The sequence below is a fragment of the Paraburkholderia sp. SSBN10T genome (assembly GCF_056619545.1).
In genome coordinates, this window is sequence record NZ_JBWQQI010000022.1 from 57,672 (window position 1) to 115,342 (window position 57,671).

The 57,671-nt window shown below is 58.6% G+C and carries 46 protein-coding genes and 4 pseudogenes (2 of these 50 cut by a window edge); 12 read left to right on the forward strand and 38 right to left on the reverse strand.

Annotated features, from left to right (window positions below; translation table 11 throughout):
• Together nudC and ribA are read right to left on the reverse strand one after the other, a co-directional pair.
• Positions 1 to 872: the 5' portion of an NAD(+) diphosphatase gene (gene nudC, locus AC1ECK_RS28245; RefSeq protein ID WP_480325084.1), read on the reverse strand. The gene continues 88 nt to the left of window position 1, outside the view; 872 of the gene's 960 nt are visible here — the first part of the coding sequence; it begins with the start codon at positions 870 to 872; the stop codon falls past the left edge of the window.
• 4 nt (positions 873 to 876) lie between these two features.
• Complete coding sequence (gene ribA, locus AC1ECK_RS28250; RefSeq protein ID WP_480325086.1) at positions 877 to 1,524, reverse strand: GTP cyclohydrolase II; 648 nt, start codon at positions 1,522 to 1,524, stop codon at positions 877 to 879.
• A gap of 281 nt (positions 1,525 to 1,805) precedes the next feature.
• Here ribA and AC1ECK_RS28255 point away from each other — a divergent pair, with 281 nt between their 5' ends.
• Positions 1,806 to 2,246, forward strand: coding sequence for a CBS domain-containing protein (locus tag AC1ECK_RS28255; RefSeq protein WP_480325088.1), 441 nt, complete (start codon positions 1,806 to 1,808; stop codon positions 2,244 to 2,246).
• 315 nt (positions 2,247 to 2,561) lie between these two features.
• On the opposite strand, the gene AC1ECK_RS28260 is transcribed toward AC1ECK_RS28255, so the two are convergent.
• Complete coding sequence (locus tag AC1ECK_RS28260; RefSeq protein ID WP_480325090.1) at positions 2,562 to 2,918, reverse strand: DUF4148 domain-containing protein; 357 nt, start codon at positions 2,916 to 2,918, stop codon at positions 2,562 to 2,564.
• Between the two features lie 291 nt (positions 2,919 to 3,209).
• A complete protein-coding gene (locus AC1ECK_RS28265; RefSeq protein WP_480325092.1) occupies positions 3,210 to 3,836 on the reverse strand; it encodes a DNA-3-methyladenine glycosylase in 627 nt (208 codons plus the stop codon).
• Between the two features lie 361 nt (positions 3,837 to 4,197).
• Between AC1ECK_RS28265 and AC1ECK_RS28270 the strand changes: the two genes are divergently transcribed.
• On the forward strand, positions 4,198 to 4,554 hold the full coding sequence (locus AC1ECK_RS28270; RefSeq protein WP_480325094.1) for a BON domain-containing protein: 357 nt from the start codon (positions 4,198 to 4,200) through the stop codon (positions 4,552 to 4,554).
• A gap of 119 nt (positions 4,555 to 4,673) precedes the next feature.
• Here AC1ECK_RS28270 and AC1ECK_RS28275 read toward each other — a convergent pair whose 3' ends face one another.
• Positions 4,674 to 5,828 (reverse strand): acyl-CoA dehydrogenase family protein, encoded by a 1,155-nt coding sequence (locus tag AC1ECK_RS28275; protein WP_480325096.1) that lies wholly within the window; start codon positions 5,826 to 5,828, stop codon positions 4,674 to 4,676.
• Positions 5,829 to 6,105: 277 nt separating this feature from the next.
• On the opposite strand from AC1ECK_RS28275, the gene AC1ECK_RS28280 reads away from it, so the two are divergent.
• Positions 6,106 to 7,185 (forward strand): calcium:cation antiporter, encoded by a 1,080-nt coding sequence (locus AC1ECK_RS28280; protein WP_480325098.1) that lies wholly within the window; start codon positions 6,106 to 6,108, stop codon positions 7,183 to 7,185.
• Between the two features lie 142 nt (positions 7,186 to 7,327).
• A pseudogene (locus AC1ECK_RS28285) lies at positions 7,328 to 7,633 on the forward strand (DDE-type integrase/transposase/recombinase); the annotation flags it as partial.
• 26 nt (positions 7,634 to 7,659) lie between these two features.
• Here the strand turns inward: AC1ECK_RS28285 and AC1ECK_RS28290 are convergent.
• The 13 genes from AC1ECK_RS28290 to AC1ECK_RS28350 form a co-directional block, all read right to left on the reverse strand.
• Positions 7,660 to 8,805: a porin gene (locus AC1ECK_RS28290; RefSeq protein ID WP_480325100.1), complete on the reverse strand. Its 1,146-nt coding sequence runs from the start codon at positions 8,803 to 8,805 to the stop codon at positions 7,660 to 7,662.
• A 139-nt stretch (positions 8,806 to 8,944) separates the two neighbouring features.
• Positions 8,945 to 9,931: a YncE family protein gene (locus AC1ECK_RS28295; RefSeq protein WP_480325102.1), complete on the reverse strand. Its 987-nt coding sequence runs from the start codon at positions 9,929 to 9,931 to the stop codon at positions 8,945 to 8,947.
• A 576-nt stretch (positions 9,932 to 10,507) separates the two neighbouring features.
• A complete protein-coding gene (locus AC1ECK_RS28300; protein ID WP_480325104.1) occupies positions 10,508 to 11,155 on the reverse strand; it encodes a glutathione S-transferase family protein in 648 nt (215 codons plus the stop codon).
• A 7-nt stretch (positions 11,156 to 11,162) separates the two neighbouring features.
• Positions 11,163 to 11,699 (reverse strand): chromate transporter, encoded by a 537-nt coding sequence (locus AC1ECK_RS28305; RefSeq protein WP_480325106.1) that lies wholly within the window; start codon positions 11,697 to 11,699, stop codon positions 11,163 to 11,165.
• 1 nt (position 11,700) lies between these two features.
• Entirely contained in the window at positions 11,701 to 12,261 is a 561-nt protein-coding gene (locus AC1ECK_RS28310) for a chromate transporter (RefSeq protein ID WP_480325107.1), read from the reverse strand.
• Positions 12,262 to 12,327: 66 nt separating this feature from the next.
• Positions 12,328 to 13,872, reverse strand: a complete 1,545-nt coding sequence (locus AC1ECK_RS28315) for a tripartite tricarboxylate transporter permease (protein ID WP_480325109.1) — start codon at positions 13,870 to 13,872, stop codon at positions 12,328 to 12,330.
• A gap of 12 nt (positions 13,873 to 13,884) precedes the next feature.
• Positions 13,885 to 14,406, reverse strand: a complete 522-nt coding sequence (locus tag AC1ECK_RS28320) for a tripartite tricarboxylate transporter TctB family protein (RefSeq protein ID WP_480325111.1) — start codon at positions 14,404 to 14,406, stop codon at positions 13,885 to 13,887.
• 144 nt (positions 14,407 to 14,550) lie between these two features.
• Complete coding sequence (locus AC1ECK_RS28325) at positions 14,551 to 14,931, reverse strand: VOC family protein (RefSeq protein ID WP_266211981.1); 381 nt, start codon at positions 14,929 to 14,931, stop codon at positions 14,551 to 14,553.
• A gap of 44 nt (positions 14,932 to 14,975) precedes the next feature.
• The gene (locus AC1ECK_RS28330) at positions 14,976 to 15,851 is read right to left on the reverse strand and encodes a tripartite tricarboxylate transporter substrate binding protein (RefSeq protein ID WP_480325113.1); all 876 of its coding nucleotides are present in this window, start codon (positions 15,849 to 15,851) and stop codon (positions 14,976 to 14,978) included.
• Positions 15,852 to 16,012: 161 nt separating this feature from the next.
• Entirely contained in the window at positions 16,013 to 16,903 is an 891-nt protein-coding gene (locus AC1ECK_RS28335; protein WP_480325115.1) for a substrate-binding domain-containing protein, read from the reverse strand.
• Between the two features lie 275 nt (positions 16,904 to 17,178).
• Positions 17,179 to 17,934 carry a GntR family transcriptional regulator gene (locus AC1ECK_RS28340; RefSeq protein ID WP_480325117.1) on the reverse strand — a complete coding sequence of 252 codons (756 nt, stop codon included), beginning with the start codon at positions 17,932 to 17,934 and terminating at the stop codon, positions 17,179 to 17,181.
• Between the two features lie 143 nt (positions 17,935 to 18,077).
• Positions 18,078 to 18,953: a LysR substrate-binding domain-containing protein gene (locus tag AC1ECK_RS28345; RefSeq protein WP_480325119.1), complete on the reverse strand. Its 876-nt coding sequence runs from the start codon at positions 18,951 to 18,953 to the stop codon at positions 18,078 to 18,080.
• A 289-nt stretch (positions 18,954 to 19,242) separates the two neighbouring features.
• A complete protein-coding gene (locus AC1ECK_RS28350; RefSeq protein WP_480325121.1) occupies positions 19,243 to 20,547 on the reverse strand; it encodes a glycosyltransferase family protein in 1,305 nt (434 codons plus the stop codon).
• Positions 20,548 to 20,714: 167 nt separating this feature from the next.
• On the opposite strand from AC1ECK_RS28350, the pseudogene AC1ECK_RS28355 reads away from it, so the two are divergent.
• Positions 20,715 to 20,828 (forward strand): annotated as a pseudogene (locus tag AC1ECK_RS28355) (IS3 family transposase); the annotation flags it as partial.
• Positions 20,829 to 22,152: 1,324 nt separating this feature from the next.
• Here the strand turns inward: AC1ECK_RS28355 and AC1ECK_RS28360 are convergent.
• From AC1ECK_RS28360 to AC1ECK_RS28410, 11 genes and pseudogenes are all read right to left on the reverse strand, one after another.
• Entirely contained in the window at positions 22,153 to 22,920 is a 768-nt protein-coding gene (locus AC1ECK_RS28360) for a response regulator transcription factor (RefSeq protein ID WP_480325123.1), read from the reverse strand.
• 507 nt (positions 22,921 to 23,427) lie between these two features.
• Positions 23,428 to 24,555, reverse strand: coding sequence for a DUF2827 domain-containing protein (locus AC1ECK_RS28365; RefSeq protein ID WP_480325125.1), 1,128 nt, complete (start codon positions 24,553 to 24,555; stop codon positions 23,428 to 23,430).
• Positions 24,552 to 25,028 carry a DUF4019 domain-containing protein gene (locus AC1ECK_RS28370; protein ID WP_480325127.1) on the reverse strand — a complete coding sequence of 159 codons (477 nt, stop codon included), beginning with the start codon at positions 25,026 to 25,028 and terminating at the stop codon, positions 24,552 to 24,554. The genes AC1ECK_RS28365 and AC1ECK_RS28370 overlap by 4 nt, the downstream gene beginning before the upstream one ends.
• Positions 25,029 to 25,098: 70 nt before the next feature.
• Positions 25,099 to 26,253, reverse strand: coding sequence for a DUF2827 domain-containing protein (locus tag AC1ECK_RS28375; RefSeq protein ID WP_480325129.1), 1,155 nt, complete (start codon positions 26,251 to 26,253; stop codon positions 25,099 to 25,101).
• The gene (locus AC1ECK_RS28380; RefSeq protein ID WP_480325131.1) at positions 26,250 to 27,416 is read right to left on the reverse strand and encodes a DUF2827 family protein; all 1,167 of its coding nucleotides are present in this window, start codon (positions 27,414 to 27,416) and stop codon (positions 26,250 to 26,252) included. Before AC1ECK_RS28380 ends, AC1ECK_RS28375 begins: the two co-directional genes overlap by 4 nt.
• A 21-nt stretch (positions 27,417 to 27,437) precedes the next feature.
• A complete protein-coding gene (locus tag AC1ECK_RS28385) occupies positions 27,438 to 27,806 on the reverse strand; it encodes an H-NS histone family protein (protein WP_480325133.1) in 369 nt (122 codons plus the stop codon).
• A 94-nt stretch (positions 27,807 to 27,900) separates the two neighbouring features.
• The gene (locus AC1ECK_RS28390; protein ID WP_480325135.1) at positions 27,901 to 29,586 is read right to left on the reverse strand and encodes a tetratricopeptide repeat protein; all 1,686 of its coding nucleotides are present in this window, start codon (positions 29,584 to 29,586) and stop codon (positions 27,901 to 27,903) included.
• On the reverse strand, positions 29,583 to 31,409 hold the full coding sequence (locus AC1ECK_RS28395; RefSeq protein ID WP_480325137.1) for a tetratricopeptide repeat protein: 1,827 nt from the start codon (positions 31,407 to 31,409) through the stop codon (positions 29,583 to 29,585). Before AC1ECK_RS28395 ends, AC1ECK_RS28390 begins: the two co-directional genes overlap by 4 nt.
• 197 nt (positions 31,410 to 31,606) lie before the next feature.
• A complete protein-coding gene (locus AC1ECK_RS28400; protein ID WP_480325205.1) occupies positions 31,607 to 32,425 on the reverse strand; it encodes a YadA family autotransporter adhesin in 819 nt (272 codons plus the stop codon).
• Positions 32,405 to 37,741, reverse strand: a pseudogene (locus AC1ECK_RS28405) (ESPR-type extended signal peptide-containing protein); the annotation flags it as partial. The gene AC1ECK_RS28400 and the pseudogene AC1ECK_RS28405, both read right to left, overlap by 21 nt.
• A 330-nt stretch (positions 37,742 to 38,071) precedes the next feature.
• Positions 38,072 to 38,203: pseudogene (locus tag AC1ECK_RS28410) on the reverse strand (ESPR domain-containing protein); the annotation flags it as partial.
• Between the two features lie 1,497 nt (positions 38,204 to 39,700).
• Between AC1ECK_RS28410 and AC1ECK_RS28415 the strand changes: the two are divergent.
• Genes AC1ECK_RS28415 through AC1ECK_RS28425 form a run of 3 tightly spaced genes read left to right on the forward strand, consistent with a single transcriptional unit; the run spans position 39,701 to position 43,368 of the window.
• Entirely contained in the window at positions 39,701 to 40,504 is an 804-nt protein-coding gene (locus AC1ECK_RS28415; RefSeq protein WP_480325139.1) for an EAL domain-containing protein, read from the forward strand.
• Between the two features lie 57 nt (positions 40,505 to 40,561).
• Positions 40,562 to 41,860: a glycosyltransferase family protein gene (locus AC1ECK_RS28420; protein WP_480325141.1), complete on the forward strand. Its 1,299-nt coding sequence runs from the start codon at positions 40,562 to 40,564 to the stop codon at positions 41,858 to 41,860.
• Positions 41,857 to 43,368 (forward strand): O-linked N-acetylglucosamine transferase, SPINDLY family protein, encoded by a 1,512-nt coding sequence (locus AC1ECK_RS28425; protein ID WP_480325143.1) that lies wholly within the window; start codon positions 41,857 to 41,859, stop codon positions 43,366 to 43,368. Before AC1ECK_RS28420 ends, AC1ECK_RS28425 begins: the two co-directional genes overlap by 4 nt.
• Here the strand turns inward: AC1ECK_RS28425 and AC1ECK_RS28430 are convergent.
• Together AC1ECK_RS28430 and AC1ECK_RS28435 are read right to left on the reverse strand one after the other, a co-directional pair.
• Positions 43,334 to 43,651 (reverse strand): hypothetical protein, encoded by a 318-nt coding sequence (locus tag AC1ECK_RS28430; protein ID WP_480325145.1) that lies wholly within the window; start codon positions 43,649 to 43,651, stop codon positions 43,334 to 43,336. The two genes, AC1ECK_RS28425 and AC1ECK_RS28430, sit on opposite strands and share 35 nt — an antisense overlap.
• 16 nt (positions 43,652 to 43,667) lie before the next feature.
• On the reverse strand, positions 43,668 to 43,877 hold the full coding sequence (locus tag AC1ECK_RS28435; protein ID WP_480325147.1) for a hypothetical protein: 210 nt from the start codon (positions 43,875 to 43,877) through the stop codon (positions 43,668 to 43,670).
• Between the two features lie 457 nt (positions 43,878 to 44,334).
• Here AC1ECK_RS28435 and AC1ECK_RS28440 point away from each other — a divergent pair, with 457 nt between their 5' ends.
• On the forward strand, positions 44,335 to 45,168 hold the full coding sequence (locus AC1ECK_RS28440; protein ID WP_480325149.1) for a hypothetical protein: 834 nt from the start codon (positions 44,335 to 44,337) through the stop codon (positions 45,166 to 45,168).
• A 57-nt stretch (positions 45,169 to 45,225) separates the two neighbouring features.
• On the opposite strand, the gene AC1ECK_RS28445 is transcribed toward AC1ECK_RS28440, so the two are convergent.
• From AC1ECK_RS28445 to AC1ECK_RS28455, 3 genes are all read right to left on the reverse strand, one after another.
• The gene (locus tag AC1ECK_RS28445) at positions 45,226 to 48,006 is read right to left on the reverse strand and encodes a winged helix-turn-helix domain-containing protein (RefSeq protein WP_480325151.1); all 2,781 of its coding nucleotides are present in this window, start codon (positions 48,004 to 48,006) and stop codon (positions 45,226 to 45,228) included.
• Between the two features lie 521 nt (positions 48,007 to 48,527).
• Positions 48,528 to 49,247: a DUF2968 domain-containing protein gene (locus AC1ECK_RS28450; protein WP_480325153.1), complete on the reverse strand. Its 720-nt coding sequence runs from the start codon at positions 49,245 to 49,247 to the stop codon at positions 48,528 to 48,530.
• A gap of 112 nt (positions 49,248 to 49,359) precedes the next feature.
• Positions 49,360 to 49,740 (reverse strand): hypothetical protein, encoded by a 381-nt coding sequence (locus AC1ECK_RS28455; RefSeq protein WP_480325155.1) that lies wholly within the window; start codon positions 49,738 to 49,740, stop codon positions 49,360 to 49,362.
• Between the two features lie 536 nt (positions 49,741 to 50,276).
• Here AC1ECK_RS28455 and AC1ECK_RS28460 point away from each other — a divergent pair.
• Positions 50,277 to 51,026, forward strand: coding sequence for an OmpA family protein (locus AC1ECK_RS28460; RefSeq protein WP_480325157.1), 750 nt, complete (start codon positions 50,277 to 50,279; stop codon positions 51,024 to 51,026).
• Positions 51,027 to 51,748: 722 nt separating this feature from the next.
• Positions 51,749 to 53,509 carry a glycosyltransferase gene (locus tag AC1ECK_RS28465; RefSeq protein WP_480325159.1) on the forward strand — a complete coding sequence of 587 codons (1,761 nt, stop codon included), beginning with the start codon at positions 51,749 to 51,751 and terminating at the stop codon, positions 53,507 to 53,509.
• Positions 53,510 to 54,004: 495 nt separating this feature from the next.
• Here AC1ECK_RS28465 and AC1ECK_RS28470 read toward each other — a convergent pair whose 3' ends face one another.
• Positions 54,005 to 54,304: a winged helix-turn-helix domain-containing protein gene (locus tag AC1ECK_RS28470; RefSeq protein WP_480325207.1), complete on the reverse strand. Its 300-nt coding sequence runs from the start codon at positions 54,302 to 54,304 to the stop codon at positions 54,005 to 54,007.
• Between AC1ECK_RS28470 and AC1ECK_RS28475 the strand changes: the two genes are divergently transcribed.
• On the forward strand, positions 54,279 to 54,623 hold the full coding sequence (locus AC1ECK_RS28475; protein WP_480325209.1) for a hypothetical protein: 345 nt from the start codon (positions 54,279 to 54,281) through the stop codon (positions 54,621 to 54,623). The two genes, AC1ECK_RS28470 and AC1ECK_RS28475, sit on opposite strands and share 26 nt — an antisense overlap.
• A gap of 75 nt (positions 54,624 to 54,698) precedes the next feature.
• On the opposite strand, the gene AC1ECK_RS28480 is transcribed toward AC1ECK_RS28475, so the two are convergent.
• The 3 genes from AC1ECK_RS28480 to AC1ECK_RS28490 all read right to left on the reverse strand — a co-directional run.
• Positions 54,699 to 54,827, reverse strand: coding sequence for a hypothetical protein (locus tag AC1ECK_RS28480; protein WP_480325161.1), 129 nt, complete (start codon positions 54,825 to 54,827; stop codon positions 54,699 to 54,701).
• Positions 54,828 to 54,997: 170 nt separating this feature from the next.
• Positions 54,998 to 55,441 carry a hypothetical protein gene (locus AC1ECK_RS28485; protein WP_480325163.1) on the reverse strand — a complete coding sequence of 148 codons (444 nt, stop codon included), beginning with the start codon at positions 55,439 to 55,441 and terminating at the stop codon, positions 54,998 to 55,000.
• Positions 55,442 to 55,987: 546 nt separating this feature from the next.
• On the reverse strand, positions 55,988 to 57,671 hold the 3' portion of the coding sequence (locus tag AC1ECK_RS28490; protein ID WP_480325165.1) for an OmpA family protein. It continues 122 nt past the right edge of the window; 1,684 of the gene's 1,806 nt are visible here — the last part of the coding sequence; the start codon falls outside the window, past its right edge; its stop codon occupies positions 55,988 to 55,990.

Below are 57,671 nucleotides of genomic sequence, written 5' to 3' on the forward strand. Positions count from 1 at the left end.
CTCGCATGAGTCGCCGCAAGCATCGCCGCGACTTCCTGACGCGAGAACCAGCGGGCGTCTTCGAGCTCCGTCGTATCGACAACGATGTCGGTATCGCGCGCCTCGGTAAAGCAGCCGATCATCAGCGATGAAGGAAACGGCCACGGCTGCGATGCGAAGTAGACAACCTGCGCACAGGTTACGCGAGCTTCCTCCATCACTTCGCGGCGCACGGCGTCTTCCACGGTCTCGCCCGGTTCGACGAAACCAGCCAGCGCCGAGTACATGCCCGGGGCAAAATGGCGCTGGCGTCCAAGCAGACACCGTTCGCCATCGATCACCAGCATGATCACCACCGGATCCACCCGCGGGAAATGGCGTGCGCCGCAAACTTCGCAGATACGTTGCCAGCCGGCCGCCGTGAGGCGGCTTGCGGAACCGCAGTTTGCGCAGAAGCCGTGGCGGCGGTGCCAGTCGAGCATCGACTTCGCTTCGCCCAGTATGCCGAGCGCCCGGGCAGGAACGAGGCCCTGCAGCGCGATCGAGCGAAGGTCGATGCGATCGTGAAGCGCGCCCGGCGCTGGGCTCTCCGACGCGAGGCTGAGCGTGAAGCCGAGCGCGAAGCGTCCACTGCCGTCGCTTTCCGTGCCAAGGAAGACGCTCTGAAGCGGCTGGCCGAAGGCCGCCGCTTCGCTGGCGAGGAACCACGGATCATGCTCACTGCCGCGCTTGAGCAACGGCACATCGCCGTCGAAGACGCAAAAGCGCGCGGCCGGGTCGCTGCGCAGACGCTCGATGAACGCGTGGTCGTCCCGCTTGTCGGACAGGCGGTCGAGCGAGTTGAGGTTAAAGCCGATCGACGCGGAAGAGGCGGTTGTCACGATCATTGACATCCGACTATTCGTTTTCGTCAAAGTAATGCCCGAACTTGACCTGTTTGGTGCGGATATAGCGCTCGTTTTCCTCGCGCATCGGAATCGCCAGCGCGACCCGTTCGCACACGGGAATGCCGTGCTGCGCCAAGGTGTCGAACTTCTTCGGATTGTTGCTCATCAGCCGCACCGAACTGACTTTAAGCGTCCGCAGAATGCCCGCGGCCGAGTCGTATTCGCGCGAGTCGTCAGGCAGGCCGAGATCGAGATTGGCCTCCACCGTGTCGCGGCCCTGTTCCTGCAGCGCATAGGCGCGGATCTTGTTGGACAGGCCGATGCCGCGCCCTTCATGGCCGCGCAGATACAGCAGCACGCCGCGGCCCTCGGCGGCGATATAGCGCAGCGCGAGATCGAGTTGCTCGCCGCAGTCACAACGGTATGAGCCGAGCACGTCGCCGGTCAGGCATTCCGAATGCAGGCGCGTGAGTACCGGTTCGTCGCCGGCGACGTCGCCCATCACCAGCGCAAGATGCTCGGCGCCGCTTTCGCAAACGCGGAAAACATAAGACGTAAACGTGCCGTAACGGGTGGGAAGCGTGGCGACCGCGTCGAGAATGACGCATTCGCCGTTATGTTGGCCGTCTGCGTTCGACGGATCGTGAGGCGTGGGCATGGCGATAGGCAAAGGCACTGACATGAACCCGTGAACAACCGGGGATAAAGTACGGAACTGGAGTTTACCGCTAATCGGCGCCGCGCACCTGCCGCCCGTACAGGGTGCGGTACGCGGGAGGCATCATTTCGCGCGGTTCTCTATGCCTTTCGCTGCCGGTGCGCCACCAGGTATTTGCCCAAGCGTGTCTGGCGCGCGGGTGCAGCCTATACTGAAAGCGCCTGTCCTTTACGACCGCACGTCAGGTGCCGACGTGCTGCACTGCGATACGGAGCCGCTCCATGACTAGCGTTGCGCAACTTCTCAAATCGAAACCGACTCAAGGCGTCTACACGATTGCGGCGGAAGACTCCGTCTACAACGCAATCAAACTGATGGCGGACAAACAGATCGGCGCACTGGTAGTGACCGACGGCGAAAGCATCGCCGGGATCGTCACGGAGCGCGACTATGCCCGCAAGGTCGTGCTGATGGACCGTTCGTCGAAGGCCACGCCCGTGCGCGACATCATGAGCAAGGCGGTCCGCTTCGTGCATCTCACCCAGACCACCGACGAATGCATGGCGCTCATGACCGAGCGGCGCATGCGCCATCTGCCGGTGATCGATCAGGACAAGCTGGTGGGCATGGTGTCGATCGGCGACCTGGTCAAGAACATCATCGCCGAGCAGCAGTTCACGATTCAGCAGCTCGAGTTCTACATCACCGGCGAGCATCCTTGAGCGCCGGCTGAGCGGTTGCTCGGCCGAGCCGGCAAGCTCTTGTCCGGCGCCGCGGCCGCAGACGCAAAAAAGCCCAAGCCCCCAAAGGGTTGGGCAAAGCTACCTTGCGGCAGCGGAGGTTTCTGGGCTTCGCGGCAGTGCCTATGCGCTACGCATCAAATGCGCCGGCATTGCGCTTTCGTTGGTTGCGTGTCATTGCGCGTGGCGGCTCGGCTCATCACCCGGTGCGCCACGCTTTAAGTCACCTTTCGTTCGCCGGCCTGCACGCCGGCTCCCTGAGCGCTGGCCTGCCTATGGGCCAATTTAGCCGCCGGTTTAGTGGCCGCCGAAATAAACGTCCTGGTTCCGCGGGCCGGACTGCATCGGTTGCATCGAACCCGAGGCCGACGATCCATTCGTCGACGGACCGTAGCCGCTCGTGTCCGCTACGCTGTTTTGCGCAACCGGCGGGTTCTGTGCCTGAACACGCTGTTCAGCAGCCTGGATGTCGGCCGGATAAGTGGCATCGTCAGCGCGGGCAGGGTTGTAGCCGGCCTGTTCGAGTTGGATCAGTTGATTCCTGACTTCAGCACGCGTCACGGGCTGCTGGGTCGTATCCGCGGCCTGAGCGAACGAGGCAACGGGTGCAGCGAGCAGTGCGGCAATAGCGACAGCTTGAATGAGCGACTTCATGATGCTGACCTCCAGACTTGGTTTTTTGGCTTCGCTTGACACACCATGTGAGAAGCGAGTAGTTCCAGTCTAGTCAGCGCGATTCCAAGGGAAAACCCTTAATTGAGAGATACATATTTGCGCGATTCGCAAGAGTTATCGGGAACCTGAAGCGAATACGCTCGACCTGTCAGCTTTGGCGTAGCAATTACCCGTTTCGTAAGATTTGAAGGGTGACCGTTAAGCAAAGGCTCCTTAAATCGGTCGCTCTTGCCGGAACGACAACCGGCGAGAGCCCCAAGGCGGCCGGCGTCAGGACGCAACGACCGGCGCCAGTAGCTTGCGCGGCCCGCTGACGAAGGGGCTGCCCGGTTCGTAGAAGCGCAAGGGCTGGTGCATTTCGCGTGACAGGCCGATGCGCCGGGCGACGCCAAGCGGCCGCGCGCCCTCCTCGATCCGGCCGATCCATAGATCGCGGCCGGTACACAAATCGCGGCCGTCGAACGCCTGCGCAATGCCGAGCGCGAGCGTGAGGCGGCCCGGTCCACGCGCGAGATCGCGCAGTTTCACGCCGGGACGGCGCGCCTGCATCAAGGGCAAGCCTTCCAGCGGTTCGAGCGCACGGATCAGGATGCCGGCGCCCGTGCCCTCCACCTCGCTCGACATATTCAGCATCAACGAGACGCCGTACGTGAGCCGCACATACGCATAACCTCGCGCCAGAAACAGCGAGGCGTTATAGGCACGCAGGCCGGGATAGGCGTGACCGGTCGAATCGCCAACAGGATAGGCTTCCGTCTCGACGATCCGTCCGCTGATGCGGCCTTCGGGAAGGTCGTGCACGAGATACTTGCCGACCATGTAGCGGGCCAGCTCGACGGTATCGACCGGCAGATCGTCACGGCGCAGCGGCACGATAGGTAGCAACGCAGAAGTCATGGCGGAATGCGACTATAAGGTTGTCCCCTGGGGGACGGGGCGTTTGCTCAACGAATACCATCAGGGGGCAATACCACGCAATGACTCGCTCTTTGCCGCCATTGCAAGCTGATCCGTTGTACCAAAGCAGCAGTTCGCTGTACGCCTGCGTTCAAAATTCTTTCAAGTGGAGTATCGTTACAGTCCGGCCAGTAGCCGAGCCCTCACCGGCTTGCGCGTGCCTCGGCCCGCTTGATCAGCAGACAGGTTTGCATCGCTCGCAGCATCGTTCTACTCAGATTTGATCCCGAAGTACCCGTTGGTGCAATCCTGCGGTCTCCGTCCGGAGCCGTGATGAATCATGACGACAGGAGAAATTTGAATGAAAGCATTCCAGGCAATCAAGGTTATCGGTGGCGCGCTCATCGTCGTGGCATCCCTCAACGCTTATGCTCAAAGCAGCGATGCAATGGCGGCATCGGGCACGATGGCAGCCCCGAGCGCAAAGGCGACCAAGGCCTCTAACCGCGCTCTGCAACGCAGCGTGCGTAAGGCACTGTCCAGGACGAAGGGCCTGAGCGTGACCAACATCACGGTTCGTGCACGCAGCGGCGCCGTGACGTTGGAAGGTTCGGTGCCTGAGCAACCGCAAGTCGATCTGGCTACGCAAGCGGCTCAAGGCGTGGCGGGTGTGACGTCGGTGAAGAACGCATTGACGATCCGCCCGATCGGCCAGTAAGCGGGCCAATAGCAAGGTTCAAGGTCCAACTTCAATACGCAACGCATCACAACGGGCACAATCCTGGATCGTTCGGGGTTGTGCCCGCTTAAGTCGTCAAGCCAGTTCGTCAGGCTTTTTCAACCCTCGAAACTGCGCTGCATCTCACGCGCAATCACAATCTGCTGGATCTGCGTCGTGCCTTCGTAAATGCGGAACAGACGCACGTCGCGGTAGAACCGCTCGATCCCGTACTCGCTCATATACCCGGCGCCACCGAAAATCTGCACGGCGCGATCGGCCACCCGTCCGCACATTTCCGTCGCAAACATCTTCGCGCATGACGATTCGCTCGTGACCCGCTCACCGGCATCGCGACGGCGCGCCGCATCGAGGATCATGCAACGCGAGGCGTAGATTTCCGCCTGGCTGTCGGCCAGCATCGCCTGGATCAATTCGAATTCGACGATCGACTTGCCGAACTGCTTGCGCTCCATTGCATAGCGCAGTGCGTCGGCAAGCATGCGTTCGGCAGCGCCCGTCGCCACCGCGGCAATATGCAGACGGCCTTTGTCGAGCACCTTCATGGCGGTCTTGAAGCCAACGCCTTCTTTCTCGCCGATCAGGTTCGCCACCGGCACGCGGCAGTTGTCGAAGATCACGTCGCAGGTATGGGCGCCCTTCTGGCCCATCTTGCGATCGGTCTTGCCGAGCGACAGCCCCGGCGTGCCGGCTTCGACCACGAACGCGGAGATCGCACCGGCACCCTTCGCCGTGGGATCGGTGCGCGCCATGACCGTAAAGAGTCCGGCCTCGGGCGCGTTGGTGATGAAGCGCTTGGTGCCGTTCAGCACGTAGTGATCGCCGTCGCGCACGGCCGTGGTTCTGAGCGATGCCGCATCCGAACCGGCCTCCGGCTCGGTGAGGCAAAACGAGCCGATCAGTTCACCGGAGGCGAGCCGCGGCAGATACTTCTCCTTCTGCGCCGGCGTGCCGTCGATGACGATGCCGGTCGAGCCGATGCCGTTGTTGCTGCCGATCGCCGAACGAAATGCCGGCGAGGTCTTGCCGAGTTCCATCGCGGCCAGTACTTCTTCTTCCATGGTCAGGCCGAGGCCACCGTATTCTTCGGGAAGACATAAACCGAACAGGCCCAGGTCCTTCATTTCCTGCAGCAGCGCTGCGGGAATCTGATCGGTTTCGGCGACGATTTCCTCATTCGGCACCAGACGTTCACGCACGAAACGGATAATGCTGTCGAGCAACAGATTCAGGGTTTCCTGGCTTCGAATCACAACGTCTCCTTGAAAACTTGCATTCGCTATCTATACATATTCGTTATAGTTTAATGTACTAGCGCGTTTTCCTGATTCATTGCTTCAGGTTGTGTCTCACCTCTTGTTTCAATCTGTATTAACGTGCGTCAGCACCACGGCTGGAACCGGCATGCCCTTTTACCGGGTCTGCATGCGGCGCACGGATCAGGGCCGGCCCGCCTCAACTCGCCTCATCTAGCAATACCCCAAGCAAGACAACAAGCAAGATCCCAAGCCTCGAACAAGGAACAACCGCATGACGACATCGACTGTGCTGCCTCGCTGGACCATTGCCGTGCCCATCGCCGCCTGGCTGATTCTGGGCGCCGCGTATGCGCTGCCGGGCTACGGCTTGCTGCTGGCGTTAGTCGGCGTGGCGCTCGCCGGCGCCGTATTCGCCGCCGTACATCACGCGGAAGTGGTGGCGCACCGGGTCGGCGAGCCGTTCGGCACGCTGGTGCTGGCGGTTGCGGTGACGGTCATCGAAGTCGCGCTGATCGTCTCGGTGATGCTCACGTCCGGCCCCGAGAAAGCGGGTCTCGCACGCGATACGGTGTTCGCCGCGGTGATGATCGTGTGCAACGGCATCGTCGGCATCTGTTTGCTGGTGGGCGGCATCCGTCACCGCGAACAGGACTTCCAGGCGCGCGGTGCGGCCGCCACGCTGGCGGTACTGGCATCGCTCTCGGTGTTGACGCTGGTGATGCCGAATTTCACCACCACCCGGGTGGGTCCGCTGCTGTCGTCGTCGCAACTGGCGTTTGCGGGCGGGTCGTCGCTGGTGCTATATGGTGTGTTCGTGTTCGTGCAGACCGTGCGGCATCGCGACTATTTTCTCGCCGCGACGCCCGATGAAAGCGTGCACGCCGAGCCGCCCAGCGTCGCTCAGGCGCTGCTCAGCGGCGTGCTCTTGCTGGTGTGTCTGGTGGCCGTGGTGTTGCTCGCGAAGCTGCTGTCGCCGACGGTCGAAACGGCGGTGAAGAACATCGGCGCGCCGCCCGCTGTGGTCGGAATCGTGATCGCCGCGCTCGTGCTGTTGCCCGAGGGGCTGGCCGCCGTGCGTGCCGCGCGCGCCGACCGCCTGCAGAACAGCTTGAATCTCGCGCTCGGCTCGGCGCTCGCCAGTATCGGCTTGACCATTCCAACGGTCGCGGCGGTGTTCCTGTGGACTGGCCAGCCGCTGGTGCTCGGCATCGACGGCAAGGAAACCGTCATGCTGATCCTCACGCTGCTGGTCGGCACCCTCACGCTCAGCACCGGACGCACGACTATCCTGCAAGGCACCGTGCACCTATCGCTGTTTGCCGCGTATCTGTTCCTCTCGTTCGCCCCTTGAGTGATTGAATCGATGAGTGGGCGGGCAAGGTGGCTGACGACGGCTCTATCAGGTTGATTTGGAGACGGCGGTGGAATGAAGCGATGAAGAAAACGAAATCGCCTTATCACGGTCACCGCTTCCCTCCCATCGTCATCAACTGCGCGCCAAAGCGGCGCAACACAAACCGGGCAGCGCATGGCATCCGGATGAGATGTTCGCGACGCTGCGCGGGGAACCGTATCGCTTGTGGCGAGCGGTCGGCAAGCGTGGTGTCGAACTAGGCGTGCTGGTGCAAAAGCGGCGCGACAAGGCTACGGCAAAGCGCTTCTTCCGAAGTGTGCTGCGTTCAAACCCGGTGCCGCGCAAAATCGTTACCGACCGGCTGCGCAGCTATGCCGCGGCGAAGGCCGACATCCCCGAGCTCGCTCATGTAAAGCGCGTTTTCGTCAAAGCGGTTACGCGCGTAGCCGCACCCGCCAACCTGACAAAGCCTCAGAACCTGGTTGTCAGCCCGAATATTAGAGCAACCTGATTGGGTGTGCTCGAACTTGATTCCAGATCCCCCACCGTCCCACCCGCCGATACAATGTGGTTACCATCCTGGCTGAAGGTGGTTCCGTGAGCGTGTGAGTAGGCACCGATTGCATAGAGCGTAGTGCGCTTGGATAGACTGTATTCCATTCCCGCGGCCACGTTATTGTAAGTTGCCGATGAACCGCCGCTTGACTTCGTGTAGGTGTATCCGATGTTTAACGCGACTGCAGGCGTCATCTGGTAATCAAGAGAGGCTGCACCAGTATTGAAGGTTTCTTTCTGGTTAAAAGCAGCAAAGCTCGCGTAGGGTTTCCACTGCGCGTTGCTATAGCGCACGTTAGCAGTCAGTTTGTGCCAGACATACTGGACGGCGACGTGGGTTATCAGACGCGAACCCACAAACGGGTCGGCGCCAAATAACGGCGTTACCGAACTGTTCTGAGTCTGGTCCGCCGTACCGACACCGCCGGCACCGTCATTCTTTGCAAATACATATCCGGCCGCCGCGCTGAACGCACCACGGGCGTAGGCGATCGCAGCCGATGAAGACTCCTGTGATGATGCATTCCCAGCTACGCCGCCCAAGCCGTACATCAGCTCAAACTGCAGGCCAGCATAAGTCGGACTTGTGTACTTGATGGCATTTTGCAGGCGAAACGTATTATCGTTGTTGTCGGCGTCGCCCGGCGTGGTGAACGCGGGTCCGTAACCATCGGCAGTCAGCGGTTGAACCAGATCGACGGTGGTGTCCAACTGACGACCCATCGTGATCTTCCCGAAGACCTCGCTATTGAGTCCAACCCATGCATTTTTCCCGAACAGGCGGCCGCCCTGGCTTAACTTACCCGAATTAATGTTAAACCCGTTCTCGATGTTGAAAATTGCCTGAAAACGATTGCCCAGATCCTCCGTGCCCTTCAGGCCCCACTCGTTAGCTGTCAGGTCGGCACCCTGCATCTGGACGACGGAGGCATGCCCAACATTGTTGTAGTAGGCAATCGCGTTATCGATCTCGCCGTAAAGCGTGATGGTGCTTTGCGCTCGGGCAGAAGACGCAACGACCAGCGTCCCCAAGGTAACTCCATAAATGACTGACTTCTTCATTTAATATCTCCATATTATATAGTTATACTAATTACAGAGCGGAAAGGTGCAAACAATGGCGCATTGCTATCAACTCATGACATCCGCGTTGTTACCCTAACGGATTGAAAAGTCACTGCAGCTCAACTAAAAAATCTGCTCAAACGGGTTCGAATACACCAACCTTGTTGCTGGTATCGAAGTAAACAAAAATACGATGAGTGGCCGGATCGACGGACAATGTGTGCGAGTTCTTTTCGGTTTTCAGATGATCGACCACCTGCTTCGTGTCGAGGTCGACCACCTCGGCGCTTCCAGTCTTGTCGCCGACAAAGACCCTGCGGGCCACCACGTCTACAGCAATTTCATCGATATCGCCGCCCTCGAAAGGAATGCTGGAGATTAGCGTGCCGTCAGGGTCGACGATCAGTATCTTCTTATCGCGGCTGCCGATAATCAGATGCCGATCCTGGCTGTCGTACACCATGGGCTTAGCCGCTTTCTTGAGATTGAAATCCCACACCGCAACCACCTGGTTGGAGTTCGGATCAATCACGTCGACAACATTGTCCACCGGTTGGTAGATACGGTCTAAGCCCGGCACGTAGAGGTTGACGTCCGGACCATCTTTGGCGGGATGGGGACGCAGCGCAATGCTGCCGATGCGCTTGAATGGGGCCTCGCCCTCGAATACCGTTTCAGTGTTGCTCTCGTCGTTTGCAACAAAAACATTGCCGCTTTGCGAGTCTATCGTCACGCCATCGGATTTTTGCCCCCCGGTGTCGACGCTCGCTATCTGCTTAAAGGAGTTTTTGTCGATGACCACCAGTTTATTGGCGGTGGCATCGGCAACGAACGCGTACTTTTCACCGACGGCGATACCGTTGCCATCCTCGATGCCCCCGATCACTGCCTTGACGGCAAGCTTGTCCGCATCGATGACCACGACATTGTGTTCGGGCGACTGCACAATCCAGGCGGTATGAGTCTGGGAATCGAAAGTGACCCAATCGCCATGCCCCCCATTTCCTGGCAAATCTATCGTCTTGACGAGCTTGTAGCGGGATTGGGCGTTGGCCCAGGAAGCACTGGTCAACGCAACCACTCCTACGACTACAAGAACCGCAAGCTTCGAAATACGATGCATGATGTCTCCTGTTTGTTTTCCATCTTAAGTAGCGTTACTGACTAACACCGGATTGTTCGAGTCCGGAATTCTCTTATGATTAGGATGCCTATTTTTATTAGTCAGACCTTTCTATTTTCCTGATGAGCCGGCATTGCAGATTTACCGTCAGTGCCCGGCGTAGCTATCGGCCGTGCGCGTGCCTCGCTCCACGCGAGCCTGCAAGCAAAACTCTTTGACCGTATTGCTTAGTCACGCGTTACCTGCCGGGCGCATGGGTCGTCGCAGACTCAAAGATCAACGGATCGACGTGCGAGGCCTTGTCTTTTTCTACGTCCTCGTGAATTGCGTCGACATACGTCTCAAGTGGCGCTGGCCCTTTCGTTCGCCAGGAAGACAGGCGCCCGGCATTCAGATGCGGAAAGGCAAGCCGACTCTCAATTGAAGTCCGTGAAATCAGTCTAGGTTGTCGAATGCGTAATGTCAACACTTTACTTTCCTACAGTTTGACCGTTTCAAGCTCATCTCTGCCGGCGCTGACGACGGGCGAATGGCTGACGCCCAGCTATGCCGCGGCAATACCGCATCAGTCCATCGTCATCGCCCCACGGCCACACGATATGCCGGACGATCGGTCACTCTTCCTAGCCAGTCCTTCAAGAACGGCAGTTCAGGGTAGGCCTCGAAAACATCGGCGAACTGCTCCGCCAGGTCGAACCAGCGCACCGCAGCCAGCGCGACGCCTATATCCGCGACCGTAAAACGCCGCTGCGCGAGAAAGTGCCGGTTGCACAGCGCGTCATCCGCAATCCGAAGCAGACGAGCAGCTTCCCGATGCGAGGTCTTGATCGCGTCGTAATTGCGCTCAGCTTCCGGCACTCGCGTGAGACCCAGAAACGCGACCCGCAACGTCGCCCACAGCGTCCCTAGTTGCCAGTCCATCCAGCGCTCGACTTCGGCACGCGCCGCTGGATTGACCGGCAACAATGCACCCTCCCCTCGTAATGACGCGAGATAGCGCACGATCGTGTTCGACTCCCACAACACAACGTCACCGTCGACGAGTGTAGGCACGAGGCCGTTCGGATTCAGCGCAAGGAACTCCGGCGTGTTCACCACGCCGAACTGCAGACCGGCGTCAATGCGTTGAAAGTCGCGTCCTTCAATCAAACCGAGTTCGGCAAGGCACCAGAGCACTTTCTGGACATTGATCGAACTACGTCTACCGTAGAGTTCCATGGACATTCCCCGCTCAAAACATCGCGCCGAGACCGGCATGCACAAGCCCAGCCGCAAAGAGCACGGCGAGCGGATTCATCCTGGGCCGCGCCACGAACACCACCAGCGCGATGACTGCGAGGCCCCAAACCATCCACGTCGCGGACGACGAACGCAGCACCGAGAAAGCGCTCGCCAGAATCAGCCCGGTTGCGACAGGTGCAAGTCCGCGCTCGGCCGTCCGATGCCACGGGTGCTGATCGTGCCGCGTCCACGCAAGCGTCGCGCCGTACGCAAGTACCGACGACGGGACGAAGAGCGCCAGCGAGGCGACGATTGCGCCAAGCCAGCCAGACGCTTTCCAGCCGATCAGCGTAGTCAGCAGCGCACCAGGCCCGGGTGCTGCCCTCGAGATGGCAAACAGATCGACGAACTCGGCCTGCGTCACCCAGCCGTGAATCGTCACGGCTTGCTGGTCGATGTCGGCGACGATACTCTGGCCGCCGCCAAGCGACAGCAGCGAAAGCGGCACAAACACGACAATCATTTGCAGATACAGGTTGTCGCGCATGCTAACCGCCCCTCGAAGCAATGACCAGGCCGACTACGCCGGCGACGATCGCGACCGGCACGAGTGGCCAGCGCAGGACACCGACCGCGAGGAACACAGCCAGGATCAGCAGCAGCGGCCAGCGCTGGTCCGCAAGCAACGCACGCGCCGTGCGAAAACCCACCGACGCGGTCATACCTACCGCGGCAGCGGCGACACCTTCAAGAAATCGATGCAGCCACGCAAGCTGTGCAAACTCGTGGAATACCGTCGCGAGCAGCACGATTACAACCATCGGCGGCACGAGCAACGAGGCGACCGCCACCACGCTGCCGATTGCGCCTTTCATCCGGTAGCCCACGTAGATCGACAGATTGACCACGTTGGAACCGGGCAGGATCTGCCCGAGCGTGAGTGCGCCGAGAAACTCATCCTCTTTCATCCAGCCGCGCCGTGTGACGACCTCGCGATAGATCCAGGCAGACAGGCCGCCGCCGAAGCTCGTCAGGCCAACACGCGCAAACAGCCGCAGGATCTGCAGCAACGAGACATCGGTTGCATCACGCCTCACCACCGTTTGCATGTCGGTCTACCTTTGTTGTCCGGGATCTGGACGCTCGCCAGGTGCGCAGAACGCCTGGCGGCCCGTTCAATGCCGCTCGTTGACGAGCCGATGCTCCGCGATCTGCTCCTCGGCTTCGTGCAGCAGCTTTGTCGACCGTTTACGGCGGCTCCAGATCGATGCGATCACGCTGACTGCCGCGCAACCAAGCAAGCCGGCCGCGATAGGACTGCGTACGAATGCGCTCGGATCGCCACTCGAAATCGTCAGCGCCTGACGGAACGACTGTTCGAGCGTGTGACCCAGGATCAGGCCGAACAGCAACGGCGCCTTCGGAATGTCGAACTTGCGGAACACATAACCGACGATGCCGAAAAAGAGTGCGAGGAACAGGTCGAACACGTCAGTATTGAACGAGTAAACCCCTGCCGACGCGATCACGAGAATCACACACAGAAGCACACCGGGAGGCACGTACAGAATGCGCGACAGGATTCCGACGAGCGGCAAATTTAGCACTAGCAGCATGATGTTGCCGATATACATGCTCGCGATCAGCCCCCACACAAGATCCGGTTGTGTATGAAACAACATCGGCCCTGGCTGGATACCGTACATGATGAACGCGCCCATGATCACGGCGGTCGCGCCGGAGCCGGGAACGCCGAGCGCCAGCAGATGTACGAACGCACCACAGGTATCCGCATTGGTCGCCGCTTCCGGCGCGGCAACGCCTTCGATCGCACCGTGACCAAACTCCTCCGGATGCTTCGAGATTTTCTTCTCCAGCACATACGAGAGCATCGCCGCAAGCGTGCCGCCGAGGCCGGGCGCCGCGCCGCAGATGAAACCGACGATCGAGCCGCGGAAGATTGCCGGACGAGCACGGCGCCACTCATGGCGAGTGAACCACAGCTTGCCCTCTACGCGCACCGTGTGCATCGTGCCGCCAAGCGTACCTTCGACCATCCGGCTCACCTCGGAGATCGCAAACAGACCCACCACCACGACCAGGAAATTCACGCGGTCCTGCAACTGTGTCAAACCGAGCGTGAAGCGCGGTACGCCGCTTTGCAGATCGATGCCGACCGTCGCCAGGCCGAGGCCCATGAACACGGCCATCATGCCCTTGGCTAATGAATCGCCGGTCAGCGCGCCAACGGTCGAGAGTGCAAAACAGATTAACGCGAAGTACTCCGCAGGACCAAAATGCAACGCGACAGCCGCGAGCGGCGCGGCAACGAACGAAAGCGCGGTCACGCCCATCATCCCAGCAATGAACGAGCTGACCGCCGCAATCGCCAGCGTCGCGGCCGCACGGCCCTTTCTCGCGAGCGGATAGCCGTCGAGCACGGTCATCATCGCCGCAGCGTCGCCGGGCGTGTTTAACAGAATGGCCGTGACCGCGCCGCCATACATGCAGCCGTAGTAGATGCCTGTGAGCATCATTAGCGCGGAGGTCGGGTCCATGCCGAAGGTAACCGGAATCAGCAGCGCGATGCCGGCCGACGGGCCGATGCCCGGCAGATGGCTGATCATCGTACCGATGAACACGCCGATGAGCGTATAGAGAAGATGCATTGGAGTCGCGGCGACCGCGAGTCCATGCAGAATGCCATGCAGACTATCCATGATGCGAGCGCCTCAGAAGGGGAGGAAGCCCGTCGGCATCGGAACACCGAGAAGCTGAGAGAACAGCAGATCGAAAAACACCGTGACACCCAGCGCGATCGCGAGATTCGTCTTGAGGCGGTTGCGGTTGAAATAGAGGAGCAGGCCGAACAGGAAGATCGTAGTGGCAAACAGATATCCGGCACGCTCGAAAGCCAGGTAGTAGAGCGCCGTCCATGCGACCATCGCGATCAGTATGAGCGGATGACCCTTCGATTCATGCGCCCCATCCGCATGAGGCACTTCGGCGACCGGTCCTGTGGCCGGTTTTGCAGGCGTATCGATATGTGCGTGGGAGCGGTCCCTGCTACGCCCTTCAAGCAGCAACACCAGTGCCGACGCGATCAACCCCACGCCGACGAGTGCCGGAAACGCCTTCGGGCCGAGCGGGTCGCTCAGTCTGACTTCCGGCAATAGCATGTCCATGTATAGATAGACGGCGGCCAGCGCGATCACGCAGAATGCGAGCCACACGTCGCCCTTGATGCTTTTCATGTCTCCTCCAGTTCGATCCCGGGACGACCGCCAGAACAGCGGCCGCAACCGGGTCGTATCGCTAGCGAGGTCGCGCAAGCCGATGCGGATTACTTTTCCTCTGCCACATGCTACCTGTACCACTTGCGCCTTATGTCCGGCACATCATTTTTCGTTGTAGCGCCCAGGCTTCACGACTTCCGCGATCGTGCCGTCCGGCGCGCGGAACTTGAGCGCACCCTCGCCCTTCGCGGACAGGATCTCGCCGCCGTATTGCTTGATCCGCTCAGCAGCGGCTTCCTGGTCGTCGACCGTAACGCCCCAGTGATGCAGGCGCGGACCGGCGCCGGCCAGCTGCGCTTCATGGGAATCTTCGCTGTCGTACTTCATCAATGTAAAGTCGATGTGGCCATCGGTCATGTGGCGCGAGATATGTTCGCGGTTACGCCCGGTCTTCACTTCCGTGAAGCCGAACACTTCCGTGTAAAAACGTGTGGCCGCCTCGAGGTCATCGACCTTGACTGCGAGGTGAACGATGCGTGACATATGGCTCTCCATGTCGGTAGGTGCTACGGGTTAAAGAAAGTGCGTTATTTGGCGAGACCGAGATCGGTCAGCAACGGGCTAAGGCGATCACGCTCGCCATTAAGAAAAGCACGTGTCTGCGCGCTTCCTTGATAATCTGCAGTCCATAGATTTCTCTTGACGGCCAGCGCCCATAGCGGCGACGCGGTCGCTTTCTGCAAGACGTTGTCCCACCAGGCGATCTCTGCGGGCGTCATGTTCTTCGGGCCGACCAGCACGCGCCACGTCGTGAAGTCGACGTTGGCGCCCTGCTCCTTCCAGGTGGGCACCGTCGCCAGCGCGCCGTCTTCGCGTTTGCCGCCGGAAATGGCGATCAGGCGCACGCGGCCGGCCTGGCTCGGCCCGAGCACGACGCCAGCCGGTGTCGCGGCGACGGTGACATGCCCGCCCATCAGCGCGGTCATTGCCTCTCCCCCCGAGTCGAAGAACACCACTTTGATCTTCTTCGGATCCTGACCTACGCTCTTGACCACCAGCGCCGCCGCATCGTGGCTCTGGCCACCCGGCGAACTCGACACACCCATCGTGACAGACGAGGCATCCTTCTTTAGCATCTGGATCAGATCCGCACCTGACTTGATCGGCGAATCGCCCGGCGCAGAGAACACCACCTGCTCCGTGACTAACACGGCCAGCGGCGTGACGTCGTCGATGCCCACGGTACTCAGTCCGGTGATGCGGTTCGTGATCAGGGGCAGCGCCTGGACGGTGACGTAATGGCCGTCGCCTTCGTGTGAATTGATATAAGCGATGCTGACCGTGCCGCCGCCACCCGGCCGGTTCATGATGGTTACCGGCTTGCTCGACAGATTTTCCTGCTGAATGACGCTCTGCAGCGTGCGGGCAACGAGATCGAGTCCGCCGCCTGGCGCGCTCGGCACGACAATCTCAATCGGCCGATGCGGTTGCCACGCGTCGGCCGCGTGGGCGTACGCGGCATATGTTGAGATCAGCGCAGCGCAAACTCCCCACATGACGCTAGTTCTTCCAAGTCTCCTTCTCATCACATCGTCTCCTGGTTTTTTTGACGCTCTGTAGTCGTTTAGAAATTGAATGCGTCAAACGTACTGGTAGCGAAAAGCCGCTCCATCGGCACCTCCTCTCGAATCAGGCCGTCGCTTCGCGCGTACCGCTGCAACGTGTCGAGATCGAGGCGGTTTTCCTTCACACCGTAGCGCCAGTAGTCGTTACCCATCACCGATTTCACACGCTCGAATTCGGAGGTGATCCACGGATGCATGACGCGCAACGTGTCGGTGACGGCGAGTTGAGCCAACGCCAGGTCCCGTGACCTCCTGAACGCCGCGTATACGTTGACCGGCAGCCACGGGTGCTGCTCGACCAGCGCACGGCGGATGCCGAGCAGGTGCATGGGTGGAAAGAGGCCTGTCTTGCTAAACCATGCTTCCTCGTCCTCCCTGAAGTCGGGGAAGAGACGCTGTACGCGCTCATTGCGACCGAAGCAGGAAGGCGGCTTCGGTGCGATTACGGCATCAATGTCGCCGGCATCGAGCATTCCGGACAGCGTCTGGTCCGCTCCGATCGGCTCGATGCGGATATCGTCCGGCAAGCTATAGGGCACCCGCGCCTCGCGCCCCGCCTGCTCGAGTCCACCGACGACCCAGCGCACGTCGCGACTACCGACACCGTATTCGTCACCCAGCATGCCGCGCACCCAGATTCCGGCGGTTTGCTGAAAGTCGGGCACACCGATTCGGCAGCCCTTGAGGGCTTGCGGAGAATCGATGCTGCGATCCGTGCGCACGTAGATAGCAGAATGACGGAACGATCTCGAGAGAAACACCGGCACGCCGATATAGCGGCTTTCGCCGCGCGCCGTGGTCAGCAAATGTGTACCAAGCGACAACTCCGAGATGTCGAATTCGGCGTGACGAAACGCGCGCTGAAAAAGCTCTTCTGCGGGACCACTCACAAAATTGATCTTGCAACCTTCGATAACGACCTTTCCGTCAAGTAGAGCGCGGGTTCGATCGGTAATTTGGCAAGCTAGCGATAGTTCAAGCATAGGAAAAATTGCCGTATGTTGACGTTAAAACCTGAGCGCAGCGGATAAAAATATTTCTTCGCACCTCGTAATATAAGCAGTGCAAACAAATTCGATTATGCTCAAGCCATGGTTGAGCATTCGTTAATTTGCAGGCTAAATACTGGGAATCAGCAGCGCTTTGCAGCGCCTCGCTTCGTCAGTCAGGCGATCCTGTTGCTGGCTTCCTGACCATCCGCACCTGCCTTCGCCATCCCGTCCAGCGCCGTGAGCATGCGTTCCTTGCCCTTCGATACGTGGCTGAAACTCGTGTCGTAACTAAGGCTCGTATTCCCCGACTTCAGGGCATTGACGATCTCGCGATGCTCTTCGTTGGACTGCAGCAGCGCACCGCGCTGAACCAGCCCATGCACGCGGAACAGATGAAACTCCTTGACGAAGCCACGATAGAGCTTGGCCAGCCGCGAATTACCGGTCGAACGCACGATGTAGTCGTGGAATTCCAGATTCAATGGATCGAAGCGCGAGAAGTCGCCTTTCTCCGCGGCTTCCTGCATCTCGTCGACATATGCGTCGAGCTGATCTGCCATTTCCTTCGTCAGGATCGGCGCCAGCAGGGATGCGGCCAACGCGGTAAGCCCCGCACGCAGATCGTAGACCTCAATGGCGTCGTCGCGCGTTACCCGCTGGATGAATACGCCACGTTGCGGGATCAGGTACACGAGCCCGAGTTCGGCCAGCGCACGACACGCTTCCCGCACTGGGCCGCGACTCACGGCGAGCTTGTCCGCGACAGCCTTCTCGTTCAGCCGCTGTCCCGGCTTGAGCTCACCGCTCAGAATCATTCGTTCAATCTCGTGCTGAACCACGCCGGTCAACGTGTTTGCCCGGAAGTCGGCAAGAGAAACGGTAGTTGGGTTGTGATCGGTTTCCATGAAATGCAGTCTAGGTTTCCACATCCAAAATGTCAACACTTTACTTTTTTCAATCCATCCAATCGATATCCGCAGATCAAATCAACCCAAAAAGCCATCCCTCCGGTTTACTACGAGGCATCACCGCGGGTCCAGGCTCGGGTACCCTCGTCGCCGACGACACCCGCTCACTCAGTCCAATGCTCCGCGATCCACTCGCGGAACAGATTGACCTTCTGCTGATGCGCAACACAGTCCGGATAAACGAAGTAGTAGCGCGAACCGGTCGTCAACACCGCATCGAAGGGACGCACGAGGCGCCTGGCCGCCACGTCCTCGTCGATCAGCGCGAGATCGCTGATCGCCACGCCGAACCCTTGGAGCGCGGCGTTGGTCGCGAGATCGAGCGTATCGAAGCTTGGACCATGACCAGCGTCGATCTCACGAGCCTCGGCGTAATCGAGCCACATTCTCCAGTCGCGATGGTCGCGCGTCGGATGCAGCAAGGTGTGATGCGCGAGATCCGCCACGCTCTCGAGCGGCTTGTTGTCGAGCAGCTCCGGCGCGCAGACCGGCGTCAGGCGTTCTTCGAAAAGCGGCACGGCCTGCACGTCGACACCCGGCGACGAACCGTAGATGATCGCAGCGTCGAACGGTTCGCTCTGAAAGTCGACGTCATGCTGCCAGGTGGTGGTGATCTGCACGTGCAGATCAGGGTATTCCGCCTGAAACTGCATGATTTTCGGCAACATCCAGCGCATCACGCAGGTCGGCACTTTCAAGGCGAGATCGGTGCGCTGACGAGTCAGGCGCAGCGAAATCTCTTCGATGCGCGCGAAGCTCTCCTTCACCGCCGGCAATAACAACTCGCCTTCCGCCGTGAGCGTGAGCCCCTTCGCGTGGCGCTTGAAGAGCGGAAATTTATAGTAGTCCTCGAGCGCCAGGATCTGCCGGCTGACCGCGCCCTGGGTAAGGCACAGATGATCCGCGGCACGCGTAAAGCTGCGATGCCGGGCAACGGTCTCGAAGATCTGCAGCGCATTGAGCGGGGGAAGTCGTCGCATGGCGCCGTCCAGGTATCAGAAAAATGCATCGCAGGGGGCGCGCGGCAGCCACTGCGCACGCCCGGAAAGCATTTAGCATAAGCGATCAAAATAACTTCGCGGCCTCGCTGGCTGCACGGCTGCATGCACAACGCTCATGCCCGCGTGTCAGGCGCCGGGTCGTCTCGTGTCGTAGTCAATTAGTTCGTGATACCACGGTTAATTAGTTCCCTATACGAAGCTTCCGTTCAGCGCCTGCTACACCGGACAGCCCCCCCGATCTGACGTTCAGCTTTAGGTTTATTTTTTGTCAGCTTTTGCTTAATTTGTCAGGGGATGAGGAATAAAGCGATAGTTGGCACGGACTAGCTGCGTTGTCCAGCGCAGCAGCACGCAAGTCGATGTCATGCGCATCGGCTCGCATCACCACCGCCCGGAAGCGGTCTGGGTAGCCCATGTAATGGAGCATGAAACTGTCTGCGTCGTAGAGTGACGGGTGTGAATTCGACGAAACGCAATCGGACAGTGGTATCGCAGCCTCTCCGCCTGAGGCTTCCCAGACCGACACAAATGCCGTCTGGTCGCCACCCGAGGCGTAGATGCTGTGTTTATCCGGCACGGCATCAATGGTCTCCTGAACCCACTCCAGAAATGAACGACATTCGGGCGTGTTGCGAAACACCATGAAGCCGCTGTTGAACCTATGCCCCGAGATGTCACGCACCAGCGTAAACGGATGCCCGCGCGTGATCTCGTCGATGGGATGCTGGGGCGCATGAATCAGCACATCTGCATCGATCCATGCCACCTGTTCGTGTACATCGAAATGGTGAAGCAACAATGCTGCTTTTATCCAGTTGCCCGTCATCTGGCCGTCCAGATGAGCCGGAATATCGCGATAGACGTAGTGCGTGTAGCCATGGCGGAGGCAATAAGCGTTAACGTTGCGCTCGGAGATGGTCGCATACAGCGCGATATTCGGCGTGTAGCTCGTGATCAGCGCAACCGGCCGGCCCGGATTGACGACCTCAACCGATGGCCCAGCGACCGGCGCCAGGTCGATATCATCGTACAGTCGACCCGCACGTGCCTGGACCGCGTTGAGGTAGTGCACGAACCGGCTCGTGAGCCGGTCATCATGCGCATTCTCGTGTACCGTCGGATTGAGCGATAGCACATAGGCTGACAGTTCGGGCAGGTGCAGGCCGAATGGCGTGAAGAGCAGGCTTGACCAGTGCGCGCCGTCGAGCGGCTGGTGGTGCGGCGTGGCCGGGATACCGTCCAGCTCAAAGTGGTCCCAGCGGCTTATGCCACGATCGCTACTCCGGCGGCGTAGCACGTCGAGCACGCCATCGAGCCATTGCAATGCCGCAGGTCCCGCGCGCAGCATGAAAAGGCAGCCGTCCGGGCGGCGATGGAAGGCACATTGAGCGATCCAGTACGACGCATTGCCGATCACCCGGTTCGCGGCTAGCGGTTCATACACGACCGCCGATTCGTCCGCAAAGACCAGTAGTGTGTCCGCTAGCGCGGCCACCACCATTTTTCTCGCCAGGTTGTACTTGTACAGAAGGCGCGTGCGATCGCTATTGCCAAGGCTGCTGATGGCGTGCACGCTGTGCGAATACCCATGCCGTGCACAATACGCGCGATGATTGTCGAGCACCGTATCACATGGGCCGGCCAGGAGAATCGAGTGGAACGAGACGAGGCTGGAGTTCACAGTATGGATCGGAAGTCTGAAGAGCGTGGCAGCTGGAGAGCCCGGACGCATTGTTAGGGAACAACGCGGTGGTGGAGCGCTTCTTCAGGAGCCTGAAGACTGAATGGATTGGTGAACAGGAATACGGCAGTCACGAAGTCGCCAGGCCCGACATCAAGAGCTATATTGCAGACGGGTGTTTTTTATGGCGAAGTACAGTGGGAATGATGGCCATGCTGGAACCAATATCAACAGTAACAGCAGGTTCGATCGTCTGTTGCCAACAATTGTGAACATGCAAAATTCCTGGATGTGCTCGACGCCTTCGGGTGTAAAACCAAGTAGCCTCCCGGTTTTTCCTCCAGTAGTGAAGTGTACAAGCGTGGCCGGACGCTAACATCAGTGAACGAACTCCTCCTGGAAGTGCCTGGCAAGGTCAGAGCCATCGCATCAAGTATTGCTAGCGATCTCGGGAGCTTGTCAAATGTTCACATTGAACCATTGGGACGTTGGTATATTTAGGGCAACGCGAACATTAAAATAAATCAAATTAATTTAAATTCGCCTTGCAAGAAAATTCGTAAATTCAATATCATTTTACGATGATTTATTTTAATATTTTCGCAACCTCAAGATTTTATATAAGTAGCTGATGTTGACGATTGTCCCCGTTACTCGAATCGGAGGTGTTTTGTCGTCGACGTGGTCATTCCACCGTCGTCCTGCGTCCATCTATGCATGGAGACCGCTATCGCCGAATGTTAGCCTGCGCGCGGAGCGAGACTCACCATACTCAGCCGTCCAGACACTTTGTTGGGAGCCACTGTATAAAGAGCACGATACCGCTCTTACACCTGCGCGACAGGAACCCGATTCGTTGCCGCATAAATCGGACGTTTCGCCCGGTACCCAATTTACGTCTAGCAGTTCGCCAGCGCATTGGGGTGTACGCGCTGGGAACGTTTGCCTGATTGGTGGCGCCGCAATCTGCGCCTGGATTGTATTGGGTCATTTCCTGTTACGCCCGCCGCAACCACGAATGGACCTTGCGGATGCGGCTTCGGAAAGCGCATTGCCCCCATCACGTACAACGGCTCGCGCTTTGGCGTTTGGGACGGAATTTGTGCCTTTGCAGGTTATGACGAAGACCAGGGGCGTAGCCGTTGAACACCGGCGAGTCGGCAACGGCAGGCTTACCATTCTGCACAAACATCGCCAGACCGGTCCAAAAACGTTGGGTTTCGTGGGGCCAGCGCGCTCATACCGGTTGCACACACACAGCCTCGCCGGATCTGAACACATGCCTACGATACCGGTAATGACTGGAGCCGAGCCACCTGTGCCCGTTACGCTCCCACGCAGCGCTTTCGGCACCGTAGCACCACAGAAAGCAATAGACACTGTCGATAAAAACCCACCCGAATGGATGAGTCACATGTCGCAGCGTCGTATCACTGAGGTATCCGGAGAGTTTTCAAAATAGTCCTGCGTTCACCCGGCAAAAAGGCCGAAATCGCTCTAATCCGCCGGCATTAGCTGAGAGTCCTGCATGACGCGATCTTCCGACTCAGGATGAGCCGATCCCATTTTCGCGTTAGTCAAGGCCACCTCGTCCAATCGGTATCCGTGGGTATAGACGGTACTGAGCCGCACGCCGTTCTCCGGGCGCAGGGACAGCTTTCGGCGAAGCCGATAGATATGTGTATCGACTGTGCGAGAGGTACTGTCCAACTCACGGCCCCAGGCGAGCTTCGCCAGAAGGTCTCTGGAAACCACGCGCCCGACGTTGGCAAAGAGATACGAAACGACATCAAATTCCTTGGCCGTTAATTCAACCGTTTTGCCATCAAGAGAGACACTCCGCCGTGCGGTATCAAGAATATACGGCCCAACGGCCATCGTATTTTCAGCCTTCTCATTGCGCCTGACGCGACGCAATAATGAGCCAACTCGGGCAACTAGCTCAGCCGTCCGAAACGGCTTGACGACGTATTCGTCGGCACCCGCCTCGAGCGCTTGCACAATGTCGACCTCCAACACCCGGCTCGTAAGGAATAGCACTGCCGGTTCGTCGCCCAGATTGCCACGTATCCAGTGCAACACGTCGAACCCGGTCATTCCTGGCAATTGCCAGTCGAGCACCACGAGATCGACTTCATTGGCTTTCAGAAAACGTACAGCACTCTCGCCACGGTCGACCTTGCTTAATTGGTGCCCAGATTGCTGCATGGCCCTGTCAATAGCGGCCGCTTGCGCGGGATCGTCCTCCACCAGAAGAATGTTCATGTATTTCCCCCTCCTTTCGAGTCAGCCAATCGGCGAATCCACCCAACAGCCAAAAATGACTGGGCTTCTGTTCTCGACGCCGTTGTCCAGACATATTTTGTGAACTTCGTGAACTCAGAATAGACGTTGCCGCGCAGCAAAGGAGCCCCCCACATGGGGGGGAGCTCGCATCGTCGAAGGGGTGGCAACGGTCCGGCGGCAAGAGCCCGGGATGCTTGGTCTGCCGCAGTACGAAGGGCAAGCTACATGCTCAAAGCAAACCTGCTCGTACAAAATCAAGCCGGTATCTATAAATGTCCAGGATATTCCAATCCAGAACCAGCAGATCAAAGGTCTGTTTTTAAGCTCAAGCCGCAACCCTATTCCGGTCGAAAACACCTGACACTCGTGACCACCTGCGATTAGCGCTTGACAGATAAAATCAGCTTGAGCAGGTTCGTCCTCAAGGACTGCGATTTTCATAGAGTCTTTCGAGGTAAATTTTCCAGGAACATGAAAGCGCTTCGGTTAGCGAATGGGCCGGGCCATCAACTCGTCAAGTAGCGCGGCATAACTCGTCACTAGCTGTCCGTTATCCGGCAAATACCGCCCAATCAGCGCGCGCTGCCGCTCTCGATACCATGACGCCTGTGCATCGTGTGTCTCGATTACCTCGATGACGCGTCGTGCGCCCTCCTCGGCGTCGTTGTCGCAATAGTAGTAGCCAAGATCAGCACAGAGAGACGCGTTATGTACCAATGGGTAACCTTGCCAGCACACTTCCAGATAGAAGTAGTTGAGCGGATTCTCCATTTGGTGCGAAACGACAATGTCGGTATGTTCGGCCAGAAATGCCGGCGTTTCGTGACGGCCAAGGAACACCGCCTTGTGCTCCTTGACGATATCGAACTGATTCAACAACGTGATGAACTCGAGACTTTCTCTGGCGATCACGTCCGCATTCGTCACTTGCAGAATGGCTATGCTCCCGGGCCGCTCGCGGTAAGCCAGTTCGGCAATCAGCGCCGGGTACAGGCAGAACTTCACCACATTGATGTTCGGCTCCATCACGCTCAGCCGTTTCGCACCGGGTCGCGGCTGATATTCGCCGGCATGCGGAAGCTCTGCGACGCGCTCGTCGAGAAACATCGGGCTCCACACGAATGGGACGATGCGCCCGGTCTGACGCCGCAAGACCTCGAAGTAGGACCGGCTGATATTGGCGACCTGCGGGATGATCCAGATATCGTCGTAGCGCTGGTTGACGAACAGATGCTCGCCCCACATTCGTTTGCGAAAGAGCACGGATTCCATCGCGTGGATGTACTCGAATCCGCAGCAATAGGAGACCAGCCGCACACCGCGCTGCTTGAGGTAATCGGTCTGCATGCCATCGATCTGGCCGCCGAGTTCGATCAACACGTCCACAGCGTCTTTCGCGGCCTCGAAACTCGCGGTGGGATAGCGGGCGAGATCCCACGGTAATGCCGAAGTAACCGGCACCTGCGTCGTATTGACCAACACGACGTGGGCCACCTGTGGACAATGCCGCAACGCCTCGGCAAGAAACACGGCATTCTGCTTGATCCCGTTGTTCCACAGCGTTTCGCCCGCATGGTGCAACCCGATCGTAATGCCGACACGCAGACCGTTCATGGCGTGGCGGCGTGCGCGGCTGTCGCTCCTTGAGTCTGACGCGGCACATAGCCGGTCAGGTGCCACTGACCGTCGGTACCCAACTGGAAGCTCAACATCTCGAAGACCGTGCGGCCGCTGGCGAGCGTCGACGCGTAGTCGACATTCGCATAGAGTCCGTCCGGAAACCCACTCGCGCCGACGTACTGGATCCGTGTGATCGACGACCAACCGCGCCGGGTAATCGCGCCAAGCGTCTCGCGGGCCTGGCTCATTGTTCTGACGAACTGGTCCTGCGGGATTTTCGCCTTGACGAACGGCGCCGCGTCCTGCCACGCGTCGGCATACCGGTTCGTGTCGAACTGCTGGAATACGCGGTCCGCGTCGCTTAGCAGTTCGTCAGCCGATGAACCCTGCGCAGCGACGGCAAGCGTAGCAGACGCTGCCAGCACGCAGACGGCGGCCAATTTGAGAATTGCGATGATGTGTTTCAAGTGAATCTCCCTAAACATAAGTCTGGACCAATATTAATAAGCAGCAATTTCTGAAGATGGCTAACCCCGCTCAAGGGTGCTCGTAGAGCGCGGCGAGTGCATCGCTGTAAATTCGCACGTTCTCCTCATTCTCGGGATCGAGTCCCCGCAAGAACGCATTCGCCGTGCGACGATAAGCGTCGAAATGGGTGTCGTGCTCTGCAAACGCGCGCTGCAATGCCTGCCCGCCCTCCTCGCAATCGAAGTCGTGATAGCGGTAGCCGCAGTCGCCGATCAGGTGCGAGTTGTGGATCATCGGGTAACCGCCGTACAACGCCTCGTAGTAGACATAGTTCTGCGCGTTTTCCCAATGGTGGCTCACGATTACGTCAACCTGCTCCGCCACTATTCGGCAAAACGGAAAGCGTCCCTCGAAGGAGCTCAGGCCGTGCTTCACGATATCCAGGCTGCGGGCGAAGCCGTTGAAGCTCACGTGCTCTTTCAGATGGAACGTGTTGTAGGCCCAGACGCGTTCCAGCAGATCCGGATTGGCGCGGTGCGCCGCCTCGCAGGACAGCAGCGGCACGAAGCTCGTCTTCACCATGCAGATATTCGGTTCGAAGATGCCGGCGCGCCAGCGCCGCCGCCCCGGTCGGTAGCCGAAGGTGAGCCCTTCGGGCAAACGCGCCGCTTCGCGCTCGAGCATCAGCGGGCTCCACAGGTGCGGCATCAGGCGCACCGGGCAGCGAAAGGTGCTGGCGTAATACGGTACGCAGGTGTTTTCGTATTCGGGCAGCGTCCAGACCTCGTGATACGGCGCCGCGTTAATCAGGAGACCGTGCGGCTTGTCGAAGATCATCCGTTCGATGTCGATGACATAGTCGTTGCCTACCCGCATCGACACGATCTTGCCGCCGCGCTCGCGAAACGCCACCACCCACTCGCGCGACAACTGGGCGCTCATCTCGATCATCACGTCGAGCGTCGTGGCCGCTTCGTCCATGTCGATCAACGGCACCGGCGAATCGGCGAGAAAGTTCTTCGCGTCCTCGGGCCCACCATCGCCGCCCCCCGCCACCAGATACGTGGCTTCGACCAGCGGCGAGCGCATCAGCAGCATCACGAGAAAAATGCAGTTCTGGTAGATGCCGTTTTCCCACACCGATTGCTCGCCCTTGCGCACGTAGATCGATACGCCGACGCGCAGCTTGCGTGACTGGGTACCCAAGCCAAGTTCAATGCTCATGAGCGGCTCGCATGGGGGGCAAATGCCGTGTCGCGGCAAAGGTGCAAAAGCCGGGCCGCATAGGCGTCGAGATTGGCCTGGCGGAACGGATCGACGGTCGCGAATACCCGTTGCGAGCTGGTTCTGTAATCGTCGAGACCACTCGCGTGGCCGGCAGCCGCGCGCTGCAATTGCACCGCACCTTCACGTGCATCAAAGCCGTGATAGTAGTAACCCGCATCCTTTAACCACGGCGAGTTGTGCACCAGCGGATAGTCGCCGTAGAGCGCATCGAGGTAGCTGTAGTTCTGTTCGTTCTGCCACTGATGCGACACGACGGCGTCGGCATGCTGCGCCATGAAACCGACAATATCGTTCCTGCCGTGAAAGATGGCCTTGTGCTGCTGCACGAGGTCCAGCGAATTGGCGAAGTGCAGCATGGTAAAGTGGTCTTTGAGGTGCAAGGTATTGAGCACGTGCATCGCCTCAACCGTGCAGGGGTCCGTCCGATATGCCTCGTCGCAGACGAGCATCGGAATGCTCGACGTCTTCACGACCGAAATGTTCGGCTCGAAAATGGCCACGCGCAGACCGCGGCGGGCGCCGCCGCCCGTTTCACCGGCGGCCTGCTCGCGAGCCGTGTAGCCGTAACGATTACCGAGCGCCTCGATCTCGAGCATGCGCTGCTGGACGAACCGAGGATGCCAGATGAACGGCGCCTCATATACATCACAGCGGTGCAAGAGGCGCATCATCGGCGCGAACGCGGCATCTTTCGGCAGGTACCAGACCTCGTCGCAACGATCGGGGCGCGGTGCGTGCGCGGGCTTCCAGAAGATAGGGGGTTCCGCGAGATTCACATACGGCTGGCCGCAACAGTAGAACACCACCTTCTTGCCGCGTGCACGCATCAGGTCAAGCCATTCGATATCGAGCGCGCCGCCCATCTCGACGATCACGTCCACCTCATCCGTTGCTTCGTGCGCCCTCATCAGCCGCAGGTTGTGCGCGCCCAGATCCACCTGGGCCGGCATCACCCCCTGGTCGCCGACATCGATCAACAGTACCGACTGCACGAAAGGCAAGCGCTGAAAAAGTCCGGCAAGAAAGATGACATTCTGGCCAAGACCGTTCTGCCAGATATTCTGGCCGGTATGGGTAATAACGGAAATTCCAATACGCATTATTCAGACATCCACGCAATGTTACGAACCCTCGCCACGAGTGGCAGAAGAGTCGGTCCCACTGGTGGCGGCACCGACCCTACGGACATCGCGATCATGGTCTTCGGGTATCAGGAATTTCTCGAGATCCTGACCAATCAGCCATATCGGCTTCCGTCCGCGGCCCGACCATGTGGCGCCGGTTTCCGGATTGAGGTATTTCGGAACGAACCGGCGAGCGCCACGCTTTTCGCTCCGGGAAGACTTCAACAGATCCCGCACGTCGACCCCGTTCTCGGACAGTACTGCCAGCACGCGCGCGGCAAGAAGCTGTGCCTCCCGCTCCCGGGCAAGCTCGATTTCCCGCTTGAGTTCGTTGAGCTGGCCTAGCAATTCCCGATACCTATTCATTGGATTCTTATCAGCCTTTATGGGCTCTCCAGATAACCTCACAGTCCATTGACCCGGTCCCCCGAGCCGCTCTCGTTGTACAGGCACCGCCCGTTCACGAAGCCGCCCCGCTATTCACAAGCTGGCCCAGCGATACCGCAACCCGCTCGATAACCTCCGCCCAGTCTCCGGGCATCGATTGCCGGTATAAGCTCATCACATGTGGATACCAGGGCGAATCCGTCCTGTCGTGCATCCAGCGCCAGTCGGTCCATGGTTTGTGCAACAGGAGCCAGCAGGGCTTGCCCAGTGCCCCGGTAAGGTGTGCGACCGCTGTGTCGACCGAGATCACCAGGTCTAGCTGGCTGATGAGAGCTGCCGTGTCGGCAAGATCGTTGATGCTCGAGCCCGCAGACATGATGGGCAGATCTGCAGACAGCAATGCTGGCTCGTCTTCACCCTGTCCTTTCTGCAGGCTCACGAACGTTACGCCCGGCACCGACCATAGCGGCGCGAGCGATAGCAGACTGGGCAAGGATCGGTCTGCATCATGCTGATGGACCGTCGACCCCTTCCAGACAAGTCCAACCTTGAACCCACCTGCAGGCAACCGGGTACGCCAATACTCGACCCGGTCAGGCTGCGCGTGGAGATAGGGCAGACGCGCAGGAATGTTCTCGGTCGTGGTGCCGAAGTGCAGCGGCAGGCTCGTGATCAATGACCAGAAATCGTGTGGCCCCACCGCCCCGGTATCACAGACCACTTCATCGACCCCCTCGAGCGTCTCCATGAGTGCCTTCAATGGCGCGGGACAGAGCAACGTGAGACGGCGCAGGCCACGCGCCTTGAGTAGCGGCGCGTACCTGGCAAACTGGATTACATCGCCGAGCCCCTGCTCGTGCCATATCACGAGAGACTGGCCAGCGAGCGGTTCGCCCTGCCATTGCGGATATCCCGGATCCGGGAGCGGCACATTAGCCTTACGACGCGGATGGTAGCGAGCCTCAGCATGCTGCCAGCCCTCAGCGTATCGTCCCAAGCTCAACAGGAGGAACGCCAGATTCCAGCGCGCATCTGCGAAATCAGGGTGCTGCTGCAGCACTGTGCGGTACGTCGCTTCGGCTTCGTCGTAACACCCCAGATGCCGCAGGGCAGCGCCGAGATTGTTCCGGGCGTCCGCGTGCCTTGGGTCGATCTCCAGCGCGTGGCGAAATGCCTGCTCTGCCTCGTCGAAACGTCCGGCCCGCAGAAGCTGCATCCCGAGGTTGTAGTGAGCGCGAAGGTAGCCGGGATCATTCCCGGTTGTGCGACGGTACGCCGTTTCGGCCTCATCGAAACGCCCCATCCCGGCAAGCAGGAGTCCGAGGTTGTTCAGAGCATCGTTCGAGCTCGGGTCAAGCGTCAATGTCCGACGAAATGCGCACTCCGCCTCCTCCCGACGCCCCGCCCCCATGAGCAGCACGCCGAGGTTGTAGTGGGCGAGCGTGTGGTCCGGCGTCAGCTCGATCGCACGACGACAGGCCGCCTCCGCCTCCGTGAGCCGTCCCAGTTGACACAACACATCGCCCAGATTAGTCAAAAACACGGCGTTTTCGCTGATCCCGATCGCCTGCCGGATCAGCGCCTCAGCCTCAGACAGTGCGCCCCGGTGAGCATGGATCAACCCCAGCAAGTGCAGCGCATCTGCATGCTGGGGATCGGACGCGAGCACCCGCCGATAGCCCTCTTCGGCCTCCTGAACACGGCCGGCCTGGTGTGCCTCGAATGCCGGCAGGAAGATGGTTTCGTATGGGTTCGTCATGCTCCCGCCGTTTCGGCTAATTGGGGCGCCGCAGTCGCAGCCAGCGCCTCAAGATCGCGCGCAACCAGCGCCAGGACCGGATCCCATCTGCCATACTCCTGTTGCCGGTACAGCCGGATTGACGGATACCACGGACTGTCGCTGCGTCCGGTCATCCACACCCAGTGTGGATTAACGTCCAGCAACACCCACGCCGGTATGCCCAAGGCGCCTGCCAGATGCGCGACCGACGTGCATACGGTGATCACCAGATCCAGACTCTGGAGCAACGCCGCCGTATCATCGAACGACACCAGTTCCGGGGTGGGGTCGGTCAACATCAACCCTGCCTCGCACATGACCCGGGCCTCAGTCTCACCGTCGGCACCGATCTGTAAGCTGACAAAATCGACGCCTTGCACGGGGCCAAACGCGCTCGCGAGGGCCAGTGGATCCACCGCGCGCAACGAGTTGCGCTGGTGCGTGCGACCACCGCTCCACACCAATCCGACCCTGATCCTGCGCGCCACCGGCGTATATCGCGCACGCCACACTTCGACCTTTGCAGGGTCGGCCTCAAGATAGCGCGGCGCGACCGAAAGCTGGTCCAGCGTCACGCCCAGCATCAACGGCAGACTCGCCAGCGGCAGTTGATAGTCGAAGCTGGGCCAGGAAAGCGGCTGATCGTCTGCCACGATCGTCTCCACCTCATCACCGAGACTGCGCCGTACCAGCGCCAGAAGGTTCGCAAAACAGCAGAAAACCAGCTTGCCACCCGCGTGCCGGACATGTCTGGCGATGAGCGGCAGGAATCGCACGAACTGCAGGACATCGCCATAGCCCTGTTCGCCCCATACAAAGAGGGTCTTGCCGGCGAGAGATTGCCCTGTCCAGCGTGGCGCCGGCAGACTCGGCAAAGTGCCGCGCAACTCAGGAGAACCATCCCACCGAGCTTCATGGTTCTGCCAGCCCGTGGCATAGTCGCCGCACAGCAGTTGCAGCATGGCGAGCGACCAGGCAAGCGACGCGTTACCCGGCTCGAGGCTTGCTGCCCGTTGCGCAATACCCAGTGCCCTGTCCCAATCCTGCAGCTCCTTGAGCACATTGGTGCAGGCTTGCAGTGCGACCGAATAGTCTGGTGCTAGCGCACACGCACGCTCGGCCGCCACCTGGGCCGCAGCCGGATCACCGCACTTGAGCAACACGTTCGCAAGATTGGTCCACGCCAACGCGTTGCCGGGATCGTCATGGAGGGTCTTCTCAAGTAGCGATTGCGCCTTGTCGTAGCTTTTCACCTCGATGTACGCGGCCGCCATGTTGTTGCGTAGCATGTGCACTGTCTGATCGAGCTGCATCGCCCGCTCATAGGCACCGAGCACGAGGTCGTGCCGCTTACCAAGCTGGTACGCGAAGCCCAGACAGAACCAGCCGCGGGCGCTCCCAGGCACGCGTTCGCAATAGGCTGCAGCGGCACTTTGTGCGAGGTCGAACCGGCTCAGGCCGCACAGAAGTTCGATCCAGTCCAGCACCCATGCCTCACCCTGCGTATAGTCATGGTACGCCCTCTCAAACCACACATGGGCCGCTTCGACCTCACCAAGATCCCGCGCGATATAAGCGAGCTCGACCTGCGCCCGGGGGTCATTCGGGACGTCACGTAGCGTGTGCTCCAGCAGCACACGGGCCTCGACGTGGCGTCCCCGCAAACGCAGAAGCCGGCCAGTCACCGTCAGCACACCCGGGGCGCTGGGGTGTGAAGTACGATGAGCCTCCAGCAGACGCCACGCCCCAACAAGATCTCCCTGCGAGATCAGTTCATCGATATGCTCAAAGCGCGATGCCATTTCATTACTCATCGCGATCGGTCGTTCGAAAATGAAACCAGTATGCCCGCACTCAGCCTCATCGACCGCGAAGCGCACCGGGGTGCGACCTCAACGGACGTGTGCCGGGAGCGCAGCAGTAAGTTGGCCACAAGACAACCGATGTAATCCAGGACACTCATGCCGGCTCCCTCATTCACACTTGCAACATCTGCACATCACCACTGATATCCAATACCTGCCCCAACCACGGTACCTGAGCTGCTGGTACCGACGCCACCCTTGATCTTCAGGTTTTCGGTAATACGCGCCGTGAATCCGATCGCAACCGCTGAGTAGCCCTGATAGTTCCCCGTGCCAATCCCGATCGACAAGGTCTTGCCAGGATCGACCTCTGGAATCATCGTCAAAGCAGTTGCAGCAGCGATGCCCGAATAAGCTTGTCGCGCCATCGAGTTCACTTCGTCCTGAACCCCTCCCAACTGCTGTATGTTGACCGCATCAGTCGGATTGACGCCCGGCGCCACATTGGTGATGGTCCGCAGATTGTTCGGCGAGCCTACCGACACCGAGTTCGCCTGGCTGGCGACCGAGCCGGAACCCAGGGCCACCGAGTTCGGCGCGGACGCAGTGGCGTTGGCACCCAGCGCAGACGAACCGGATCCGGTGGACTGCGCACCCGAACCGACTGCGACGCTGTTGCCCGAACTGGCGTTCGAGTTGCCACCGATCGCGACCGATTCGGTGCCCGTCGCGCTCGCCGCACTGCCGGTCGAATTCACTGCGACGTACTTCGAGTTCGCCGCCGCAGCATTCGTGGCCGTGCTCGTGGGTTGCGAGAGCTGTGTGACCTGGCCGCCGAGTGAGCTGAGTTGTGTTTCGACTGTAGATTCAAACGTGAACAACTGGCTGCCGTTGATGGCATCGGTGCTCGATGCCGACACCGCGCCGGCCGCGACGTTGGTCAACGCAACCGCAGAAGCTGCTCCAACGCCGCCGAGCGTCACACTGGTATGCGAAGCATTGTCATACTGCACGGCATCGCCTACCTCCGAGGCTACCGTCTGCAACTGACTGACGTTCACCGCATCGGTCGGCGCGGTGCCGGCGGCTACGCCGTTGAGCTGGCGCGGGCCCGCAGTCCCGGCGAAGTTGACACTAGTTCCGCCCGTGTTGGCGCCCACCGTGATCGCGCCGTTGCCCGGCGCACCGCCGACCTGCTGTACGAGGCCTACCGTGCCGGTAGCGATGCCCGTCGACAGCGCACTTACGCTGCTTGTGGTCGTCTTGAGACCTGTGGACAGCGAGGAGACATTGCTGTTGGTGGTGCTCAGGCCCGTCGACAGCAAGGTGACGTTGCTGTTCGTGGTGCTCAGACCCGTCGACAGCGAGGTGACGTTGCTGTTGGTCGTACTCAGGCCCGTCGACAGCGAGGTGACGTTACTGTTGGTCGTACTCAGGCCCGTGGACAGCGAGGCAACGTTACTGTTGGTCGTGCTCAGGCCCGTCGACAGCAAGGTGACGTTGCTGTTGGTGGTGCTCAGGCCCGTCGACAGTGACGTCACACCGCTCTGTGCCGTGCTGATGCCCGTCGACGTCGAGGTCGACAGCGAGGCAACGTTGCTGTTCGTCGTGCTCAGACCCGTGGACAGCGAGTTCACTCCGCTCTGTGCCGTGCTGATGCCCGTCGACGTCGAGGTCGACAGCGAGGCCACATTGCTGTTGGTGGTGCTCAGACCCGTCGAGGCCGACGTCGACAGCGACACCACATTACTGTTGGTGGTGCTCAGGCCTGTAGACAGCGAGTTCACGCCGCTCTGTGCCGTGCTGATTCCGGTCGAGGTCGAGGTCGACAGCGACGCCACATTGCTGTTGGTCGTACTCAGACCCGTGGACAACGAGTTCACACCGCTCTGTGCCGTGCTGATGCCCGTCGAGGTCGAGGTCGACAGCGAGGCGACATTGCTGTTGGTCGTGCTCAGACCCGTGGACAGCGAGTTCACGCCGCTCTGCGCCGTGCTGATACCCGTCGAGGTCGAGGTGGACAGCGAGGCGACGTTGCTGTTCGTTGTGCTCAGACCGGTCGAGGCCGACGTCGACAGCGACGCCACATTACTGTTGGTCGTGCTCAGACCCGTAGACAGCGAGTTCACACCGCTCTGTGCCGTGCTGATGCCGGTCGACGTGGAAGTCGACAGAGAGGCAACGTTGCTGTTCGTTGTACTCAGGCCCGTCGAGGCCGACGTCGACAGCGACGCCACATTGCTGTTGGTGGTGCTCAGGCCTGTAGACAGCGAGTTCACACCACTCTGCGCCGTGCTGATGCCCGTCGAGGTCGACGTCGACAGCGACGCCACATTGCTGTTGGTCGTGCTCAGACCCGTGGACAGCGAGTTCACACCGCTCTGCGCCGTACTGATTCCAGTCGACGTGGAAGTCGACAGAGAGGCAACGTTGCTGTTCGTTGTACTCAGGCCCGTCGAGGCCGACGTCGACAGCGACGCCACATTGCTGTTGGTCGTGCTCAGACCTGTGGACAGCGAGCTCACGCCGCTCTGCGCCGTGCTGATTCCGGTCGACGTCGAGGTCGAGAGCGAGGCGACGTTGCTGTTCGTTGTGCTCAGACCGGTCGAGGCCGACGTCGACAGCGACGCCACGTTGCTGTTGGTCGTACTCAGACCCGTAGACAGCGAGTTCACGCCGCTCTGCGCCGTGCTGATTCCCGTCGACGTGGAAGTCGACAGCGAGGCAACGTTGCTGTTCGTCGTGCTCAGGCCCGTAGACAGCGAGTTCACGCCGCTCTGCGCCGTGCTGATGCCCGTCGACGTGGAGGTCGACAGCGAGGCCACATTACTGTTGGTCGTGCTCAGACCCGTAGACAGCGAGTTCACGCCGCTCTGCGCCGTGCTGATTCCCGTCGACGTGGAAGTCGACAGCGAGGCAACGTTGCTGTTGGTCGTGCTCAGGCCCGTGGACAGCGAGTTCACTCCGCTCTGCGCCGTGCTGATACCCGTCGAGGTCGAGGTCGACAGCGACGTCACATTGCTGTTGGTCGTGCTCAGACCCGTGGACAACGAGTTCACTCCGCTCTGCGCCGTGCTGATACCCGTCGACGTCGAGGTCGACAGCGACGCCACATTGCTGTTGGTCGTACTCAGACCCGTGGACAACGAGTTCACACCGCTCTGTGCCGTGCTGATGCCCGTCGACGTGGAGGTCGACAGCGAGGCGACGTTGCTGTTCGTTGTGCTCAGACCGGTCGAGGTCGAGGTCGACAGCGACGCCACATTGTTGTTCGTCGTGCTCAGGCCTGTAGACAGCGAGTTCACACCGCTCTGTGCCGTGCTGATACCCGTCGATGTCGAGGTCGACAGCGAGGCGACATTGCTGTTGGTCGTGCTCAGACCTGTGGACAGCGAGTTCACACCGCTCTGCGCCGTGCTGATTCCAGTCGACGTGGAAGTCGACAGAGAGGCAACGTTGCTGTTCGTTGTACTCAGGCCCGTCGAGGCCGACGTTGACAGCGACGCCACATTGCTGTTGGTCGTACTCAGACCCGTGGACAACGAGTTCACACCGCTCTGTGCCGTGCTGATGCCCGTCGATGTTGAGGTCGACAGCGAGGCAACGTTGCTGTTCGTTGTGCTCAGACCCGTCGAGGTCGAGGTCGACAGCGAGGCGACATTGCTGTTCGTTGTGCTCAGACCGGTCGAGGCCGACGTCGACAGCGACACCACATTGCTGTTGGTCGTGCTCAGACCCGTGGACAGCGAGTTCACGCCGCTCTGCGCCGTGCTGATACCCGTCGAGGTCGAGGTGGACAGCGAGGCGACGTTGCTGTTCGTTGTGCTCAGGCCCGTCGAGGCCGACGTCGACAGCGACGCCACATTGCTGTTGGTCGTACTCAGACCCGTGGACAACGAGTTCACACCGCTCTGTGCCGTGCTGATACCCGTCGATGTCGAGGTCGACAGCGAGGCGACATTGCTGTTCGTTGTGCTCAGACCGGTCGAGGTCGAGGTCGACAGCGACGCCACATTGCTGTTGGTCGTGCTCAGACCTGTGGACAGCGAGTTCACACCGCTCTGCGCCGTGCTGATGCCCGTCGACGTGGAGGTCGACAGCGAGGCGACGTTGCTGTTCGTTGTGCTCAGACCGGTCGAGGCCGACGTCGACAGCGACACCACATTGCTGTTGGTCGTGCTCAGACCCGTAGACAGCGAGTTCACGCCGCTCTGCACCGTGCTGATTCCCGTCGACGTCGAGGTCGACAGCGAAGTCACATTGCTGTTCGTCGTACTCAACCCCGTGGACAGTGACGTCACTCCGCTCTGCACCGTGCTTACACCAGTCGACAGCGACGCCACATTACTGTTGGTCGTACTCAGGCCCGTGGACAGCGAGTTCACACCACTCTGCGCCGTGCTGATTCCCGTCGACGTCGAGGTCGACAACGACACCACATTACTGTTCGTCGTGCTCAGACCCGTGGACAACGAGTTCACACCACTCTGCGCCGTGCTGATGCCCGTCGACGTCGAGGTCGACAGCGAAGTCACATTGCTGTCGGTCGTACTCAACCCCGTGGACAGTGACGTCACTCCGCTCTGCACCGTGCTTACACCAGTCGACAGCGACGCCACATTACTGTTGGTCGTACTCAGGCCCGTGGACAGCGAGTTCACACCACTCTGCGCCGTGCTTACACCAGTCGACAGCGACGCCACATTACTGTTCGTCGTGCTCAGACCCGTGGACAACGAGTTCACTCCGCTCTGTGCCGTGCTGATGCCTGTCGACGTGGAGGTCGACAGAGAGGAGACATTGCTGTTGGTCGTGCTCAGACCCGTGGACAGCGAGTTCACACCGCTCTGCGCCGTGCTGATACCCGTCGACGTCGAGGTCGACAGCGAAGTCACATTGCTGTTGGTCGTGCTCAGACCCGTGGACAGCGAGTTCACACCGCTCTGCGCCGTGCTGATGCCCGTCGACGTGGAGGTCGACAGCGACACCACATTGCTGTTGGTCGTACTCAACCCCGTGGACAGTGACGTCACTCCGCTCTGCACCGTGCTTACACCAGTCGACAGCGACGCCACATTACTGTTGGTCGTACTCAGGCCTGTAGACAGCGAGTTCACACCACTCTGTGCCGTGCTGATACCCGTCGACGTCGAGGTCGACAGCGAAGTCACATTGCTGTTGGTCGTGCTCAGACCCGTGGACAGCGAGTTCACTCCGCTCTGCGCCGTGCTTACACCAGTCGACAGCGACGCCACATTGCTGTTGGTGGTGCCCAGGCCTGTAGACAGCGAGTTCACACCACTCTGTGCCGTGCTGATGCCGGTCGACGTCGATGTCGACAGCGAAGTCACATTGCTGTTCGTCGTACTCAGACCCGTGGACAGTGACGTCACCCCACTCTGCACCGTGCTTACACCAGTCGACAGCGACGCCACATTGCTGTTCGTCGTGCTCAGACCCGTGGACAGCGACGTCACACCACTCTGCGCCGTGCTTACACCAGTCGACAGCGACGCTACATTGCTGTTCGTCGTGCTCAGGCCCGTCGAGGCCGACGTCGACAGCGACGTCACATTGCTGTTGGTCGTACTCAGGCCCGTGGACAGTGACGTCACACCGCTCTGTGCCGTGCTGATTCCCGCCGACGTCGACGTCGACAGCGACGCCACATTGCTGTTGGTCGTACTCAGACCCGTAGACAGCGAGTTCACTCCGCTCTGCGCCGTGCTGATGCCCGTCGACATGGAAGTCGACAACGACGCCACATTGCTGTTCGTCGTACTCAGACCCGTAGACAGCGAGTTCACTCCGCTCTGCGCCGTGCTGATACCCGTCGACGTCGACGTTGACAGTGAAGTAATGTTAGAACCTAACGTACTTGCAACCGAATACAGCTCGCTGCCGTTCACCGCATCAGTACTGGTCGCGCCGATCAGGCCCGCAGCTACGTTCTGTATACGTCGCTCGTTTCCAGGAGTCCCGACACTCACAACACCAGCGGTGGAACTGGTGGCAGCAAACGACCCGTAAGTTGTACTGCCAATCGTCACGGGGGTGACCGCACCGGTGCCGCCCGTGGCAGCAGATGCGGTAGCAGTCGTAGAGGCGCCGTTGCCGAGTGCGACCGACCCTGCGACATTAGCTATCGACGCCGCCCCTAAAGCTACGGCGTTGGAAGCCGTCGAGGAAGCGTTCGGTCCTAAGGCGACAGCATCGGTGCCCGGCGCGGAAGCAGACAGTCCTACGGCCACCGCGGCCGAGCCTGTTGCGACAGCGTACGTACCAAGGGCAATCGAGGAATTATTTGTAGCAGCGCTCCCAAACCCTATTGCTTCAGCGTAGGAGCCACTAGCCGAGCTACCATAACCAAGAGCCGTTGCGTTAGTGGTAGCATAAGCACCGTAACCAATAGCCGTTGCATCATTCAAGGTGGCAGTAGCATTGCCGCCAAGAGCGGTTGTGGAGACCCCGTTGGCAAAAGCACTGCCACCAATTGCAATTGCGTAAGCTCCTCCCTGCGCAACGGCGGTCCCACCCTGAGCGGTGCCGATAGCTATACTTGCGGCCGAGCTTGCCTGCGCGCCGGGCGCTGAAGCGCCAGATGCAACACTGGCTCCAGCAGCGTACTGCGCATAAGCAACATGCACCTGCGCACCTAAAGCAACTGCCGCCACTGCGACAGCATGAACCATCTTCGATTTCTTGGGCTTGCCTCGGGCGGAGGCGAGCTCTGATACGGCAACCCACGTTCCCAGTGATTCATTCCAGATCGATCGGTACGCCCTATTCATCGCTTATTCTCCACCTGATTCACCCACCCGATCACTCTCCAATCCTATGATCTGGCTTCATTTATTTAATTTGATTTAAATAAAATATGAAATCCCGACTCAAGCCCAACCATTCGAAATTCGTTCTCAAATTTCTCGATGGCTGATTTCATTTTCAAAAAAATCAAAACGTTCACAAAGTCTACGGAGTGCCCAGCCCCACATTGCAAACCTTTGTGACACGCCTCGGTCTCAGACGACCGCCTACACACGCAGCCGCCCCCACTTCCGCCATCAGACAGAACTGGTCGCGCCGACAAAGTCATCAATGCATCGGACCAATGCGCCTTTCCAAGCGGAGATTCCTCGTACACTTTCTGCGCACGACGCTCGATCCACGTTGTGACACTTGCCCCTTCCAGGCAAAGATCACCTCAAACTGCCGAGGCCTAAGCCTTCTACCGAGGACCAAGTCCAGGCACACCCGATAGGTCGTGCAACGGCGAACCACCCGTAGACAAGCCGTGGGATTTTCGAAATCTGTGCGTATGCGAGTAAATAAAATGAAAGCGAACTGAATCTTGCGAAGCACTTAACTCTCGCCCCAAGACCTGGGAATTCCATTGCGACCGGGAATATATAGCAATTCTCAAAGGTCGCGGCATGTCATCCCATCCGGAATGGCAAATTCGAGACAACGCCAGAGGAATATCGCCCCAGTTCACTAATGTTCACAACTTCCCGCTGCCGAATAATTAAAATTGCTGACTGGCAGCGCAACCTCGAAGAAAGCCCTCGTACCGCTCCTGCGTGCACGCGCAGCGCGAGAACCAATGTGGTGAAAAATGAACCGTACACCAATCTCACAGATGCGGTCACAAACCGGTTCGTTCACCACCTAAACCGAACCACTCAAAAAAGCATGCTGTTCACGGTCGCACCCACACAGATACCACTCGCCACACCAACAACGCGCCCCTTCAGCATCGCATTCACATCTATATCCTGCATAAACACATTACGTCGCGAACGAAAGACCGTTTTGAGCAGTAACGGCCTGGGCAGAACCAGACAAGCCGAGGCGGCGGCTTCTATTGCCAGCCGCAAACCGCCCCCCTTCCCCATGGGAAAATGCAATCCCCAATAGTCCACTCCAACAGAAGCAAGCCACCCAACGAGAGCGCCCACTAGAACTCCCCAAAAAAATCTGTTGGTTGAATACGCTGAATCCACGACATTCCTCAATTTCTGAACTCGTTCGCACACCCGTCGAACATCCCCAAGTCCGTCGGTGCGTTGATGGTAGACAGCACGGGAAAGCGACACGTCACAAAAAGTGAACTGGCGGGACTTTCGGCAAACGCACGCAACGCGCTCCACCCGGAATCGCAATGTTTCAATCGTTCACAAATCTCGTGGTCCGATTCGATATGCTGCACATGCAGGATGGGCGTTCAACAAGCGGCGCTAACGGCCAGTTGATGCGAGGCTTGCAACGCACACGTACTAGAGACTTCCATGGAACACATAGCCGCAGACGATCGCGAGTTCTGCACAATCGGCGACGCGGAACGCGGTCTAGCCAGACGAGAGTTTTTTTTCGTCTATCAGCCCAAGTTGCGACTGCTGGAAGGTCGATTGTCCGGCTTTGAGTCGCTCCTGCGTTGGAGACATCCGTCGCGCGGCGTACTTACTCCAAATTTGTTTATCGACCTTGTGGAAGACTCTCCGCTAACTGAGAGTTTCACGAATTTCGTTGTTGCGGAAGCGGCTCAGACGCTGGCCGATTGGACCTTTAGGGGGTACAACACGCTTTCGTTGGCCGTCAATCTTCCCGCTAGCCAAATTGGTCAGCCAGGGTTGGCAAGCAAACTATCTTCCCTACTTCACAACCGATCGGTCAACGCCTCCCGGTTACAAATCGAGGTCACCGAGAGCACCGATCCCGGCTCAATCGAAGTGTTGGCCGCGGCTATTGAATCCCTTAAGAAATCCGGCGTGAGCGTGGCGATCGACGATTTTGGCGCCGGATGCTGGTCGCTCACCGTTCTGCATCGGCTCGGGGTCGACACGCTGAAGTTAGATCGCAAGTTCATGTGCGACATTCAGGACAACGCGAATTCAAAGATCGTAGTTGAAGCGCTCGTCCAGCTCGGGCAACGTCTTGGAATGCGAGTCGTAGTCGAAGGTGTAGAGACGCAAGCGCAGTTCGCGTGGGTCAGCACAATTGAGCATATAGATTGCCAAGGCTACTACATCTCCGCCCCGATCGAACGCGAACAGATAGACGAGTTCGTTGGCAAGCATCGTCTCATTCACTAAAACGTTCGGGTGCTACTTACGCCCCCCTCTGCGAAGCTGTTGATGACGACTCTTTGTTTGAGCATTCTTGAGAATAACGAACCACAAGCCCTGATCAACCATCGGCACTACTGTGCGAAGATGGGATATGAACATGAGGTGGTGTCGATGACTGGCCTGCAGAGCATTGCACATCGGATTCTCTACAAGTACGAACTGATCCTGCATCACCTGCGGCGCTTGCCGAAATCCGCGCTGCTCGTTTGCGTCACGGAAGATTGCGTGATTCTTGGCATGCACCGGGTCGAAAGCATCGCCGAAGGACGCGACTATCTTCTGATGGGTGTGGAGGGAGAAGGCTACAACAGACAGACCGCAGTTCAGGTCTGGCGCAACACGGCTGCCGTGCGCGCGCTGGTCACGGGCTTTATCGCGCGAGCCAAGGTAACGGGCGGGCTCAATCATGAACTGGATCTTCACGCAGATCTGGACTACCTGCCTCCCCATGCACAGCTCGGCGGATACTACTGTGCCGCAATCTGTAACGTGCGCAGTCAGCCGCCATGGGTGCGGCAAACAAACATATGGACACTGGTGCTATCGGACGTTGAGTTGTACGCAGGTACGCATCCACGCTTTCGCTCGGCACTGTTCGAACATGTGAACGACTGGCAGCAGAAAGGTACGCCCATGCTGGAATTTCCGGCATATGACAGTGTTGAGCAGGGCGAATTCAGCGTCCATAACCCTGGGCGACCCATAGCGATCGTTATGTACTACACACCGAACATCCGCAAGTTTGGCGCGATTGCCGAGTCGAATTTTCTACGCTACTGCAGGCGCCACGGTCATACGCTCTATGTGCACCGCGAGACGCCCACTGAAGCCGAACCGGGAATGGCGGGAACATGGCTCAAGCCGTGGCTTCTGCGAAAGTATCTACCGCATCATGAATGGGTGATGTGGATCGACGCCGATATCCTCTTTATAAACCAGGCAATGAGACTCGATCCCCTGCTAGAGGCCCGCGAAATCGTCGCGGCCCATGACATTGGCCCCTGGATTATCAATGCCGGCGTGCTGGGACTCCGGCGAACCGACCGTAACTTCGAACTGGTCGAACATATACTCGAGTCGATCCGTACTGTGCCCGACAGGTCAAGCACGTACGCGAGTGGCGGAGACCAGACTGTCATCGCCGACATCCTCAAAGGCTCGCTTAGCTGGAATCTCGACGCCGGGTTGAGTCTCGTTGACCTGAACACACCGTGGTTCTTCCAGCAAGACTCGAGCCTGATGGTTCACTACTACGGCATGGTCACCGAACTCCGGGCCATGATGATGGCCGCCCAGGACCGAGTCAGTTTGAATCCATGAAGAAATCCAGCAAGGCCGCGCTGATTCATTCAGCCGATGAATATTGCAAAAGCGGGGAGCTGGAAAAAGCGCGCCGGATTTATCAAAAGGTCAACGAATGGGAACCCGGCGACTTCGATCTGGTCAGCAAAGAACTGGTTTGCTCTCTTCACGTCTGCAACTGGCAACGCTACGACTATCTGCAGCGCGTTTTGCGGGACAATTTCAGGCACAAAGGAGGATTCCTGATCGGAGAGCCGCTCCTGGCCTCGCCATACTTTACTGCTGCCGATCTACTCGAGGTCGGCCGACGCCATATGCTTGGTCTTTCGATCCGGGAGAATGTTTCTCCTCGACGCAAGCTGGACGCGGTCGGCACAAGCGGAAAACTGCGTGTCGGATTCCTGGGAGCGGATTTTTATAACCAGGCAACCATGCACTTGATGGTCGGGCTGATCGAAGAGCACGACCGAAGCCGATTCCAATACATCGCCTACGACAGTGGACCGTCGATTGACGACCCAATACGGCAGCGGGCCATCCAGGCGTTCGATCAATTCCACTGCGTTTCTGAATTCGGAAATGACGACATTGCCAGGATAATTGAGCGCGACGGCATCGACATCCTGATCTTCATCCGCAACCTGACCGATCCCAGAGTCGGCGTTCTGACGCACCGCCCCGCGCCGATTCAGGTGGCCTATCTTTACAATCCGTCTGGGTTCGGTGCCCCGGTTGTCGATTTCCTGATTGCCGATGCGGTAGTCGTGCCGCCTGAACTTGAGCACCACTATTCCGAGCGGATCGCAAGACTGCCTTTCTCGTATCAGCCCAACGATCGGCAACGCCCACTGCCGCAAGAATGCACACGGCTGGAGTTTGGCCTGCCGAGCGACAGCATCGTGCTAGCCAACCTCGGTTCGCCGTTCAAGATCACTCCTGCGATATTCGATCTCTGGTGCAGGATATTGCGCAAGCATCCTCAATGCGTATTGTGGCTACTGCAGACCAACCTCGTCGTTGCGGAAAACCTCCGGCTTGAGGCATCCGTTCGCGGCGTCGATCCGGGCCGCTTGCACTTTGCTTCGCTTGAGGCGATTCCGCGCCACATTACAAGGCTCTCATGTGCCGATCTGATGCTGGACACACACCCGTATGGCGGGCATACCGGCAGCAGTGATGCCTTATGGGCAGGCGTGCCAGTCGTGACGCTCGTCGGCGAGACGTTCGCATCGAGAGTCGCCGCGTCCTTGCTAAACGCGGCTGGGTTATCAACCCTCGCGACTCGAAGCGAGACAGAGTATGTAGACGTCGTTGGCCGCCTGATTGAGGACCGACGAGCGTTGGCCGCTTATCGGTCTCATTTGGTCTCAAGGCGAATGAGCCTGCCGCTATTCGATGTTCGTTCGTATGCCAGAGATTTTGAGAATTTGTTGCTAAATCTGTGGAGCGAGGGAAGCGTGCCCGATGTTGTGGTTTCCTCAAAGAAGGAATTCAAAGAATTTCCGAACACAAGGTTATGCCGATAAAGAAACCGGCCACCAAGCCGAGCGCCCGACCCGTCATCGTTGCATTCAGATCTTCATCGAGCAATAACGGATCTCGCCGCGCTCGAAGGACTGTTATGAGCAGAAGTGGATGTGGAAGAAGGATGCAGGCGGCAACCATGATTGGCGCTGCGGCCTGGGTTACCTCGTTTCCGTAACGCCCTGACGGGATGCCGAGATACTTGAAGATCACCACCACTGCGGCCGTGACGATTGCACCAATCAGCACCCCACCAACGAATTTGTCCGTCGAATGCGTGTCCATGTCACATCGCAAATATTTAGTGGGCAATGGCTTGGTTCGCAAACACCAGCACGAGAATCAGATGAAGGAACCCCCACACGAACAACAAAGACAGCGGGATCGCCGCAATGGCAATCCATACGATCCAGCGCTGCCGACGACGTAACGCGTCGACCTCTTCGCTCGGCCTGTGCGTGAATGCCTTTGCATCGCTCAGCCCCGTAACAGCAATCGTTTTTGGTGCCATATTTCAACTTTTCTCGAACATTTTCGCCAGACACGCTTCCCGCATGCGCTGCGACGTTCGCTAGAACTCAATGCGCACAGGTTGGTCTCCTCGTATGCGGGTTTAGGTACTGTATCCGTGTCAAGCCAGTCAGGCTGTCAAAATTTGTGAACCCGACAGACGGTGGCCTAAATTCAAGGCGGGTCGTAACCATCGCCATGATGGAGTGACGTAGGAATATTTTCCTTCCCAGCAACCGATACGCTCGCACAGAACGTGGCGCATCACGCGCTCATCCAGGGCCATATGGCGCCGTCAACAAACGTGATAATGCGGCACAAACCCTTGGACGCGAATTGCTGCTATGCTGAGCAGTTCGAACAATTGCATTATCCGCACACGGAATACCCGCAACTGCGCGTCTTCGCTGTGCGTATCTGGTGGTTGCGGGCGACGCTACCGAACCTAGTCGCATGACATGCCAAGCAAACACTTCATCTTTCCCTTGACCACCGGGCGTAGCGGTACGCTTTATCTGACTGAGCTGCTGAGACGGAATCTGCACAATGCAGAGGTGCATCACGAGCGTGCTGGACACACGGACCTAGGCGTGCACCATCCGGACGCGTCACATTTCACGCATTTCAATACGTTTGGCAATGACGTCCACGTGCAGAAATTCTGGACTCAAAAGCTGCATGGACTCGCCAATGGTCCCGCGTGTGTCTACGCCGAGATTTCGCACCCCCTCGTCAAGGCGGGACTGATCGAGAATATCGCACCGCTAACCCGTGCGGGCCGGGTAGATCTGATCATTTTGCGGCGCGATACTGAAGACATTCTCTGGAGCCTCGCCAACCGCTTTGATTTTGTTAATAACGCGTTCACGTGGCTGTTTTACCTTGATAGACGTTACCGCAATGTGATCGTGAGTGCCACGCCGTTCATACCGCATGGAATGTACGGCGCTGCGTTGTGGTACATCCATGAGATGTGGACGCGTGTTGAGTATTACCGGAAATTATTGGCAGAGAACGACAATATACATATCCACGAGGTTGAGCTGTCCGAGATCGCGACCAGAGATGGCGCGATGCGATTGCTGCGGGCACTGGGCGCCGATCCCCGTGACATTGACTTACCGTCGCCGCTCAACGCGACCTCTCAAGCGTTCTTTGGCGACGATATTCGCCAGGGTTGCCATGAGTTGGTTCAGAAGTTCCAGGTTGATCACGCAGCGGAGGCAGCCCGCTTTCTGGAAGAAGGAAGGAGATTGGCGTTGGGCCCAACGGCGAGAATGTCAGCGGAATAACCAGGAGCCGTTCGACGACGCATTGGCGTGAAGGAGATCGGTGACGAGCGTGTGTGACTACATCCCTGCACGGTGCTCGCCAGCACCCAGCCCAAGAACTTTCTGCACGGCCTCGATTCGCGAACTTACGTTGAGTTTTTCGAAGATGTTTTTCAGATGCCACTTGACCGTCTCGGGTGCCAGTTTCAACGACCGGCCGATCTCCTTGTTCGAAAGGCCACAGGCAACGTAGTTAAGCACCTCGAACTCCCTCGCACTCAGAATATCCGACGACACCAGCATGGGCCCAACAGTCGTGGGCGATGCAGCCGGTGAACCGCGGACATCGTCGAAAGCTGCCAGCAATCTATCGAAATAGGCCGTTTCGACTTCAGAAACGTTCTCTGAGGCCTGGCGAAACCGTTGCAGTAATGCCTGCACCGCCGGTCCTTCATCCACGAAGCTGTTAATCATGCCGCTCACTTCGCCGATGCGTAGCGCTCGTCCGAGCGTGACAAGTGCCTTTTCAGACGCTCCACATTGTTCGAACGCGAGGGAAAGCAGCACGGAAATAACCACCTCATAACCACGCCAGCCCATCGCGGCCACAGTATCCAGCGAACGAGCAAGAAGCGTGACGGCCTCCTCAGCAAGGTCCTCGGCCATCAGAACGCGGGCCTGCAGGAGGCAGTAGGTTGTCCAGGTTTCCATAGCGGACCCCATTCGCCCTTCGCACATCATTGGCACGCTCGCGCTTAGTTCGTCGGCGATCTGTCTGGCCTTGGCGACGCGGCCGTCTACAAGGTACAGTCTTATCGTCTCGGCATCGCATGCCAGCTTGAGACGTAGCCAGCGTCGGGCTGCAGCGACCTGGCGACCGTCTTCGAGAATAGCCAGAGCCGAACCGGTCTCTCCATCACGCCACAAAAGGCGTGCCGCCGCAAGCACGTGCCGGATCAGCGCACCGAGCGGGGAAACCTCCAAGGCAATCGTTGTACGGTTCGCGATTACCCTCCGTGCTCGCGGAAGCTCATTCCATTCATAGTAGATTGACGCAAGGCAACCCGCCAGCCCCACCGCACCTGCTGAGGAATGGCCCAGGAGACTTTCCGCGCGCTGAAGCGTGTCCTCGAAAATTCGCGTCGCTTCGGGCAGCTCGCCATGTACCAGCGCAGCAAGGCCGTACATCCCGTTTTGAAATATATCTGAGTAGATCGGCCCCGGAACATGTTCCGCTCGTTCCCGGGTGATGTCCCATATGCGACGTATCTGATCAAACCTTCCCCTATACATCAAACCAAAGAATTGCGCTGCATGAGCGTAGCGCTTTGCCCACGGCGTCGTCGATCCCAAAGAGGTCTCGGCGGCACGCCCGAGTTCAAGCGCACGTTCGCTGTCGTCATTGACTCCTGCAATCGCCGCGCTGATGGCGTTCACCTCCGCCAGTACAGACTCATCGACAGTGCCTGTCTCACCTCGGCCCACCCGGTGAATTTCGTCCATAACAACGGAAATCTCCCTCGCAGCAAGCGTTGTCTGAAGCGAGAATGCAAGGGCCCACGCCTTCGCGAGACGCAGGCGTAGCCGCCCACCGATAACATCCGGCGGAAGTTTTTCGATCCACCCTAGCAACGTGTATGGCTCACCACGCTCGAACATCTCCATTGCACAATTCTCAACCCACTGTGCTGCCTGCTCAACTTCGCCTGCTGCCAGTGCATGCCTGACTGCCTCGGGCCACAGACGTGCTTCTGCAAACCATTGGCAGGCGCGACGATGCAGCAAAGGAACTTCCTTCGGCATCTGACGGACAAGCCGGCGCCGAAGCGCGTCGGACAGCAGTGCGTGATAGCGGTACCACTCCTGTCGTTCATCAAGGGGCTGGATGAACACGTTATGCCGCTCGAGCCAGTCCAGGTTTTTCCCGCTTTCAGCACCATCGCCCATGATGGCATCGCACACGCCGGGGGTGAGCCGTTCAAGAACCGACGTGGACAGCAGAAACCTGAGCATGGGCGGCGGCAAATGCGCCAGCACCGTATCGTTCAGGTAGCGATCGATCCCGGAGCCGCTTCCGGCAAGGTTGCTGGCAACCCTGGCCGCATCGCCCGCCTGGGTCAGTGCAAGGGAAGCCAGCTGCAAGCCCGCCACCCACCCCTCAGTCGCCTCGTTCAACAACTCGACACTGGTACGGTTGAGCGGCATGGTGGCTGTCTGGTCAAAGAACGCCTGCGCTTCGTCAATCGAAAAACGGAGGTCGTCGGCATCGATACGCATCAGCTTCTCTGGTGCCCGAAGCTGCCCCAGCGTCAAGGCAGGTTCACCGCGCGCGCCGAGCAGGATATGCATGTTTTCGGGGGCGTAGCGCAGCAGGCGGGACACAACCGCAAGAACGGGTTTCGCCGTCAGGCGATCGACATCGTCCAGCACGAGGAACACGCGCTGGCCGTGCGCAGCGATCCCGTTCAAGAGTACTGAAATGACGGTTTTGATGGGGGTCAGCGCATCATGATTCAGGAGCTGTTGAGCCTGCCAGCCAATGTCCTGCGCTGCCCGGGAGAATGCCGCCACCAGATACGCACCGAACTGCTGCGGATCATCGTCTTCTTCGTCAACGCTAAGCCAGGCAACCGGATGTTTTTGCTCCGACAGCGCTTCACTCCAGCCAGCCAGCAAGGTTGTCTTGCCGAAACCCGCCGGGGCGGTCACGACGGTTACGCCGTGCGCCGGCCGCGCTCGCAGCCTCTCAAACAACGCGGGCCGTTTTACGCAGCGCGACGGAAGGCGTGGCGGAATCATTTTGGTCTGGATCAGCGACACGCTCCATTGGCGATCGGTACTTTCCGAGGATGCTTTCATAATCACTCTCCCCGTCACACCCCACTCGACGTCGCCGGGCACGGGAGTCACTTTCCTTCTCAATATGGTAGTGCCACGGTTATACGGACGCCGGACTGCCAACCTGCGGGAACCCGTAGGGCGACTCGATAGTTCCGGCGTATTGGGATTGCGGGGTACTCGATGCGATGGTGCTATGTGCCTGCGGCGTCAACCAGGTGCAGCCACCGAGGGTCGATGCGATAGCCAATAGCGGCCATATTTTCCACGAAACGTGATCGATCAACGGCGCAAGATAATAGCCAAACCTCAGTGAGGGTCCCGCAGAGTTGTCCATCGCTTGTTGAATCTCCGGTCGCAAACGAAAGGAAGATGCTCGCCCCACCTTCCTGTTCGCACCGCTCATAAGCAGGCGTCGATCTCATTCGAGTCGCCGAACTGGCCAACGCTGGACTTCGGAATGGCAGATCGACCGAGCCACGGTAATAGCTTATCGGACCAGCGCTTTCGCGGTGCGAACAATTGTGAACTTGCGACTCCGTCTAGTCGGGGGTGGAGGCGGTCCGGATTTGACGGGTCTGCTGACGCGGAAAGCGTTCGTTGCCAGCCAGATCCAGTTGCTGGATCTGGCGCCGCAGCCGGTTCAACTGAGCCTGGGCCGCGACACGCTGGGCCTCAAGCTGGGCGATCTCCCGGCGCGTGTGCTGCTGCCGCTGGGTAACCAGTTGCGCCTGGGTGGCGTGGTTGTCCAGATCGGTGCGCAACCGCTCGGCCTGCGCTTGCGCCTGCTCAATCAGACGGATCAGTTGATCGTTTTGGGCCTCGAGCCGGGTGCGACGCATCTCCTCCTCGGACAAATGCGTGGCCAGCTGCGTGAAGTGGCGAAACGCGGCCTCGGCGCTCTCCAGTTCGCCTACCGTCAGGACGCGCCACAATGCGTTGCCATGGTGAAGCGTCACGTAATACACCAGGTCTAACCGATGAAAAAGCAAGCGAGCCCCATAGCTAAAACTCTGGAGTGTCCGGCAAACGGTAAGGGCTCCGTCTGCCTCCAGATGTTCGAACTCTGTGGTGGTGATCTTCCGGACATTCTGTCCGTTAACCCGCGAAGGCGGTGCTCCGGCGTCATGCAGCGGGGTCACGGCATGAGGTGCGTCAACCACAACGCACTCCCCATCCTGTCCAACGGGATCGGAGCCTATGACACCAGCGGCAAATGAATTCGCGGCAAACGAGGCACGCAGGTCCAAATGTTTTTTCAAGAGAGTCTTGCAGATTGGATGGCATTCAGTACGGCAAATGCATATCGGTAGTCTAGAACGGCACGCCTGTCGCGCCGGGCTCTGTGCATGCCCGCATGCCGGACAAGTGCTGTCATTCGTCGGTTAAGTCTTGCGGCTCGCTATCGTTTTTGCGGGTCGCGCTGCCCAGTTGCGATCCACGACTGGCCATGCACAGTTCGCGAAAACGGCGGTACGCCTCGTCGTACCCTTGCAGGGTGCCCTGCGGGAGCATCCGCCGCGTACCCTGGTCATTCGCGAGATCATCGGCCGTCGCCAACCAATAGAGATCCCGCTTGCCCTCGGTCACCCGCCTCAGGCTCCCTCTTATCAGACCGTCTGCCAGCGCCCGACGAATGGTTGGCACTCCTGAGCCGACAAGTTTGGCGATTTCATGGACGCTGTAGCGGTTGCCTGGCGTCATCTGTGCCAGCACAATTCCTTGCGTTATCACCCGTTGCTTCGGTTTCGTCATACCTCTCTCCCATGGCCAACGATCCTACCAGTGGCTTGCTGTCCCGACTGTGAACAAAGTTCACGTACACCGGTCGGCAACCACATCGTCAAAGCTGCTTGACGCATAACTATTTTGGAAAACTGCAATTAAAGGATGCGCGATCATTCTTTCCAATCTCTCCGTCGACATCGCCGCGAAGAAGTCTATGCGTCTCACGTCGTATGGAACGATTTCGTTAAATATCTCTTAACGGTCCATCGATGGTCTTGAATAGAGGCGTGTCTGTCGACAATCTGTGACATTCGGCGGTCGCTGGGCCGCTAGCATCAACCTTGCGTTGCTGCATATCGCTTGCCTTCCGCAAAAGGGTGCAACGCCACGCGCTTGCACGACTCTTTGTCTTGTGCTCGTGTGCTTGAAGTCCCCTCGCGAGATGGTCACATCTGACATCTCGCGTTTTTTCTCCCTGGAAAAACCGAGTGGACAAACGCGGCGTGCGTCAGATGTGCCAATCAGCCGTGGGATCCCCTACCGTACAGAAATGAGAAATGACAATGAGACCTTATACGACAAGCAAGTTTGAGATGACACGGAAGATCGGATCGACACTGCTGGTAGTTTGTGCGCTCGCGGGATGTTCCGCAGCGTCAGGACCCACATATAGTGCGTACTCCATCGGCTTACCGAACAACGAGAGAGCGTTTCAGGTGAATTGCCCCGGAATCTTCGAGAGTCAGAAAACCTGTTATTCGAAGGCACGCGAAATTTGCGGCAATCAGATCGTGCAACCCCTTCAGGAGATATCGCCGCTCGCGAGTGCCGGCGATCACCGCGACGTACGCACACTGATGTTCCAATGCACAGCGCCGCCTGTGGCGCAAGCAGCGCCGATCGTGGCTCCTGCGGCGCCGGTCATTCGCCCAGCGCCGACACCGGTCGCCCCTCCGGCGCCGGCGCCACAAAAACTCTCATTGAGCGGCGATGCCAGTTTCGGTCTGGATAAGGCAACGTTGACGACCGATGCGCGTCACCGTCTCGATGCACTGATCAACGCTGCCGCTGGCACGACGTTCAATACCGTTACAGTGAAAGGCTACACTGACTCGACTGCATCAGCTCCCTACAATCAGAAACTATCGACACGGCGTGCGCAAAGCGTCGCAAAGTATCTGAAGGATCACGGCCTGAAGGCACAGCAGTACGACGTCGTGGGGTATGGCGAGGCGAATCCTGTTGCGTCAAATGAAACGCCAAGCGGACGTGCGCGAAACCGGCGTGTGGAGATCGTGCTGGACAACAATTAACGACAGAATGAAACAGGAGATGATCGGAGCCCGCCTGAACACAACAAAATCCGCTCGCATGACGTTCTGACATCTTACGAAATCACCGACAGGCTCGTGCTTATCGGGCAGCATGTTGCCGTACGCTGCGCTATGGCATGCGTCACCTGCGAGTGTCCCAACCGGGAGCCGACTGGTATGGCGAGAATGTCTGTTCTCTGCACCCTGTTCTTGTTGAGTGGCTGTTCACTGATTCAAGTGAACCCTTCACCTGTGTCGTCTTCTGACGGAGGTACGCCTTTCCTCTTGTTTTGTGGGCCGCTGCATTACTGAATGGATTTAGATCGCGCCGTTCGTCGACGAATCCACCAACGAATGCGCAGCGCGTAAGTTCACAATTATTCACTTACCGGATAGTCCTTCACTCGTACCATTGCAGCGTGGGCTTCATGAGTTTCCTCTCTGCATGCCTCCCAGGGATGAGCTCAATTCGGCCCTCGAATGAGGCCCACATCTTCGTTCTATCTCTCAGGAGATATTGAAGCCTTTCCAGTGCGAAAGGCTTCTTTTTTAATTGACCGCAGCGCTTGATTCGTAAGCGACAGAATAGTACCGCCAGACAGAAGAACCTGGACTTATCCAGCATGATAGTCGCAAAAGAAGAAGGCACATCTGCGATGCCTTTCACTTAACCTGTTCGTGCTTGTGATTGTCGTGAGTCTTCCAAGGGTCGCTTCCAGGATATGCCCCAAATTTCCGTCATTATTCCAACGTTCAACGCTGAAAACCATATCGATGAGACCCTGGACTCGATTCTAGTCCAGCGCGACTCCGATTTTGAGGTCATCGTCATTGACGATGGGAGCACGGACTCGACAGTACAGCGCGTTGCGGCTAAAGCAGATTCGCGCATCCGGCTTCACAGGAACGCGGTCAATCATGGCTTGCCCGGGACGATGAATGTGGCCTTGTCGCTGGCAAAGGGGGAATACATTGCCCGGATTGACCACGATGACTGTGCGCTGCCTCAGCGTCTGGCTCGGCAGGCGTCGTTTCTTGACTCGAACCCGGACATTACGGTTGTTGGAACGCAGATTCAGCATTTCGGAATCAGTGATGGCATCTCGGATCTCCCACTGGACGATGCAACAATCAAGGCCAGATTCGTCAGTGGCTTGGCGTACCTTGCCAATCCCTCGGCTATGTGGCGCACCGAATTTATTCGCGCTAACCGGATCGCATACGACGCGAACCTCTATGTGGTAGACGACCTCGGGTTCTGGTTCGACTGCATGCTTTGCGGTGCAAAATTCGCCAATCTGCCTGACGTGTTGTTGCGCTATCGCATCCACCCGGCAATGACCTCGCTTCGACTGGATGCAGAGCATCTTTTCCAAAGCAAGTGCCGCCTTTACAAGCGTCTGCTGCCGACGTACTTTCCCCGCCTGGACGGAGCGAGTTGTGACGCGCTGCTCGACCTGTACCGGGTTCACGTTGACGCAGGCGAGCTCACCGCATTGCATGAACAACACCGTGCCGCAGGTTTGGCATTGAGCGAAGTCGATACGGCCTTTGGGCAGAACCCCGGCGAGGTCAGAACGGAGTTTCTTCGATTGTTGAATGGCCGGAGGCAAGCGCTTCTCGAGGCCGGAAAGATATCGACTGCCAGTACCGTCGAACTGGACCGAACTTTCTACGCCGCCCTGGAGAGGCACCGTCCGCGAGCGACAGTCGCCAGTGCGCGACATGGTGCCCGCGTAGAGTCCGAGCCGACGCCACTGTCCTCGACGAAGATCTACCAGAGCTTTAGCGAAGCACCGGCGCTGTGTGTGAAGCACAATTCATATTTTCAGGTTTACGAAGCACTACTTGACAAGTATATCGGCAAACCTGTTACGTTTGTGGAAGTGGGAGTGTTTAATGGCGGCTCGCTGCACATGTGGCGGCGCTATCTGGGCGAACAAGCCCGTATCATTGGCGTGGATCTGAATCCGGAAGCCAGGAAATGGGAGAAAGACGGCTTCGAGATAATTATCGGCGACCAGGCGAGCAGCCTTTTTTGGGAAGATTTCTACAGGCGTGTCGGCACCATCGACGTGCTCCTCGACGACGGTGGCCACATGAACCACCAACAGATCGTAACGATGGACCGAGCGCTTTCCAACCTGAACGATGGCGGGATGCTGATTGTCGAGGATGTCCATACCAGCTACATGCCCGGATTCAATTCCAGGCCCGGACATTCATTTGTCGAATTGGCCAAACATACCGTAGATGCTGTCAACTCACGATTTCCAGGCATTGAGACTGGTGCAGCCTGCTATCGGGACCGTGTGTGGAGCGTGTCGTTTTTCGAATCAATTGTCGCCTTTCACGTAGACGGCCGTCGCTGCTTTGACTCTAGCTGGGTCTCAAATTCAGCACCGGGAGGCGTGTCAGAAGACTATAGGCTTGCTGGCGTGAGCTTTGACTCGATCCCGGACATCGCGGCATATTTCAAATAGTCTCGTCGCAGTTCCATGAAACCCAGGTCAGCGTTAATTCTTGTCCCAAGGAGGTCGCCCGGTCGTTTTCGTAGTCGCCTGCGCTCCGGCACATCCAGTGATGGGTCATCGACAAGACAAAGCATGTCCTGAAACGGATCGCGAATGCCTGGCAGACCAATGGCAGTTACAGGCGTACTCCTTGTTCACTAGCACCAACGTCCAGTCCGCTTCTTTTTCAAGAGCACGTATCGGAACGCGTTGCCCGAGATCAATGCAACCAGACGCATGATTCGCACACCCTGCACCCCGGTCACAATTGCTGCTTTTGATGAGGCCCGGGCCTCCATCGCTGCCAGCCTCTCATGCAGTTCTAATATCGCTTTCGTAGGTGGATTTTCCATTCCGTATTCCTTAAGCGTGCGGGTGCTCTCACTCTATCCGCGTACGGCGAATCAAATTGTCAAATTTTGTGACTCCTCTAGCGTGTTTTTTCTGTATCCGACGTGCCGATGCTCACGCGTATTCAGCAGTAGAACCCACCTCATCCAGCCTGTATCCACGCATATGGACAGTACTCAGGCACACCCCGTTCTCCGGCCGCAGGGATAGCTTTCGCCGAAGTCGATAAATATGCGTGTCGACTGTGCGAGAGACGCTGTCCAGTTCGCGGCCCCAAGCGAGTTTCGCCAGGCTGTCTCCCGAGACTACCAGCCCTACGTGGTTGAAGAGGTACGCAATCACCTCAAATTCCTTGGCTGTCAAATCAACTGTCTGGCCGTGAAGGGAGATGTCGCGTTGCGTCAAAGAGAGCATACGGTCCAACGCTTATCGTGCGTACGCCTTTTCCATTGCGTTTGGCACGGCACAACAATGCGCTGATCCTGGTAACCAGTTCGTTCGTGCGAAAGGGCTTGATAACATAATCGTCCGCACCTGCATTATGTACCACCGGCAACTTAATGACTTGAAAACGGCGAGCCAGTTGCACAGCGAAGTCACCAATGCGATCGCCGCCGGCGATGAGCGAGCGGCCGGACTCGCGGCCGACTCGATGATGGACTATGTCGACTCCTTTACGAAAGCCTGCCTGACGCGGGATTTCGAACCCCATCCGGCTCGCGCCCAAGTGTAGGGTCAAGCAGCCCCGCCACAGCAATTCTGGGCGATAACCGGACTGGGTCCGTGGCTGCCGCGAGAAGCGTACCAATCACTGCTTGGCAAGGCTATCAGCCATGTCAATACCAAAAAGAATCGCGAGAGTGAAGACGGCGGCTACGACGACGATGAAGACGGCCATCCTCTTCCATTGTTCGGCTGAGAAATGTTTGGTGTCCATGTGCGTAGTCTTGTGGTTGTTGGCCGTCTTCTCCGGGTGACATCCGCAGCCGGAGATCGGTTACAAGCGGAACCGTTCCCGGGATCTAGTCCAAGTTTGGCGCGCAACCGTGGTACGCGTGTCGATCGTGCGTGAAAGGACAGCATCGAGACTAAGCCGGCTTTGTCGATTCAGGAGAATGACACCTGTCGTTGTTGTCCATTCCTTCCGGCGAGATCGATGATCATTGTGGGACTGGCCCGCTCCATCAGCCCCGTCTGAGCGCGGAGAAAATTAGGATCGACGGATGCCACCCCTTTCCACACGTGGTCGTTGATCTTCCGGCCCAGCAGATACAACTGCAGATACGCCCCCAGAATCGTCACGCTCACCGTGGCTCTGACGACATCGCCAGTAGCCGTGTGTATCTGCGTCAGTTGCGCCAAGTTTAGCCGAACTGCAACACCCTGCTCGTTGCGGCCCGCTGCCAAAAAAAGCGTATCGTTGTCAGCGGCAAGACACCAGTTCGGTGTCTCAGTGCCAAGTCGTAGATAGAGCAGGTCCTCTGCACACCATCCGGTCATCACGGTCTCCAGCAACAATTGGGTGGCGAACGAACTGGTCAATAGATGCACCAGGGTCACTCGAACAATTTCAAGCAGTCCGCATCAATTACAAAACATCAAAATGCTGTGTAGCGACTCTCCGCCCGTCCGACTCTCCGCCCAGAGCGTGCTGGGCCTCCCGATGGATTGCCAGAACGCCAAACGACTGTTCGTCAAGTCCGGCGGCGCGGGCTGCCACCTGAAATGCCACATAATCAGACGGGTGAAAGGAAAGGGTCACTTGAACGTGATTCGGGATTGTCATCATTGGCTCCTGTTTCATTCGGCGCCCGCTGCCGTCCCGGCTGGAGCACTTGCAACCGAATGTAACTTGACCCTGCACAGGATTTGCCAACAATTGTCACATCGAGATGCCTCTGGAACAGGGGACCGAGCGTCGCAGTTTTCTTAAACGCCCCGCTCGGCTCAGACGCACGTACGATTCTTCTGCGGCACTAAACTCCGACAGGAGCCGTTCATACCTCTTCGTGTCAAACTCAGCCCTGCCGCCTAACTGCAGCCACGTCGAATCGAATACCGAGCGGTAGACGAACAAAATCACTATTGACCGCCACCCTATAGCTGCGCCAGAACGAATTCGACACGGCGATTTGCAAAGCGTCCGCCCTCCGTTGCGTTGCTGGCGACCGGCCTGATCGAACCGAAACCTCTTGCTGTCAGTAAATTCGGTTTCACGCCCGCCTCGATCAGAAACTCACGCAGCGAATCGGCGCGCTTTTGCGAGAGTGCGAGGTTTGCGTGCTCATCGCCGACATTGTCGGAAAACACCTCGATATCCAGCGTCACCGGATGTCCACCGTCGGAACACGCCTTGAGCAGTTGCGCCGACTCGGCAAGGTTTTCCTTGGCGGACGAAGGAATATGGCCGCTGGATTGCGCGAAGTCCACGACCTGCAGGTTCAGAACCCTGGTGACGTCTGCGCCGACGCACGACTCACCAGAATCAAGCATGTGAGCCATCGCGCTCAGGAATGACCGAGTTGCTTGATCGACGGCACTTTCGGCGTTGAACTGGTCGATCTCCCAAGACGGGCCGAACACATTCTGCAGGCGCTGTTGCCAGCCGAGGGCCACATTCGCCGCCGCCCCGCTTAACTCGATGTGCGCGCCATCTATCTCGACTTCCGCGTGTGGCAGGGCCATCAACGGTAAAAGTTCATCAAGATGGGATAACCAATCGGCCGGTCGCACGTCCGGGTCGACAATCAAGTCAGCCGCGAAATGCCCCGCGTCGAACTTTCGAGTCAGCGCATCGGTAATCACTCGCCGCTCCGCCTCGCTGCTCAGGGAACCGGTCAACGCTGGCACGCCTGCCTGATTAACACTAAAAACAAGTTGCCCGTTCTTGATGGGAGTGTTCGCGACCGGGTGCGAAGGTGACGGGGAAACTAAAACCGAGGTCGGTGCGGAAGCGGACATTGCACTTGCCGGTGTCGTCGCTGCGGCCGCTGAAGCTGCCAGCGGAACAGATGAACCTGTGGCCGGCTGCGCTGTAACCCCTGCGGGGACGGATGCGATCCCAGGTGTAACAATCCGGCCTCGCGATCCATTCGACGATATCGTCAGTCCGGTATCTGTTGGTTGCACGTGAAGATAGCTATATGCGAAAGCCCCAAGCAGAACGGCTGACAGCACCGCGAACAGCAGCCAAACGCCCATTCGCCAAGATTGCGCTCCCGTTGCTGACGCAACAATTTTATCCGAGGAGGGAACGGGCACCGATGGTCGAATGAGATTCTCTTCTGCGAGCGCAGGCTGTATCAGATTCACCGATCCCAACTCCAGTTTCCCGGCAATCGATCCGGTGAAGTCGGCGGCGTTTTCAAATCCGATCGATTCGGCTACCTGATCGGTCACAAATCCTGAGACAACTGACAACTGGTCGCCGAGTAACGCTGGCAGTTCCGCCGATGTCCCTTGTTCAAGTAAAATATGACGCTTTAGTATTCCGAATAAAACGGCGCCTACAAGTGCCGTCATCACGTGTGCAGCCTGTGGTGGTATGCCAGCTTGATTCGATATCTGGTCGCTGGATATTGCAATGCGCCGGCCGGAGGAGCGTATGAGGAGTGACTCCCCAATCAATTCGAAATCTTTGATACTTGCTGTCGTGACACAAACACCCGCGAGTTGCTCGTTGATCCGGGCATTCGATTCGGACGACATGATGGTAGAGAAAAGCATCATCACTCCGTCGGACGTCGCTGCGCTAGCCATCAGCGACGTAATCAAAACAGGG

Excerpts from the sequence above, each read along its gene's own strand:
- ribA (WP_480325086.1), bottom strand. The coding sequence starts at position 1,524 with ATGCCCACGCCTCACGATCCGTCGAACGCAGACGGCCAACATAACGGC.
- AC1ECK_RS28255 (WP_480325088.1), top strand. The coding sequence starts at position 1,806 with ATGACTAGCGTTGCGCAACTTCTCAAATCGAAACCGACTCAAGGCGTC.
- AC1ECK_RS28260 (WP_480325090.1), bottom strand. The coding sequence starts at position 2,918 with ATGAAGTCGCTCATTCAAGCTGTCGCTATTGCCGCACTGCTCGCTGCA.
- AC1ECK_RS28265 (WP_480325092.1), bottom strand. The coding sequence starts at position 3,836 with ATGACTTCTGCGTTGCTACCTATCGTGCCGCTGCGCCGTGACGATCTG.
- AC1ECK_RS28270 (WP_480325094.1), top strand. The coding sequence starts at position 4,198 with ATGAAAGCATTCCAGGCAATCAAGGTTATCGGTGGCGCGCTCATCGTC.
- AC1ECK_RS28280 (WP_480325098.1), top strand. The coding sequence starts at position 6,106 with ATGACGACATCGACTGTGCTGCCTCGCTGGACCATTGCCGTGCCCATC.
- AC1ECK_RS28290 (WP_480325100.1), bottom strand. The coding sequence starts at position 8,805 with ATGAAGAAGTCAGTCATTTATGGAGTTACCTTGGGGACGCTGGTCGTT.
- AC1ECK_RS28295 (WP_480325102.1), bottom strand. The coding sequence starts at position 9,931 with ATGCATCGTATTTCGAAGCTTGCGGTTCTTGTAGTCGTAGGAGTGGTT.
- AC1ECK_RS28300 (WP_480325104.1), bottom strand. The coding sequence starts at position 11,155 with ATGTCCATGGAACTCTACGGTAGACGTAGTTCGATCAATGTCCAGAAA.
- AC1ECK_RS28305 (WP_480325106.1), bottom strand. The coding sequence starts at position 11,699 with ATGCGCGACAACCTGTATCTGCAAATGATTGTCGTGTTTGTGCCGCTT.
- AC1ECK_RS28310 (WP_480325107.1), bottom strand. The coding sequence starts at position 12,261 with ATGCAAACGGTGGTGAGGCGTGATGCAACCGATGTCTCGTTGCTGCAG.
- AC1ECK_RS28315 (WP_480325109.1), bottom strand. The coding sequence starts at position 13,872 with ATGGATAGTCTGCATGGCATTCTGCATGGACTCGCGGTCGCCGCGACT.
- AC1ECK_RS28320 (WP_480325111.1), bottom strand. The coding sequence starts at position 14,406 with ATGAAAAGCATCAAGGGCGACGTGTGGCTCGCATTCTGCGTGATCGCG.
- AC1ECK_RS28325 (WP_266211981.1), bottom strand. The coding sequence starts at position 14,931 with ATGTCACGCATCGTTCACCTCGCAGTCAAGGTCGATGACCTCGAGGCG.
- AC1ECK_RS28340 (WP_480325117.1), bottom strand. The coding sequence starts at position 17,934 with ATGTGGAAACCTAGACTGCATTTCATGGAAACCGATCACAACCCAACT.
- AC1ECK_RS28345 (WP_480325119.1), bottom strand. The coding sequence starts at position 18,953 with ATGCGACGACTTCCCCCGCTCAATGCGCTGCAGATCTTCGAGACCGTT.
- AC1ECK_RS28360 (WP_480325123.1), bottom strand. The coding sequence starts at position 22,920 with ATGAACATTCTTCTGGTGGAGGACGATCCCGCGCAAGCGGCCGCTATT.
- AC1ECK_RS28365 (WP_480325125.1), bottom strand. The coding sequence starts at position 24,555 with ATGAACGGTCTGCGTGTCGGCATTACGATCGGGTTGCACCATGCGGGC.
- AC1ECK_RS28375 (WP_480325129.1), bottom strand. The coding sequence starts at position 26,253 with ATGAGCATTGAACTTGGCTTGGGTACCCAGTCACGCAAGCTGCGCGTC.
- AC1ECK_RS28380 (WP_480325131.1), bottom strand. The coding sequence starts at position 27,416 with ATGCGTATTGGAATTTCCGTTATTACCCATACCGGCCAGAATATCTGG.
- AC1ECK_RS28385 (WP_480325133.1), bottom strand. The coding sequence starts at position 27,806 with ATGAATAGGTATCGGGAATTGCTAGGCCAGCTCAACGAACTCAAGCGG.
- AC1ECK_RS28390 (WP_480325135.1), bottom strand. The coding sequence starts at position 29,586 with ATGACGAACCCATACGAAACCATCTTCCTGCCGGCATTCGAGGCACAC.
- AC1ECK_RS28395 (WP_480325137.1), bottom strand. The coding sequence starts at position 31,409 with ATGGCATCGCGCTTTGAGCATATCGATGAACTGATCTCGCAGGGAGAT.
- AC1ECK_RS28415 (WP_480325139.1), top strand. The coding sequence starts at position 39,701 with ATGGAACACATAGCCGCAGACGATCGCGAGTTCTGCACAATCGGCGAC.
- AC1ECK_RS28425 (WP_480325143.1), top strand. The coding sequence starts at position 41,857 with ATGAAGAAATCCAGCAAGGCCGCGCTGATTCATTCAGCCGATGAATAT.
- AC1ECK_RS28430 (WP_480325145.1), bottom strand. The coding sequence starts at position 43,651 with ATGGACACGCATTCGACGGACAAATTCGTTGGTGGGGTGCTGATTGGT.
- AC1ECK_RS28435 (WP_480325147.1), bottom strand. The coding sequence starts at position 43,877 with ATGGCACCAAAAACGATTGCTGTTACGGGGCTGAGCGATGCAAAGGCA.
- AC1ECK_RS28440 (WP_480325149.1), top strand. The coding sequence starts at position 44,335 with ATGCCAAGCAAACACTTCATCTTTCCCTTGACCACCGGGCGTAGCGGT.
- AC1ECK_RS28445 (WP_480325151.1), bottom strand. The coding sequence starts at position 48,006 with ATGAAAGCATCCTCGGAAAGTACCGATCGCCAATGGAGCGTGTCGCTG.
- AC1ECK_RS28455 (WP_480325155.1), bottom strand. The coding sequence starts at position 49,740 with ATGACGAAACCGAAGCAACGGGTGATAACGCAAGGAATTGTGCTGGCA.
- AC1ECK_RS28460 (WP_480325157.1), top strand. The coding sequence starts at position 50,277 with ATGAGACCTTATACGACAAGCAAGTTTGAGATGACACGGAAGATCGGA.
- AC1ECK_RS28465 (WP_480325159.1), top strand. The coding sequence starts at position 51,749 with ATGCCCCAAATTTCCGTCATTATTCCAACGTTCAACGCTGAAAACCAT.
- AC1ECK_RS28475 (WP_480325209.1), top strand. The coding sequence starts at position 54,279 with ATGTCGCGTTGCGTCAAAGAGAGCATACGGTCCAACGCTTATCGTGCG.
- AC1ECK_RS28470 (WP_480325207.1), bottom strand. The coding sequence starts at position 54,304 with ATGCTCTCTTTGACGCAACGCGACATCTCCCTTCACGGCCAGACAGTT.
- AC1ECK_RS28480 (WP_480325161.1), bottom strand. The coding sequence starts at position 54,827 with ATGGACACCAAACATTTCTCAGCCGAACAATGGAAGAGGATGGCCGTC.